Below are 57,157 nucleotides of genomic sequence, written 5' to 3'. Positions count from 1 at the left end.
AAAGCTCTCGTGCTCGGAGCCGGTCTCGACGCAAAGCGCTCGCGCGGAAAGCCCATATTTCTGATCGCGGCCGAGAAAGCGGAAATAGCTCGCGCCGAGGAAGGAGATCACCTCATCGTGCACATGAGGCTCGTTGACCGGGAAATGCAGGCGAAAGCCGGCGAAGCCGGTGTTGACGGGGGGAGCCTTTTCGACCTTGAGGCGGCCATAGTCGAAGAGCGCCGGCGAATAGGGGATCGGCGTCGCGATGCCGTCGCGGATCATATTCACCGTCATCGGGCGACGATAGAGAAAGCCGAGATGGAACGTCTCTAGCCGGAAGCCGCCGTCCGCGCCCGCAAAAATATCATGTTCGCGCTTGAAGCGAATCCCTCGCCATGTGTCGAAATCCAAAGCGTCGAAGGGATCCGGCAGACGCGGCGGAACCGCAGTGTCGAACGGCGCCAGCGCCAGGTCGTGCGCCCGCTGCACGACGTTCTCAAAGCCGAACCGCGGCTTGGGAACGTCTGAGGCCGCCAGCGCCGGGACTTTGAGCGCAAATTGCGCGCCTGTTGCAGAGAGCGCCCCGGCGAATTGGCGCCGTGTTATTCGCGTCATTCCCGCGTCCGAACCAAGGTCTTTCCTTCACGATTTGACTGCTGCTCTAGCCCCATCGTCTCGCTTGCGCAAGAAGCCGGCGGCTCGACGCGGGCTCGCGCGACCAAGATGCATCACCCGCTGAAAAAATAATCGCATGGGGCAAAAACCGCTTGTCACAGCGGCAAAAGCGCGTATCTAAGTCCTTGCCCAAATCGCACGTGCCTGTGGTCGTGTGTCGGTAGGCGGGGATCCGGACAAGAGGCCGGTCAACCGCCAGCGTAAAACCGGCAGCCGGAGGCGAACCGGCGAACTCCGTCTCTGCGGAGGATCGCGACTTAAAGCAACGACGGACCGGGCTTTTTCGTCTCTGTCGACCCTCCAAAGGTCGGCGTACCGAAGAGGCTTGTCTTTCTTGCCGGGCGTGCGGATCGGGATTCTCCCTTTCCAATCGATGGCTGTACCCGCGGAAGCGTGCGCGCTCAGGCGTGCATCATTTCGCATCGGTCCAGTCAACGGCGCATCAACCAGCCGTGTGAGCGCTTGCGCTCGCGCGGCCTTGGACAGCTAAACCCAACGTTCGTCGCGTCTCCATCGCGCGCGGGCGAACGGAGCGGCGTGTCCGTTGACGCTCAACGATCTGGGCGCGGTTCGCCGCGCAAGGGGGCCACAATGACCGACCGTATTCTCGATTTCCTCGCCGAGCGCCGACGCAACGGGCGCGACAACGGACCTTGCCTCGTCGTCGATCTCGACGTCGTGCGTGAAAACTATGTCGGCTTCGCCAGGGCGTTGCCGGATACGCGCGTCTTCTATGCGGTGAAAGCCAATCCGGCCCCGGAAGTGCTCTCGCTCCTCGCGTCGCTCGGCTCGTGCTTCGACACGGCGTCCGTCGTCGAAATCGAGCAGGTCCTCGCCGCGGGCGCGTCGGCCGACCGCATCAGCTTCGGCAATACGATCAAGAAGGAGCGTGACGTCGCGCGCGCCTATGCGCTTGGCGTGCGGCTCTTCGCGGTCGACTGCGAGGCGGAAGTCGAGAAGATCGCGCGCGTCGCGCCCGGCTCCAAGGTGTTCTGCCGCATTCTCTGCGACGGCTCGGGCGCCGAATGGCCCTTGTCGCGCAAATTCGGCTGCGCGCCCGAGATGGCGACCGGCGTTCTGGAGCATGCGCACCGGCTGGGCCTCAACGCCTATGGCGTTTCCTTCCATGTCGGCTCGCAGCAGACGAATCCGCGCATGTGGGACGCGGCGCTGAAGTCCGCGTCGGCGATCTTCCGCGAACTCGCGGAGCGCGGAATCAATCTGCAGATGGTCAATCTCGGCGGCGGCTTCCCGACGAAATATCTCAAGAACGTGCCGGCGGTGAAGCAATATGGCAATGCGATCTTCCGCGCGCTGTCGAAGCATTTCGGCAACCGCATTCCGGAGACGATCATCGAGCCGGGCCGCGGCATGGTCGGCAACGCCGGACTGATCGAGGCGGAAGTCGTGCTGATCTCGAAGAAGTCGGAGGAGGACAGCGAGATTCGCTGGGTCTATCTCGACATCGGCAAGTTCAACGGCCTCGCCGAGACGACCGACGAGATGATCCGCTATCCGATCCGCACGCCGGCGGACGGGGCGCCGACGAGTCCCTGCGTCGTCGCGGGTCCGAGCTGCGACAGCGTCGACGTGCTCTACGAGAAGCAGCCCTATCAGCTGCCGATCTCGCTCGAGATCGGCGCGAAAGTGCTGATCGAAGGAACCGGGGCCTATACGACGACCTATTCGGCCGTGGGCTTCAACGGTTTCCCGCCGCTCGAGACGCATGTGATCTGAGCCGGCGCTCACCCTCTCCCGCTGCAAACCGGGTGTTCCCGGTTTGCACAGATAGCGCTGAAGTCGGCTATAGCCGACTTCAGTTCGGGAGAGGGTGTCACGCGGAACGCGTGACGGGTGAGGGCCCTCATCCGACCCTCGCTGAAGCGAGGGCCACCTTCTCCCGCAAGCGGGAGAAGGATTCGCCTCACACTACTGTCAGTCCCGATCGGCGGGCGCGTCATGCGCCAGGCGCGAGGGTCGCTTGTCCTTCTTAAGGGAGGAAAGATGGCCTTTCTTGCTCACCACGACTTTGACGCTGGATCGCGCGCCTCCAGGCGCGCCTGCTCCGCCATGTCCCATGCGCGCCTGGAGGCGCGCGGTCCATTTACGCTCGCCGAAGAAACGCCCGCCGATGTCGCGGCGCGCGAAGCTTTGCTCGACGACGCCTTCGGTCCCGCGCGGTTCTTGAAGACCTGCCAGCGGCTGCGCGACGGATCGGCGCCGGCGCCCGGCCTCGCGCTTGTCGCGACCGACAGCGTCGGCGCGCTCATCGGCACGCTGCGGCTTTGGCCGGTTCTCGCCGGCGGCCGCGCGGCGCTGCTGCTGGGTCCGCTCGCCGTGGCGGCGAGGGCGCGTTCGCTCGGCGTCGGCGGCGCGCTGATTCGCGAGTCGCTCGCACGCGCCGCCGATTTCGGCCATCGCGCCGTGCTGCTCGTCGGCGACGCCCCCTATTATGCGCGCTTTGGTTTCGAGCGCCGGTTCACCGAGCGGCTGATCATGCCGGGACCGGTCGAGCGCGCGCGCTTTCTGGGCTTGGAGCTTGTCGACGGCGCGCTATCGGCCGCGCAGGGGCGCGTGATTCCCGCGACTATGCCTGCGATCGTCTTGCCGCAGGCCGCGTGACTTTCACCAATAGGCGAGAATGCCGCGCGCCAGCGGGTAGGAGAGGCCGGCGCCAAGCGCCACGCCGGCGGCGACGTCGCTCGGATAATGGTGGGCCGTCGCGATTCGCGACCAGGCCATCGACAGCAGAAGAAGGCCGGCCGATAGCGTCGTCGCCGGCCAGGCGATGACGATGGGCGCGAGCACGCCGGTGAGCGTCATGGCGTGGCCGCTGGGGAAGGAGTGATCGTCGAGCGTCTTCAACAATGACGGCAGCCGCGCGTCGACATGGAACGGGCGTTTGCGGCCGAAGCGGCGCTTGATGATGGGATAGAGCATATGCAGCAGCGCGGCGTTCAATCCCGCGAGCGCCGCGACATGCAGCCCTTGCCAGCCGAGGCCGATGAGGACGATGGGCGCGAGGATCAGATAGATCCAGCCATTGCCGAGCTTGCTGATCGCGACGGCGAGGAATCTGCCGATCGCGGAGCGCGCCGTTCGTGAGAAGAGATGAACCGCCGCGAGGTCAAGTTCGAAGAGACGTTGGCCCCAAGTGGCGGCGACGCCGATGTCTGCTTGCGGCTTTGGTGACGCGTCTCGCGTCAGCTTCGCCAGCTGGTCCGATGTGAACGCCATGACGCAAGGCTACGCGACGGACGCTGCGGTTTCGCGACGCGGAGGCTGCGTTTCGGTGACGTTGGGGTAGAGGTTGCGTGACGTTTATGTGATGATTCGGTGACGCTGCTAGAGCGCTTCCCGATCACATGGAGTCATGTGATCGATAAGAACCGCTCAAAACGTCCGGGCAGGTTCTCCTGCTCTAGGCCGGCGCGTGTTTGGCGAACGCGCTGCGAAACACCGCGTCGAAGGCGTCGGCGTCGACGTCGACCGTTTCGATCTCCACGCCGTCTTCGGCGACGCCGGAAAAGCGATATTGCGGGTCCGAGAACTCGAGACCTTCCTCGTCTTCGGCGCTCTCGTAAGGCAGCGCGATCTCGACCATCAACTGTCGCTTCAGCGACAGCGCGCGGCCGACCACCGCGTCGATGCGGCCGTCATCACTGCTGAAATAACCGTCGAGGATGATCATGCAGACGTCGGCGTTTGGCGCTTCGTCCTCCAGCCATTGCAGCGCGGCCTCGACGCTTTCGGCGATATCGATCCTGCCGGCCTCGCTCACGACGAATTGCTGCGGCTGATCGACGCCGTCGTCGGACCGCGCCACCCCGAAGGGCGTCAGCATGCGTCCGCGCGCCAGCGTCGTGACGGCTTTCGCGAAGGCCTCGCCGGCCAATGCAGCGATGGGTTCGTTCGCAGTCGATTCTGCGCCAGTGCTCATGACAATTTCCTCCGAGCGAGCGGAGTTCTGAGGATCAACAGATCAACGTCATCCGTTTCGAGATTGTTCATACTGACGTCGTCGCCTCTCGCAGCCATTTGCGTGTCTTCGCGTCCACAAGCGGCGATAGGATTTTCCGCACCCGGGCGTGATAGGCGTTCAGCCAGATGATTTCTTCCGGCGACAGCAATTTCGGCTCGACGCAATTCAAATCGAAAGGCGCAAGCGTGATGGTCTCGAAACCATACATCTCGCGTTCCGCGCCTTTGATCTCGCGCTTTTCGACGATGACGAGATTTTCAAGCCTGATTCCATATGCGCCGGCGCGGTAATAGCCGGGCTCGTTCGAGAGGATCATGCCCGGCTGCAACGGCGTCGTCCCGAGTTTCGAGATGCGTTGCGGCCCTTCATGCACCGAGAGGTAAGCGCCGACGCCATGTCCAGTGCCGTGATCGAAGTCGAGCCCCGCCTCCCACAGCGCGCGCCGCGCGAAAGCGTCCAGCTGCGCGCCCGAGACGCCCTTGGGAAAGACGGCGCGGGCGATGGCGATATGGCCCTTGAGCACGCGGCTGTAATGTTCGCGCAACTGTTTCGACGCCGGACCGACGACGACGGTGCGCGTCACGTCGGTCGTGCCGTCGAGATATTGCGCGCCGGAATCGACGAGATAGACGCCGCGACCGATCTTGAGATTGCTCGTTTCCGTCACTCGATAATGGGGGATCGCCGCATGTTCGCCGAAAGCCGAGATCGTCGGGAAGGAAATGTCGCGCAGGTCGCCGTTTTCGCGGCGGAAGGTCTCGAGCGCTTCCGCCGCGGAGATTTCGGTGAGCCGGCCCTTCGGCGCGGCTTCGGAGAACCAGGCGAGGAATCGCGTCAGCGCCGCGCCGTCGCGGATATGAGCTTCGCGCGCGCCTTCAAGCTCCCTTTCATTCTTGATCGCTTTTGGCAGCGTCGCCGGATCGTCGGCGAGACGCGGCCTGCCGCCCGCCGCGCGCAAGGTTTCGACGAGTTTCGCCGGCGCCGTCGCGGAATCGAAGAGAATGGTCGCGCCGCGCTTGCCGGCCTGCACGAGATCCTCGACGAGGCTTTCAGGCGTCTTCAGCGTCAGAAATTTTTCAAGCGCGGCGCGCACCTTCGGCGCGAGCTTCGCATCGTCGACGTAGAGCGCAGGCGCGCCGTCCTTGGGCAGCAGCGCGAAGCACAGCGGGATCGGCGTATGCGCGACATCGGCGCCGCGAATGTTGAACGCCCAGCAGATCGCATGCGGATCGGACATCAACGCCGCGTCGGCATCCTTCAGCGCGGCGCGCAGCTTCTTGATCTTGGCGCTGGCGCTCTCGCCGGCGTAACGCGCCGGATGAATCACCACCGCGCCTGTCGGCTCGGCCGGGCGATCGGTCCAAAGCGCATCGATCGGATTGGCGTCGAGCGGAACGAGTTCGATCTTCTTTTCCGCGAGAATTTTCCCGAAGCGTTCGATCTGCGGGCTGGTGTGCACCCAGGGGTCATAGCCGATGCGGGCGCCTTCGCGCGCATGTTCGCTGAGCCAGGCGGCTGGAGTCGTTTCGGCGATGTCGAGCGGCTTGAAAAGTTTCGCATCGATCTCGCCGCGCACCTGAATGACATAGCGGCCGTCGACGAAGAGCGCAGCCTCCTTCTCCAGCACGACGGCGAAGCCGGCCGACCCGGTGAAGCCGGTGAGCCAGGCGAGGCGCTCGGCGCATCTGGGCACATATTCGTTTTGATGGACGTCGGCGCGCGGAACGAGAAAGCCGTCGAGTCCTTGACGTTTCAACTCAGTGCGCAGCGCCCTGAGTCGCGCCGCGCTGTCGCCGCGCATGGCGTCGTCGACGAATGTCTGGAATTTTGCTTCGAACATGGAGCAAAGCTAGTCGCGCGCTTCCCGCATGGCAATGCTTCGCGCATCCGCTTTCCCCCTCCCCAACCCTCCTCCGCTTCGCGGGAGAGGGAGTCCGGTTCGGGTTTCGGCGAAGAACCGCACAACCTGCGTCGTTAGCGTCCCCTCTCCCGCTTTAGCGGGGGAGGGACCGGGAGGGGGCGCTGGACGCTCCGCCGCGTCTCAGCGCCAGAGTCGCCCAGCCGTCGATGTCGTCCCGCTCGGCCAGGAAAAACCCTTGGGCGCGATAGGCGTCGAGCACGCCGCGCACGTCGCGCGCCAGCAGTCCCGAAAGCACCAGCTCCGCGTCAATCGTCGCGGCGCGGGCGATCTCTGGCGCAAGCAGGCGCAGAGGCTTCGCCAGGATGTTGGCGAAGATCAGGTCATATTGGCCTTGCAGCGACGCGTGGCGAAGCCCGGTCGCGACGACCGGGCGAACGTCGGCGCCGGCGCCATTGGCGCTTGCGTTGGCCGAGGCTGTCGCCACGGCGACGGGATCGATATCGCCGCAGGCGACGCGCTGGTGAAAGAGCCGCGCGGCGGCGATCGCCAGAACGCCGGTGCCGGTTCCGACATCTAGAATGCGGCGTGGGCGCCGACGCTTGGCGATTCTTTCGAGCGCCTTGAGGCAACCCAGCGTCGTGCCGTGATGGCCGGTGCCGAAAGCGAGCGCCGCCTCGATCTCGACGCCGATGTCGTTCGCGCGCCGCCGGCCCCGATCATGCGCGCCATGCACCAGCACCCGGCCGGCGCGGACCGGGGCCAATCCGGCAAGAGCATTTTCTACCCAGTCCTGTTCGGCGACAGTCGAAAAGCGCGCCGCCCGCGCCGTTTCGGCGTCGGCGGCGGCCTCGATCAGGGCGCGGATCTGCGCTTCGTCAGGCGCCCCCGCGAAATAGACCTCGACGGACCATTGGGGGCCGTCATCCACCTCGAAGGCGGCGGCGGCGGTCTCTGTCGGCTCGAAGGTTTCGACGATGAGGTCGGCGACGGCGCGGGCGCGCTTTTCGTCGCAATCGAGGCGCAGCATGTGGCTGGCGTTATTGGGGGGAAGGCCTTCAAGCATGCGCGCGCTTACCACGGCCGGGGCGCGCGCGTCACCTTTCGCTGGGCGCCAGCCGCCTGTATTGTCGCGCTAGAGGCTGGTTCCAACGAGTTGAAGGCGTGAATGACCGAAAGACTGTCGATTTGTCTGATCGGCCCGAAGAAGGGCGGCAAGTCGTCGCTGCTCGCCTCGCTCGTCGACTGCGTCGCGCAAAGCGCCTTTGGCTATTCGCCGCGCCTGCGCCCCGCGCTGCAGCCCATCACCGAGGCGGAATATTTCGCCGAGAGCGCCGAGCCGAAGAAAGCCAATCTGCTGTCGGTCGAACAGGGCGACTATGAGCGGCTGCGGCGCGAATTCGCCGAGGGCGGCCTCGCCACCGACACGCTCGACACCTACGAGTATCGCTTCCGCCTGACGGTCAACGGCGAAGCCCCGCCGGCGGCGGTGCTACGGGGTCCCTGGCTTCTGGAGATCATCGACTCGGCGGGCGAGATCGCCGTGCCGCCGGACGGCGCCGAAGTCGCGATCCTCAACGACGTCAAAGCCAAGCTCGCCAGGCAGATGCTTGAGGCGGACGCGATCGTGATCGTGCTGCCGCTGGTGCGGCTCGAGGATTCCGGCTGGTCGGGCAATCTCGCGCGCCTCATCGACCGATTGGCGCTGGCGCCTGAGAAAAAGCTCAAGCGGCTCGTCGTCGTTTTCTCCCAATATGAGCGCTTGTTCGCGCGCCTCGGGCCGAGCGCCTTCACCTATGCCTGCGATCCGGCGGTGGCGCTGCACGCCTTGCGCAAATCGCTGCGCGCGGCGCAGTGGCTGGATCGGCTGCGGGCTCTGGAGGCGCCGAACGGCGGCGCGTCGGTGCGCTTCACGGTTTGCTCGGCCTATGGCTTCGTCAAGCGCTTCCAGAATCCTAACATCGATCCGCATCAGCCAGGCGAGCGCCGCTTTCGTCGCGCGGGCCTCGAAGGCGCCCGCGCCTATAATGAATATTGGCGGCCGTTTCTCACCGCCGAGCCGTTTCTCTACGCCGCGCTTGGCCTCGACAGCGCCTTCACCTTCTCCTATGCGCAGCTCGACGCGCGCATCGAGGAGATCGCCTGAAGCGCTGCCCGGTCACAGGAATCATGTGATCGATGAGGAATCGCTCAAATCAAAATATTGGAGCAGGTCCTCATCGAAAAAGTCTCTCAACTTTTTCGGGACCTGCTCTAAAGCGAATTTTCGTCAATTCTTGCTTAAGGCTCTGGGCATAGGGTGATCGGGCGGATTTCCCGCGCGAAAGGACGCGCGATGCGCATAGCTGCGCCGAATGGCGACGAAACGGCCGAGATCTCTCTCGAGCGGCTGCATTATGGGAAGCTCGCTTTTGGCGCGACGCTGCGCGTGCCGGCGACTGCGGGCTATGGCGTGACCTTGCGCAGCTGCAATCTGCAGCCGGCCGACGACCGGCTGCTTTCGCCGCCGCGTCTGATGGCGCTTCGCCGCTTCGAGCCTGACCTTGTCGATCCTGCGTCTCGACGACGCGGCTCCTTCATCGCGCGGGTCGCCCCGGAGCCCAATTCTCGGCGCGCGATTTTTCTGCGTGCCCGCTTCCGGCCTGAAGACGGCGAAAGCGGCCACGGACGCCTCTATCAGCAGAGCGCCGTCTGGAGCGTGAGCGCGGCGGACTGGCGCCAACATCCGGCGGCGCTGCTCGCCATGGCGGACTCCGAACTCGACGCGCGACCGGATCTCGTGACCGAAGACGAGGCGACGCGCTACAACGCCGCGCCGGCGCGTTACCTCGTTCGCTTCATCGATCCGCGGGATGTCTGGAGCGCGCTCGAGGATGCGCTGAAAGCGACCCATTGGGCGACGCCGACGCTCGAATTTCTGGCGCGGGGCGCCGAAACGGGCAAAGACGCGACGCTGACCTTTGGCGCGGACGATTTTGCGAGTGAAACCGAGTTTCTCGGCGCTGTCGGCCTCGCGCTGCAGTTTTTGCCGTCGAGCTATCCGCGCTGGCGCGAGATCAGCGTCGTTTCCGGTCTGCTTCACGCGCCGCAGGGTCTTTGCCTGCGCTACCTTCCGTCGCTACGCGCGGCCGCGCGCGCAACTCCCGTCGCCGCCTGAACTAGCTCAAAAGCAAAATGTTGGAGCAGGTTCTCATCGAAAAAGTCTCTCTACTTTTTCAGAACCTGCTCTAACCGGGCGCGCGCCTGTCCATCGGGCTCGGTTCAGAGATCAGATAGCGCTCGAGCGCGCCGGAGCGCCTCCGCGGCAGGTTTGCGGCGCCGGCGTCCGCGTAATAGGCGCGGGGGCCGCTGGCGAGGACGCCGTCGGCGGCGTAATGCAGAGCGCGGGCGGCGCGCGGCTTCAGCGCCGCGAACAGCCGCGCCTCAATCTGCCCGACGGTGATATTGTCGACGAGATAGGCCCCCTTGCGGTCGACGTGAGCGATTTCGTCGCGCACGAGCCGATTGAGGATGGCCATGATATTGTCGCGCACATTGGGCGGCAGCGCCGCCATTGCTTCGGCGTCAGGGTCGATCTCGCTCATGTCGCCGTGAACGGGCCGCGCCGCGCGCAGCACCGCTTTCATCGCACGGATGTCGACCGGCTGCTCCTCGTCGTCGGAAAGATCGATCGGCGCGGCGAACTGACGCCGCTCGCGCGCCTCATAGCCGCGTTTGAAAATCTCCGACAGAAATTTCATGATGAACAGAAATGCGTCCTGCGCCATCGCGACGCCGATCGCCATCGTCGAATCGGGGGTGAAGCTCCAGAAGGCTTCGCGCGCCAGTTCGAATTTATTGCGCTCGGAACTGTGCGTGCGCAGATAAGCGTCGCTTTTTTTCAAAAGCTCGCGCACCTCGTCGTCTGTCAGCCCAGCCGCCTTGCCGGAGACGACGCAAGCGTCGACGAGGGTTTTGGCGTCGTTGAAGCCGTTTGCCGCGGCGCCCCTGTCAGACGGCGGCGCCGAGCGGATCTTGGCGACAATCACTGAGAGTTCGTCGCGCAGCCCGGCTTCCAGCCCGCATTTTTTATCAAAGGCCGCGCGCGCCGCGATCGTGTCGTCGCGCGCCGAGAGCAGATCGCGCGCCTCCCCCTGCGGTTCGCAGGTGAAATCGCGCGGCACGCTTCCCGGCAACGCATTGGATTGCCGCGCCGCCGCGAGAATCGGTTCGCATAGGGGCTTCGCTTCGCGCACGGCGCGCCATGTCGGCTCTAGGCGCAGCTGGTCGCGCAGCGCGGCGAGATCGCGCAACGTCGCGTCAAGATCGAGCGCGGCTTCGCCCTTCGGCATCGGCCGGCCGGAAGCGGCGCTCGCGGTCTCGGCCTTCTGTTTGAGCGTGATCGTCTGGGCGTTGAGCCCGTCGCGCCGCTTCACCGCGTTGGCGCGTTCGTTGGCGGGGCCGGCGAGCGTCTGCCTGAGCGCCGACACGCGTCGCATCGCTTCCGCGGCCTTCTCCTGATGCGCGCGGCAATTGGGGCCGCAGGTTGCGCCCAGCCCATCGAGCCCGTGCGCGGCGTCGACGGCGAGCTGTTCTTCCTGACGCGCCGCGGCGGCCATCGACGTCATCTCGTCCTGCTTCGCTTTGATGATGACGTCGAGCTCGGCGATGCTGCGCTCAAGCGCCTCGATGTCGCGTCGCGCATCCTCGAGCTGACGCATCGCCGCCTGCGCGCTTTCCATTTCCAGCGCGGCCTGGCTCGCGGCCTGCGCGATCACCGCCTGCTGCGCCTCCTGTCGCTTGCGAATGGCGTCGCGCAGGGCCGGCCCGGCCTGCCGAGCGGTGTTGATAAGGCCGTCGATCGAATCGAGATAGGCCTTGTAGCTGGGCGCCGCGGCGATGCGCGCCGACGCCGCTTCATAAGCGGCGGCGATGTCCTTCGTCGCCGGCAGCAGGACTTCCGTCGCAAGCTCCATCGGCTGCAGCTCGGCGACGATCTTGCGCGAGGAGAGCTTGAAGATGTTGTTGTAGTAATAGGTGAATGAAAAAAAGGCGGAGATCGAGAAGACGAAGGCGAAGACCAGCGCCGTCACGCCGGTCTTGATGATCATGCGTTCGCGAGCCATGCGCCGCCGCGCGATCAGCGCCGCAAGATCGACGCCCAGCGACCAGGATGTTGAGGCGAGCATGGTGAGGACGGCGGTCGTCGCGATCAGCGTGCCCGCGATCCCGATCACGTCTCCGGGCTCCCGCTGCATGATGTCGATCATGCCGGACGAGGTTGTGTAGAAGACCCAGCCCAGAACGGGCAGGGCGGCGGCCATCCCGACACGGCCGAGGTTGAGATCGCCGCTCCACAAGCGCGACAGCGGCGAAATCAGAGCGTCGAAAAGACCGAAGCGCCGCTGCGGGGCCGAGGCGTCGACGACGCGCGCCTGCTGCGCGGAGACGGTCATCGCGCGGACGCTCTCGACGCTGGAACCAGCCGGCTGCGCATGTCCGCTCCCTTGAAAAGCAATGTCGGGTTGGTGACGTTGCCGGCGAATTGAGACGGATTTGCGCCTCGGCGCAAGGGCGGACCGCCGCTGCGGCGCAGCGCGTCGGCGGCGCTCCCGGCGGATGCGCGCCGCTTATCGGACCTGGTGGTGCGGCGCGGCGCCCCCGCTTCCCCTTCCCGAATGATTCGTGCTAGACGGCGAGATTATTGTCTGCGGCTGGGCCGTTCGGCCGCGACTCGCGCTGACGGGCCTTGAACCCGTCAAGTCATCAAGGGGTCAGCCGTGGCCATTCCGTTCCGCTATATCGCAAAAATTGGCGCGTATCTCGTCAAGCAGCACCTCTTGGGCGTGCGGCGCTATCCGCTCGTGCTCATGATGGAGCCGCTGTTCCGCTGCAATCTGGCCTGCGCCGGCTGCGGCAAGATCGATTACCCCGATCATATCCTCAACAAGCGGCTTTCGGTCGAGGACGCGCTGCGCTCGGTGGACGAATGTGGCGCGCCGGTGGTGGTGGTCGCTGGCGGCGAGCCGCTTCTGCACAAAGACCTCCCTCAGATCGTCGAAGGCATCGTCGCGCGGCGTAAATTCGCGATCGTCTGCACCAATGCGCTGCTGCTCGCCAAGAAAATCGACCACTTCAAGCCGAGCCCCTATTTCACCTGGTCGATCCATCTCGATGGCGACAAGGAGATGCACGACCGCGCGGTCTGCCAGGACGGGGTCTACGAGCGCGCCGTCGAGGCGCTCAAACTCGCCAAGTCCAAGGGCTTCCGCGTCACCACCAACAGCACCTTCTTTTCCGACGCCGATCCCGAGCGCGTCGCGAAATTCCTCGACGCGACGACGGCGCTCGGCGTCGACGGGATGACGCTTTCGCCGGGTTACGCTTATGAGCGGGCGCCGGATCAGACTCACTTCCTCAATCGCACCCGCACCAAGGAATTGTTCCGCGCCATTCTGCGTCGCGGCCGGGGCGGGAAAGCTTGGGGACTCACCCAGTCGACGCTGTTCATGAATTTCCTGGCCGGCAATGTGAGCTATCGCTGCACCCCCTGGGGGATGCCGCTGCGCACGGTGTTTGGCTGGCAGCGTCCCTGCTATCTGCTCGGCGAGGGCTATGTGCCGACCTTCAAGCAGCTGATGGAGGAGACCGATTGGGACGCCTACGGCGTCGGCAATTACGAGAAATGCGCCGACTGCATGGTGCACTCCGGCTTTGAGGCGACCGCCGTCGCCGATTCGGTTCGCCGGCCCTGGCGGGCGGCCGCCGTCGCGCTCTTTGGGGTGCGCACCGAGGGGCCGATGGCGCCTGACGTCTCGCTCGAGAACCAGCGCCCGGCCGAATATGTCTATGACGAAAATATCGCCAGGCTCTCAGAGATCCGCGAGCACGAGGCGCAGCAGCGGGCCGAGCAACGGTCCACAGCGGCTTAGCGAGACGAAGGCGGCGCGGGAGTCGAGGCCCGCCCGAATCATGCCGCCAAGTTGATGCGGCCCGCGGATCAGCTCGCGGGCGACGCCGAGGGCGTGAATGTCGCCTTCAGGCGTCAGCGCTTTGGCGACGAGCGGCGGCAGCGCGCGCGCCGCCGGATCGCTGATCGCGCGCAGCGCGACGAAAGGAATGTCGCGCCGCCGCGCGAATTCTTCGGCAAGATGCGATTCCATGTCGACCGCGACAGCTTGCGCGCCTTCACGCAGCGCCGCCTTGGCGCCCGGGTTCATCGCTGGCTCGTCGACGCCGATGATCGCCCCCGGCGTAACCTTGCAGCCGGCGGCCGCGGCGCCTTTCATCAGCACGGACGAGAGACGCGAATGGGTGTCACGCCGCGCGACTCCGCCGACAATGGCGTCGGCCACGACCACATGGCCCGGCCGCAGCGCGTAATCGAGTCCGCCCGCGAGTCCGAAGCTGACGACGGCGGAAAAATCAGTGCCGCCAAGCTGTTCGAGCGCCTGCCGCAGGCGCCCGACATTCGCGCCGCTGCACAGCGTCGTGACGCCTTCGCCGGCGGCGCAGGCGGCTTCGCGCTTCATGCCGACGATGACGAGAATCGGCGCGAGGGCGCTTAGTTCGGCGGTCTTTCTACGGCCAGTCGCGCGCGCCATTGCTCCCCCGGCCGAGGCCGTATCAGCTTCATTGAAGGAATGCTTTTAGAGCCCGACCTGCACGCGCTTGCTGTTGACGCGCCTCAGATTGCGATAGCGCGCGAGCGCCCAGAGCGGGAAAAATTTTCCATAGCCATGATAGCGCAGATAGAAGACGCGCGGAAAACCCGTCGCGGTGAATCGCGCCTCATTCCACAGGCCGGCGTCGTTCTGCGTCGATTGCAGATAGGCGATACCCCGCGCGACCGCCGGATGGTCGACGTCGCCCGCCGCCATCAGCCCGAGCAGCGCCCAGGCGGTTTGCGAAGAGGTCGATGGGGATTTTTCATAGCCCTTGTACTCGAGCTTGTAGCTCGCGAGGTCTTCGCCCCAGCCGCCATCTTCGTTCTGGATCGCGACGAGCCAGGCGACGGCGCGACGGTAAGCGTCATGGTCATGCGGCAGGCCGACGGCGTTGAGCGCGCACAGAGTCGACCAGGTGCCGTAGATGTAATTCGCGCCCCAGCGGCCGAACCAGCTGCCGTCCTTTTCCTGCTCTTTGAGCAGATAGTCGACGCCGCGCTTGAGACATTCGCTCGAGTCGATCGTATCGCCGAGCTGCGCCAGCATGGACACGCAGCGCGCGGAGACGTCCGCCGTCGGCGGATCGAGCAGCGCGCCGTGATCGGCGAAGGGGATGTGATTCAGATAATGGCATGTGTTGTCGGCGTCGAAGGCGCCCCAGCCGCCGTTCTTCGACTGCATGCCGATGATCCACTCCTTGGCGCGGGCGATGCGTTCGTCATAGGGACGCGACGCGTCATTCGCCGTGAGGCGATCCATCGCCGTCACGACGACGGCCGTGTCGTCGACGTCCGGATAATAGGCGTTGGCGTATTGGAAGGCCCAGCCGCCGGGCCGAACGTGCGGCCGCTGCGCCGCCCAGTCGCCATTGACGTCGAGCACCTGTAAGGGCGCGAGCCATTCGCAGGCCTGGCGCGCCTGTTCGCGCGCGTCTTCGTCGCCCGTCTCAAGCAGCGTGTGCGCCGTCAGACAAGTGTCCCACACCGGCGAAACGCAGGGCTGGCAGTAGACTTCCGCGTCGTGCACGACGAGCAGCCGTTCAATCGCCTCGCGCGCCTGCTTCTTACGCGCGTCGGCGTCCGGCACGCCGAGCACGTCATACATCAGCAGGCTGTTGACGATCGACGGAAAGATGCCGCCCAGTCCGTCGACGCCATTGAGGCGCTCGGTCGTCCAGTTCATGGCAAGTTCGATCGAGCGCTCGCGCGGGCCGCTGGGCATGTGCGGCTCAAGCAAACGCAGCAGCTTGTCGATCTGCCCGAAAATATTCGCCCACGGCCAGGTCTGGTGTTCGCCCCTGGGCCACACCTTCACCTCTTCCGGCGGCGTCGTGAAGAGTTCGGCGATGTGGATGTTCCTCGGGTTCTTCGCGCGCGGCTTTTTCGTCATCAGCACCAGCATCGGCACGAGAACGGTGCGGCCCCAATAGGAAATCTTGTCGAGGTGGAAGGGAAACCACTTCGGCAGCAGCATGATTTCGACCGGCATCACCGGCACGCCGCGCCATGGAATTTCGCCGTAAAGCGCCAGCAGAGAACGCGTGAACACATTGCTCTTGGCGGCGCCGCCATAGGCGAGGATCGCCGCGCGCGCGCGCGCCATATGCGGCGCGTCGACGTCGTCGCCGATCATCTTGAGCGCGAAATACGCTTTCACGCTGGAGCTGATGTGGAAAGGCCCGTCTTGATAGAGCGGCCAGCCGCCGTGATCGCCCTGACAGCGGCGCAGATAAACGGCGATCTTGCGCTCGAGTTCGGCGTCGACCGGCTCGGCGCGGAAATGGCGCATCAGCACATATTCAGCCGAGAGGCTGGTGTCGGCTTCGAGCTCGAAGCAGAAATGTCCATCGCCCTTGCCAAGCGACAGCAGCGCGCGCTTGGCGTTCTGAATGCTCGTCTCCAGCGCCTCGGTGGAAACGGCGGCGAAATTGGCGTCAATACGCGCGGCGGCGTTCATTGCAATCCCTTTGTATGTGCGGTCACGCGACGCTGAGCGTCGCGGACTTCGCCGACTCATGATGCGGCTTCACGACGATCTCGACGTCCTGCCCCAGTGCGACGAGAAAACGCATCAGCCTTTCCAGCGAAAACTGCCGGAAATCGCCGTGCAGCAGCTTCGACACGTCGGGCTGCTTCACGCCGAAGAGCTTCGCGGCTTGCACCTGTTTCAACCCGCGCTCCTTGAGCAGCGCTTCGATCTTGCGAACGAGCTGCGCCTTGAGGAGGTTGTCGTCGGGCGCCGGCTTGGCGGCGGGAGAGTCTTCGGTCATTTCGGGTTCGGGAAATGTGGTTGACGCCCATTTCGCGCCGATCTGCGTCAGCTATAGTGAAATGACTATATCGTCAAGTCGCGTCTGGCTCGTCGATTGCTACAGGAACGGGCAAGGGCGCCTTGCGCCGGTGCGGCGTGCGACTTTGTCCGAAAGGTGAGCCGATGGACGAACTCTATGTGATTTGTCGGACAGACGAGATCGAGGACTCCGAGGCGACGGGATTCGTCCTGATGCGCGCCGAGGCGAGCGGCGACGCCGCCCCTTATCCGATCCTGATCACGCGCAAGGGCAACAACTTCTATGGCTTCGAGAACGCCTGCCCGCATGAAGGCGAGCGGCTCGACGTCAATCCCGGCCAGTTCATGGACGAGGAAGGCAATTTTCTCGAATGCGGCAGACATCATGCGCAGTTCGACATCGACACCGGCCACTGCTTCATCGGCCCCTGTCAGGGCCAACGGCTGACGCCGATCAAACTCGTCGTCGACGAGGGCGACGTCTGCCTCACCGGCGTGCTGCTCGCCGAAGAATGAAAGGCGCTCTATGACCGATATGGCGGAACTGCAGAAGCGTAAGCAACCGCTCAATCTCGCGATCGTGCACGTCGACCCCGACGCTTTCATCGCGAATTATGTGCCGTGGCTCGAGATCACGAGTTTCATCACGGCGCTGCGCGCGGGTGACGTCGAGGTCCCCGCCGACGGCGCGACGCCGAAGCTGGCGCCGCAGCAGATCAAAGGCGCGGCGGCGGTGAATTACGGGGGAGACGCGCTCTTCGCCTTTTGCATGGCGGCGGCGCTGAAAGGCGACAAGGCCGCCGTTGAAAAGGTCGACGCGGCGCTCACCGAGCAACTCGGCCAGGAGTATCCAGGGTCGACGGCGCTGTGGAGTTTCCGTTCGCCCATCGCCTCGCCGATGAGCCTCGAAGATCATGTCGGGCAGGCCGCGCAGAAAATGCTCGCGGGCGACATCCCGCCGCCGCCCATGCGCGCGCGCGAAAACTGGAACGCCGGCCTGCGCTTCTTCGAAAAGGCGCGCAAATCGAATTTCGTGAACGAGATCGTCTATCCGCTGGCGTTGTGGACGCGCGCCAAATGGACGGAAACGCTGGAAAAGGGCGTCGCCTTCATGGCCCATATCGAGGATAGCGTGCCGGAGTTGCAGGAATGCCTCGCCGAGACGCGCAACGATCAGGCCTTCATCGCCAATATGCTGCTGAAGATGGCCCCGGCGATCGAGACCGATCTCACGGACGAGATGCAGGGGTTCCTGCGTTCGCTTTCGCGGCGGGTGTAGGCCGCGCCATGGCGCCGCGACGATGCGCCATTGTAAAAACTGCCGATGTTTTCGCCGGGCGAAACGAAGTCTTAACCATCGGCCGCCGATGGTCATTTGAACGGAGCGAGAGGAGTAAGCATGGCTACGAACACGGAAGGCGAACGCGCACTGGCCGACCTCGAGGCCGGCAAGTTTTCGTTCCCGATGGTCGACTCCATCAGGGATCATGTGAATCAGCTCGAGGCTGAGGTGCAGCGCGTCAGGACGGAGCTGCAGCGCGTCAATTCGCTGCATGAGGGCGCCGTCAACCAGCTCAGGCAGCAGGAGTTTACGATCCTGCGGCTCGAAGGCGAGCTGCGCAAGCTGAACGCCAGACTCTACGCCCTGCTGAAGGCCAATGTTCTGACGGAGATCGCCCTGCGCGAGACGAAGCGCGGCGCCGTGAAATTCGTCGAATTTCTCCCCGTCGCGCGCAAGCATGCCGAGGAAAGTTCGAAGGCGGCGCTGGCCTATCTTTCGACGATCGATCTTCAGGCCAAGGTCGAGGCGATGAAGGCGCATCCGCTGACCGAGAAAACGCTCGCCTGGCTTGCGACTCTCGATCTGCGCGCCGAGTGGACGAAGCTGAAGACGCATCCGCTGACGACAAAGGCCGTCAGCGAGCTGCGGCCGGCCCTTCTCAAGGCGAAGGACAATCTGCCGGTCGTGCAGAAGCGAATCGGCGCGCTCGTTGAAAAAGCGACGGCCTATATCGCCGAGCTGCAAAAGAAGGCTGCGTGAGTGCGACGTGCGGGCAGGGCGCAAAGTGCGCCCGCCCTCAGCGCGCATATGATCTCAACGCACTCCTGCATCTATAGACGACAGAAGCGCCATCGAGAGTTAATGCGTGCGACTGAAGTTTACGCCGGCGTGCGCGCGGGCTTGACCGGTCCGACATCGACCTGAATCTCGTCGCCCTCGACTCGCAGCGCATAGGGGTGGAGCGTATTGCGGACGAGATGCGTCACGCATTTGCCGCTTGTGCTGTCGAACCCCCATTGGTGGTGCGGACAAATGACGGTCTGGCCGTTGAAGGTCGCTTCGCTCAACGGCATGTCGGCATGCGGACAGCGCCCGCGATAGGCCTTGAGTTCGCCGCCGGTCGGCCAGACCAGGAGCACGCTCTTTTTGCCGGCGTGAAAGAGGCCCATGCCGCCTTCGCTCACGGAGCCGGTGTTACAGATCGCGGTGAACGCCATCGTGATCGCCTTAAAGAATCAACATAGACAGGCGATAGCAAGTTACGGACCAGCGAAACCCTGCGACTCGGCGACGCGCGAGGCGAAAGGGCGACGATCGCATAAGCATTTTTCTGGTGCGGGCGGCCGGAATCGAACCGGCACAGGCCTTTCGGCCCTACGGATTTTAAGTCCGTTGCGTCTACCAGTTTCGCCACGCCCGCGGAGCGCTCGTTTATAGGGGCGCTGACCCGACGCCGCCAAGCGGATTATACGCGCCGTCGTCGCCGGCCCTCGGGCTTGGCGTCGGGCGTGCCGATCGGCGCCTGAAACGACAGGCCCGTGTCCCAGGGGAAGAAGATCCAGGTGTCCTGCGAGACTTCGGTGACGAAGGTATCGACCATCGGCAGGCCCTGCGGCTTGGCGTAGACAGTGGCGAAATGCGCATTCGCCAGCGTGTCCCGCACGGCTTTCGCCGTGGCGCCGGTGTCGACGAGATCGTCGATGATGAGCACTTCGGAGCTTGGCCGCGCGAGAATCGTGTCGGTCAGAGGCTTGAGCACCTGGATCTCGCCGCGCTCCGTTTCCTCGTGATAGCTCGCGACGCAGATCGTTTCGATGACCCTTATGCCGAGCTCGCGCGCCACGATCGCCGCGGGCACCAGACCGCCGCGCGTCACCGCCACAATCGCCGAGAATCCGCCGATAGAAGCGAGACGCCAGGCGAGCGCGCGCGCGTCGCGGTGAAAAATGTCCCAGGAGACCGGAAAGATCTTGTCGGACCCGTACATCAGCTTCAAGCCTCCCGATCACGCCGTCAGCGCGCCTTTTCCGTCGATAGCGAGGCGATCATCGCGCGCGCCGCCGCCGTCGCGCGGGCCAAGAGCGCCGCGTCGCGACTGCGCAGCACAATCTGATTCCTGAATCCGGCGCTCGTAAAGGACGGATAGGAGCCAACGCTCACGCCGTCATGGCCGCGCGCGATCGCTTCCAGTCCTGCGGCGTAGGCGCCCTCCGGGACGCCGTAAGCGTCGACCGTCTCGACGAGCACCGGCGGGCCGGCCGCGAGCCGCGGGCCGACGACGTCCATCATATTCTGCATGATCGTCGGCACGCCGGCCATGACGATGACATTGCCGATCCAGAATCCCGGCGCCTTGGAAATGGCGTTGAAAATCAGCTCCGCGCCTTTTGGAATGCGCGCCATCCGCCGGCGCGCCGGATTCAGCTCGCCTTCCGAAAAGCGTTCCCGAAGAAGCGCTATGGCGCGCGGATCCTCGCCGATGTCGACGTCAAAGGCGCGGGCGACCGCATCGGCGGTGATGTCGTCGTGGGTGGGACCAATCCCGCCGGTCGTGAAGACATAGGTGTAGCGGGCGCGCAGCGCGTTCAGCGCCTCGACGATCGCCTCCGTCTCGTCGGGCACGATTCGCGCCTCGCGCAGATCGACGCCGATCTGCGCCAGATAATTCGCGATATAACGGGTGTTCACGTCCTGCGTGCGGCCGGACAAGATTTCGTCGCCGATCACCAGAACCGCCGCGCTTGCCGGCCTGTCTCCCGCCGTTTCTTGCGCCATTACCGGCCTCCCTGTCGCCGATTATGACCATGGCGGCCGTGAACGCCAGCCCTGGCGCTCATTCCGCAGCGGCGGGCGCGACCAGGGTAAATTGCTCGACGGCGGCGGCGATGCGGTGCAGCAGACCCAGGCAGGCCGCAACGAAGACGATGTCGAGGGCCGGCGAAGCGAGGCTTGCCTCCTGCAAAATCTGCCCGAGCGCGCTCAGCAGGCTGACGCATGAAAAGGTCGAGAGGCCATTGCGACCCAGCAGGGTGAAGAACGGAAAAAGCCGCGTTTGGCTCAGTAATGCGGTGATCTTCGAGAAATGAAGCACATAAGCGAGGGCGACGAAATCGACGATTCGGACGACGCCAAGGTCCGTCTTGTCCCAGTCGAGATAGCCTCCAGCGGCGTCGACAAGCCCGGGCGCCAAGCCAAACCCATTGGAGACGATGAGCGACGAAAGGATGGTGAAGGCGAGCGCGAAGTGATAGGCGACGGCGTGATAAGGCACCCCCCGCGTTTTGAGCGCGCCGCCGCAGTAGATCCCCAGGGCGAACATGAATTGCCAGGCGAAGGGATTGAAATACCAGTAGCCGGGCTCCGGCCAGGTGGGAACGTTGAACCCCAGCAGGCGCGCGGCCGCGTAAAGCAAAGCCGAGGCGGCAAGCATGCGCAGCCTGCCGCGCAAAGCGAAGGCCAAGAACGCCGGCGCAAGCGCAACCAGGACGATATAGAGCGGCAAGATGTTGAAATAGGCGACCTGGTGACTGAGCGCGAGAATGCCGGCGACGCCCCGCGTCGGATCGGCGAAGGGCGCGGCGCGGCTGTTGTCCGACCCCAGGAAATCCCAGGGCGTGAAATAGGTTGCGACGCCATAGAGCGCCAACGCCGTCGCGGTCAGAGCGAGATGGGCGCCATAAAGGCGCAAAGCGCGGGCGCTGAGCGACGCCGCCGCGTCGATGACATTGCGCCTGAATTTCTCGCCATAGGCCAGGGCGATCGACACGCCTGAAAGAAAGACAAATCCTTCCGCTGCGTCAGAGAAGCCGAAATTGCGCGGCGTGATTGCGCCAAGCACATTGCCTGGAATGTGGTTCACCAGGATGATCGCGAGGGCCGCGCCACGCCAGAAATCTATTCCCTCGACTCGTTTTCCCTGCACGCGCTTTTCACGCCCTTCTGTGCTGCGCCGCGCCACAGTAGCAATCCGCATTAGCAAGCCACATGCCTCTTCTGATACGGAATCTCGGCCGCCCCGCCAAGACCGCGCTCCCGCTGTTCAGGGGAATCGCAGGCGACACGCCGCCGCAGCCTTGCGTTGCCGCCTCAAACCATTACCTTGTCCAACACATCCTTCGCCTAAGTCAGCCGAGCCGCCGCGTTACATGACCTTTATCGAATCTCATCTAGCGCCCGCCGCGCGCAAAAGCGGACAGATCAAGCTGCACGGTCCCCAAGATTTCGAGGGCATGCGCGTCGCGGGCAAGTTGACGGCGGAGGCGCTGGACATGTTGGTCGCGCATGTCCAGCCGGGCGTGACGACCCAGGCGCTTGACGATCTGGTTTTCGACTTCGCCATGGCGCATGACGCCTATCCCGCGCCGCTCGACTATCGCGGCTACCGCAAATCGATCTGCACCTCGATCAACCATGTCGTCTGCCATGGCGTGCCGGACAGCAAGCCTTTGCGCGAAGGCGACATCGTCAATATCGACGTGACGTTTATCGTCGACGGCTGGCACGGCGACGCCAGCCGCATGTTCGCCGTCGGCGAAATTCCGCGGCGGGCGCAGCGGCTGATCGACGTGACCTATGAGGCGCTTGAGCGGGGCGTCGCCGCCGTCAAGCCTGGCGCGACGACCGGCGACATCGGCGCGGCGATTCAGCACTATGCCGAAAGCGAGCGCTGTTCGGTCGTGCGCGATTTTTGCGGCCACGGGCTCGGGCGCGTATTCCACGATGAGCCCAATATTTTGCACTATGGCGTCAAGGGCGAGGGCGTCGAGTTGCGGCCGGGCATGTTCTTCACCATTGAGCCGATGATCAATCTCGGCCGTTCGCAGGTGAAAATATTGTCGGACGGCTGGACGGCCGTCACCCGCGACCGCTCACTTTCCGCGCAGTTTGAACATTCCATCGGCGTCACCGAGACGGGCGCGGAAGTCTTCACCAAATCGCCGGCGGGGCTCGACAATCCCTCTGCCGCGCGCCCCGACGCATGAAGAAGGCGGCTGACGCCGCATCCAGCGACGGCTCAGGCCTGCGCGATTCTGCGCCTCACTTCCACGGTCACCGACAGCGTCTGCGCGATCGCTTCATGGATGCAGGCGAAGCGGCGCTTGCCGATTACGAGATGCTGGAGCTGCTGTTGTTTCGCGCGATCGCGCGGCGCGACGTCAAACCGCTGGCCAAGGCCTTGATCGCCCGCTTTGGCTCCTTCGCCGAGACCGTCGCGGCGCGGCCGGAGAGGCTTCGCGAAATCGACGGTCTCAGCGAGGCGGCGATCGTCGAAATCAAGCTTATCGAGGCTGCGGCGAAACGCCTGGCGCGCGGCGCCTTGCAACGACGTCCGGTGCTCTCTTCCTTCATGGAGGTGCTCGACTATTGCCGAACGGCGATGGCCTTCGCCGAGCGGGAGGAGTTCCGCATCCTGTTTCTCGATAAGCGCAACGCGCTGATCGCCGACGAAGTCCAAGGCGTCGGCACCATCGACCATACGCCGGTCTATCCGCGCGAAATCGTCAGACGTGCGCTGGAGCTCGGCGCGAGCGCGCTCATCCTGGCGCATAACCATCCTTCCGGAGATCCGACGCCGTCGGCCGCGGACATCCGCATGACGAAGGACATCGCCGCCATCGCGCAGCCGTTCGGCATCACGATCCACGACCACCTCATCGTCGGCCGTCACGGCCATGCCAGCTTCAGAGGGCTGAAGCTCATTTGAGGCGACGTCCGTGCACAGGCGTCAGGCTTGACGCGACACTTTCAAAAGCGGGCTGAGCGCATTGTCCTATTTCGTCACGCCGCTGATTATCGCCACGGCGCTCTTCATGGAGCAGCTCGACGGCACCGTGCTCGCCACGGCGCTGCCGGCGATGGCGGCGGATCTTCATGAAGATCCCGTGGCGCTGAAACTCGCTCTGACGTCCTATCTCCTGTCGCTCGCGGTCTTTATTCCGCTTTCGGGTTGGGCGGCGGATCGCTTTGGCGCGCGGCGGGTCTTTCGCGCCGCGATCATCGTCTTCACCTTCGGCTCCATTCTCTGCGGCCTGTCCAATTCGCTCGGCGCGATCGTGACGTTCCGGATCGTGCAAGGCCTCGGCGGCGCGATGATGACGCCGGTCGGACGCCTCGTGCTGCTGCGCACCGCGCCGCGCCACGAACTTGTGCGCGCCATGGCCTATCTGACCATCCCGGCGCTCATGGGCCCAATGATCGGCCCGCCGATCGGCGGCTTCATCGCGACGTATTTTCACTGGCGCTACATCTTCTGGGTCAATGTGCCGATCGGCGCGCTCGGCGTCATGCTCGTCACGCGCTTTATTCCAGACATGCGCGAGGAATGGACGCCGCCGCTCGATATCGCTGGCGCAATCCTTTCAGGCGTCGGCCTCTCTTGCCTCGTCTTTGGCTTCACGATCGCGGGGCGCGGCTTCGCGCCGGCGCCGGTCGTGGTTTTGATCGTCGCGCTCGGGGCAGGGGCGCTCTTCGCTTATACGCGCCACGCCAAACGCACGCCCTATCCGATCGTCGACCTCGATCTCTTGAAAATCCCGACGTTCCGCGCGGCGGTCTTCGGCGGCTTTGTGTTTCGCATCGGACTCGGCGCCACGCCTTTCCTGCTGCCGCTATTGCTGCAAGCGGGCTTCGGACTCTCCGCCTATGAAGCGGGACTTCTGACCTTCGTTTCAGCGGCGGGCGCGATGGCGATGAAAACGACGGCGCAGCCGATCCTGCGAATTTTCAGCTTTCGGCGGGTGCTGATCGTCAATGCGCTTATCTCCGCCGGCTTTCTCGCCTTCAACGCCAGTTTCTCGGCGACGACGCCGCATTTGGTCATCATGGGCGCGCTGCTGGTCGGCGGCTTCTTCCGCTCGCTCGAGTTTACGGCGCTCAACGCCATCGCCTATGCCGACGTTGATCAGGACGCCATGAGCCGCGCGACGAGTTTCGCCTCCGTCGCGCAGCAATTGTCGCTGTCGACGGGCGTCGCGATTGGCGCGGCGGCGCTGGAGGCGACGCGCGCGCTGCGCGGCGGCGGCGCGCTGCAGGCGGCGGATTTCACGCCAGCCTTCCTTGTCGTGGCGTTGATCTCGATGTTTTCGGTGATGAGCTTCCTGCCGCTCGCGCCCAATGCGGGCGACGATCTGACCGGCCGCCGAAAACGCGTGTAATCTCGCGGGGATCGACGGGGAAGAGCTCTTGTCGACGAGGATCGCGCGCGCCAGATCGACTGAAACGAGGACGTTATGTCGAACGCAGCCCAAGACTTCATCGCCGGGCTCCCGAAGGCGGAGCTTCACCTTCATATCGAGGGGACGCTGGAACCCGAGATGGCTTTCGCGCTCGCCGAGCGCAATGGCGTCAAGCTCCCCTACGCTTCGGTCGAGGCGATGCGCCGCTTATACGATTTCCAAAACCTCGCGGACTTTCTCGATCTCTATTATCAGGCGACGCAGGCGCTTTTGACCGAGCGAGACTTCTACGATCTCGCGCACGCGTATCTCGACCGCGCCCGCGAGGAAAACGTTCGCCACGCCGAAATCTTTTTCGATCCGCAGGCGCATATGCGTCGCGGCGTTCCCTTGGGCGCAGTCGTGGAAGGATTGAGCGCAGCCCTGAACGACGCCGCGCGCGAGGGCGGGCCGACGTCGCGACTCATCATGTGCTTTCTGCGCGATCTCGACGCGGCGGACGCCATGGCCACGCTCGAAGCGGCGCGCCCCTGGCTCGATCGCATTGCCGGGGTCGGACTGGATTCCGCAGAAACCGGAAATCCGCCGGGCAAGTTCACGGAGGTCTATGAGCGCGCCCGTTCGCTCGGCCTGCGCGCCGTGGCCCATGCGGGCGAAGAAGGACCCGCCGCCTATGTCGCCGAAGCTCTGGATCGCTTAAAGGTCGAGCGCATCGATCACGGCGTTCACGCGATCGATGACGCGGCCCTGGTTCAGCGGCTCGCGCGGGAGCGGGTTCCGCTGACCGTCTGTCCGCTGTCGAATATACGCCTCTGCGTCTATCCCGATATGCGCGCGCATCCGATTCAGCGGCTCTTCGAAGCAGGCGTCGTCGTGACCGTCAATTCCGACGATCCGGCCTATTTCGGCGGCTATGTGAACGAGAACTACTGCGCGATCCAGCAGGCTTTCGCATTAGGAACAGCCGAACTGACGCAGCTCGCGAAAAACAGTTTCTCGGCGTCATTTCTTTCTGACGACGAAAAGCAAGAGAGAATCGCCGAGGTCGACGCCTATGCGCAAGCGCGTGGCGCTTAAGCGCATCGCCTAGTCGCCGTGTCGCCCGCGAAAGCCTGTCGCCAGCACATAGAGTTCGGCCGAACCGGCGCGGCTCGCCGCCGGCTTGACGTGCCGCACCGTCGCGAAATCGCGCTTGAGCCGCGTGAGCAGCTGGCCTTCGGTTCCGCCCTGCAGCACCTTGGCGATGAAGAAGCCGCCTTCCGCGAGCACGTCGCAAGCGAAATCAGCGGCAATCTCGGCGAGAGCCACGATGCGCAGATGATCGGTCGCCCTGTGGCCAGTGGCGTTCGCGGCCATGTCCGACATCACGCCATCGGCGGCGCCGCCGAGCATGGTCTTGATGAATTCCGGCGCATCGGGATCGTTGAAATCCTTCACCGCGAAGTCGACGCCGTCGACCGGCTCCATGTCGAGCAGATCGACCGCGACGACTTTGCCCTTGCCCTCTTTCGCCTTCACATGCGCGGCGGCGACCTGTGACCAGCCGCCGGGCGCGGCGCCAAGATCGACGATGCGGTCGCCCGGCTTAAAGAGATGATAGCGATCATCCATCTCGATGAGCTTATAGGCGGCGCGCGAGCGATAGCCCTCGCGCTTGGCGCGCGCGACATAAGGATCATTGAGCTGGCGTTCCAGCCAGAGCGTCGAGGAGAGCGACCGCTTGCGCGCGGTCTTTACCCGCGTCTTGAGCGATCGCCCGCCTTCGCGTCCCGACTCTTTCGTCACGCGTGCACCTTGTCGCGCGGGCTGAAGACGCCGCCGGGCGCCGGCTCCATGACGATGTCTCGATCGTGGAAGGCGTGCAGAGTCGACCGGTGTCCGATCGAGACGATCGTCGTGCCGGGCAGCCGCTCGCGCAGCATGGCGTAGATGTCTTCTTCGAGTTGCTCGTCGAGGGCCGACGTGGCTTCGTCGAGGAAAAGCCAATCCGGCTTGGCGAGAAGCGCGCGGGCGATCGCGACGCGCTGTTGCTCGCCGCCTGAAAGCCGCTGACCCCAGTTGTTTTCCTCGTCGAGGCGCTCCAGGAAAGGCGCAAGCCGCGCCGCGCGCAGCGCCTCCTGCACTTCAGCGCGCGAGTAGTCGTCGACGTGGCCCGGATAGACGATCGCTTCGGCCAGCGCGCCCATGGGAATGTAGGGCCGCTGCGGCGCGAGCATCACCTTCGCGCCGCGAGGAGTCAGCACTTCGCCCGAAGCGTAAGGCCAGATGCCGGCGATGGCGCGAAACAGCGTCGACTTGCCGGAACCCGACGGGCCGGTGAGCAGCGCCGGCTGGCCGGCGGCGAACGTCAGATCGTCGACCGTCACGATTTGGCGTCCATCGGGCAAAGCAAGCGTCAGCCCGCGCAGGCGAATATCGGCGCCGTCCGTCGGAGAGATAATTTGCGTCGCAGACGTCTGCCGGCGGGCCGTATCGATCGCGTGGTCAAAGGACGTCAAGCGGTCGAGCACGGACTTAAAATTGGCGAGAGAGGTGTAATAGTTGATGAAGAAGGTCAGCGCGCTTTCCACCCGCCCGAAGGCGCTCGCCGTCTGCGTCATGACGCCGAGCGTAATGCGCCCGGCGAAATAGAAGGGCGCCGTGATCACGTAAGGAATGATCGGCGACAACTGTCCGTAGGTGGAGGTGAACGCCATCAATTGCTTGCGCTTCTGCACGATCGCCAGATAGTTGACGATAATGCCGGCGAACCGCCGCAGCAGTGAACCGCGCTCGGCAGGCTCGCCGCCAAGCAGGGCGATCTGCTCGCTGTATTCGCGCATTCGCGCCAGGGAAAAGCGGAAATCCGCCTCGCGTCTCTGCCGATCGAAGTAGAGCCCGGTAAGAGAGCGGCCGATAAGATGCGTCACCAGCGTTCCCACCAACGCATAGAGCAGCACAACCCAGAACAGGAAACCGGGAATATAAATGTCAGTTCCGGGCAGCGGATAATTGCCCGACAAATCCCACAGCACATAGGCGAAGGAAACGAGTGAACTCAAGGTGGCGATCAGCAGGATCGAATAGGAGTAGACGCCATAGCCTTCCTCGCCGCCGCTGATGAAGCGATTGACGTCCTCGGCGATGCGCTGGTCCGGATTGTCGGCGCCGCTCCCGGCGAGCGCCATGCCGTAATGCGTATGCCCGCCGAGCCAGCGCTCGATATAGTGCTCCGTCAGCCAACGGCGCCAGCGGATGATCAACATCGACTGCAGAACGAATTCGATGATCACGGAGGCGACGTAAACGAAGGCCCAGGGCGTGAACACGTAAAGAAGCTGCCGCCAGAACTCCACGGCGTTTTTCTCCTGAATGGCGTTGAACCAGTCGCGATTGAAGAAGGACAGGCGCACGGTGATGCCGACCTGTCCTTGATTGAGGAGCACCAGCACCACCACCATGGCCATGGCGATCGCGCGCTCTCGCGCCGCAAAGGGTCGAAACGGCCAGACGCGTCCTTCGCCACGCTCGCGCGAATCGAAATAGAGATCGGCGATGCGCGTCATCTCCCGCACGACGGGAATATGCGAGATCGCGTAAACGAGAACCGAGAACACCGCCACGGTCAACGGCATGGTTTCGGGCGGCGCATAGTCTTTCAGCGACGCGGGCCACAAGCCTTCCGCCTGGGCGAGGCTGATGAGTCCGAAGACGATCGTCTCCGTTGAAAAGATGCAGGCGAAGATTTTCAGGAAGCTCGACATGTCCGTCGCGCGCCACGTCGTATAGGCGCAGAGCGCCGCCGCGGCGACGAGAACGAATAGGCTGGAGTCGCCGTTATGGGCGCCGACCAGCGCGGTAAGCGCCGCGAAGATCGCGACCGCCACGCTCAATTTCTGCATCTTTCACCTTGGATGTGAGAAGCCGCTCGGCTCGTCGCGACCGCGTCGCCGGCGATTGCCGTCTCGCCCCATGATAGAGGAATCAGTCCTCTTCAGGAATGACCGCGTCGCCATTGACATGCGCGACAAGCACGGGCGAGGCCTTAAAGGTCAGCACACGGCGCGAGGTTATCGTGGCCTCGACGCCGGTTTTGGGATTGCGGCCGATGCGCTCACGCTTGGCGCGCACGTTAAAAGTCCCGAAGGAACGCAATTTTACGGATTCGCCGCGCAGCAAAGCTTCGCTGATCTCGTCAAAAGTCGCGTCCAATATCTTGCGAGCTTCGGCGCGGGACAGCGATGGGCAGCAGCCATAGACGGCCTCTCGCAGCGCCGCCCGCGTTAAGGTGCTGCCTGGAGCGGTTCTCCTTACCATACGAAAAGAGCGCCCAATGATCGTTCTGTCGGGACTGGGCTGAACACAACTCCCCCTCGAAGCTTCTGGCAATCGCAACATGGCAATAAATGGGCGCTGCGCCCGTGGCCGCATAGTACGCATAAACGACCGATTTGCAAGGGCGATCACGGTTCTACGTCCCGACTAAACGATCGAACTCTGACCCACGGCCAGGCGATAGCGGAACCCTCAAACGGCCAACTTCACCTTGTGCTGCGCCACCGGGATCATGGCGCGTATTTTACGAATGCGGTCGACGTCCACATAGGACGATACGAGGCCCGGCCCTTCGGAAGCCTTCGCGACGACTTGGCCCCACGGGTCGGCGATCAGAGAATTGCCGTACGTAAAGCGCGTCTCATGCCCGGCCTTATGCGCGCCTGTCTGCGCCGGCGCGCAGAGATAGGCCTGCATTTCGATCGCGCGCGCGCGGCACAGCACTTCCCAATGGTCCTTGCCGGTGACCAGCGTGAACGCCGCCGGCAGCGCGACGATATCCGCGCCCTTATCCGCGAGCGCCTGGAAGAGATATGAAAAGCGAAGGTCGTAGCAGATCGCGCAGCCGACGGTGACGCCTTCGCAATCATAGGTGACGACGGAGTCGCCCGGCTTGAACGCGGCGCTCTCGTGATATTTGGCGCCGTCCGGCGCCGTGATGTCGAACATGTGGATCTTGCGGTAGCGCGCCACCTCCTCGCCCTCGCGGTTGAAGGCGACGCTGGTGTTGTGCAACCGCTCCTCGCCAGGCGCTTTTTCAAGAATGGACCCGGCGTGGATGAAGACCTTGTGCTCGCGCGCGAGCGTCTGGCACATTTCATAAGCGGGGCCGCCCGGAAGCTCCTCGGCGGCGGCCATCTTCTCGGCGCGGGAGCCGCCGATGAAATCGAAGACCTCAGGAAGACAGATCCAGTCTGGACGCTCCTGAACCACGGCGCGCTCGATCAAAGCGCGGGCGTTGGCGAGGTTCAAGGCCTTATCGCCAACGGAATTCATCTGAACCAGAGTAACCTTCATCGACCGCCCGATTGTTTCGCTGTTGCTCCCGCGACCCACAGTCGCACCCTAACGAATAGCGCCGCTCATTCATTATACGTCGCTGGCGCCGAAGGTATAGGTCGAATCGCGCTTAGCGCGACGTCGTCGATCGATTGGGGCAAAAGCCGGCGCGCAACGCTGCAATGCAAAATTCGACCATTTGCGCGCTGGTCGGCGTTGGGCGATCGGCGCATTCCACCATCAGCCGGGGGTGGCAGTAGCGAATACAGGCGGCATGCACCAGCCGCGCCGCGAGCTGCGCATCAGCCTTAGCGAATTCGCCGCTCTCCATGCCCGATTGAATGACGTCCTCGAGGGCGGCGTCAATACGGTCGATGTGATCCGAGATGATCGGCCAATTCTCGTCCAGCGCCGCTTCCACCATGTCGTGCAGCTTACGGTCGGCGACGTAGCGTTCGGCGTTCATCGCCTCGTTGGACAGGATGAGCGCGCGCAGCCGCTGCTCCGCCGAACCCGGCCCATGTGCGATGCTCTGCGCCGACTGCTCGACTTCGTTCATCAGATGGCGCGCGACGGCGGCGTTGATTTCCGATTTGGCGCCAAAGAAGCGATAGACATTCGCCGGCGACATCCGCAATTCGCGGGCGATATCGGCGACCGTGGTCTTTTGGAAGCCGATCTCGCGGAAGAGCCGCTCTGCGGTGGCGATGATTCTCGCGCGCTGCTCGGTCTCGCGCGCGTTCTGCGCGCTAGCCCCCATCACGCTCATTCGGCCGCTCCCCTGGCAAGCCCGTCGGCTAGGGTCTGGACCCGCGCGCCTTTGGCTTCGGCCAATCCCTCGCCAAGATGACGGCGGAACCATGTCGCGTAAAGCGCCGGCAGGAACAGAACCGTGAGAAAAGTGGCGACGAAAAGCCCGCCCATGATGGTCAGCGCCATCGGCCCCCAGAAGGCGGAGCCCGAAAGCGGAATCATGGCGAGAATCGCAGCCAGCGCCGTCAGCGCGACGGGGCGCACGCGCCGAATCGTCGCGCCGATGATCGCCTCACGATATTTCTCGCCGCGCTCGAGATCTTGTCGCACCTGATCGACGAGAATGATCGAGTTACGCATGTCCATGCCCGAGAGCGCGATGAGGCCAAGCAGCGCGACGAAGCCGAACGGCGCGTGAGCGACATTGAGCGCGAGCGACGCGCCGATGACGCCGAGCGGCGCGCTCACCATTACGAGCGCGACGCGCGTGAAGTTCTGGAGCTGGAACATCACGATGGTCAGCATGACGAGGCCGACGAGCGGAAAAACCGCAAAGATCGACGCATTGCCCTTTTTCGATTCCTCGATCGCGCCGCCCATCTCGATGCGATAGCCCGGCTGAAGATGCTCGCGAATCTGCGCAAGCTGCGGCCAGATGCGCATCGTCGCATCCGGCGCCTGCACGCCGTCCTTGACGCCGGAGCGCACCGTGATGCTCATGTCGCGATTGCGCCGCCAAAAAATCGGCTCTTCGTGGTCGTAGACGACCTTCGCGACTTGCGAGACCGTCACGGCCTTGCCGTCGCGCGCATAGATCACCATGTCGCCGATCCTCGAGAGATCGCCGCGCTCCTGAGGAATGGCGCGCGCGACCACTTCGACCTGATCGATCCCGTCGCGCAATGTCGTGATCGTCACGCCGGAAATCGCCAGACGCAGCCTGTTCGACACATCCTGCGGCGTCAGCCCGAGCAGCCGCGCGCGATCCTGATCGATGACCAACCGCACGCGCGGCGTCTGCTCGTTCCAATTGAGATGCGGATCGTCGACGCCCGCGTCGCCGCGCATCACGTCGCGCACCTGATAGGCGATGGCGCGGACGGTCGCGGGATCGGAGCCGACCACGCGAAACTGCACGGGAAATCCTACCGGCGGCCCGTAATAGAAGCGATCGACGCGCGCGCGCGCCTGCGGCAAGGCGCCGTTGGCGATGGCGGTCTCCAGCTTCTTCTTCAAGCGCTCGCGCGCCGCGATGTCCTTGGCGACGATGACGATCTCGGAATAGGCTTCGTTTGGGAGCTGCGGATTGAGGCCGAGCCAGAACCGCGGCGGGCCCTGTCCGACATAGCTCGTGTAAAGGGCGGCGTCCGGATCGTCCTTGAGGAGCGCCTCGGCCTGTTTGGCGGCCTCGAGCGAAGCGCCGATGGACGAACCTTCGGGAAGGCGCAACTGGAGGAAGAGCTCCAGGCGCTCCGCATAGGGGAAGAACTGCTTCGGCACGACGAAGAAGCCGAAGGCAGCGAGCGCGAAAACGCCGATCACGCCGGCGATCACCACGCCGCGATAGTCGACCGCCCAGGTGACGACGGCGCGGAGCCAACGATAAAAGGGCGTCCGATAGATCTCGTCGGGATCGCGATGCGGATGCAGCTTGGCGAAATCGGGAAGAAGCTTCACGCCGAGATAGGGCGTGAACATCACCGCGACGAACCATGAGGCGATCAGCGCGACGAGCAATACCCAGAACATCGACCCCGTATATTCGCCGACCCCGGAATTGGCGAAGCCGACCGGCAGGAAGCCCGCGGCGGTCACGAGCGTGCCGGTCAGCATCGGAAAGGCCGTCGAGTCCCAGGCGAAGGTCGCAGCTTTGATCCGATTGAAGCCCTGCTCCATCTTCACCATCATCATCTCGACGGCGATGATCGCGTCATCGACAAGAAGGCCGAGCGCAATGATCAGCGCGCCGAGCGAGATGCGCTGGAGATCGATGCCGAGCGGACCCATGAAGATGAAAACGATGGCGAGCACCAAAGGCACGGAGAGCGCGACGACGATGCCGGTCCGAAAGCCGAGCGAGAGAAAGCTTACGCCGAGCACGATCACCAGCGCCTCCAGGAAGGAGCGCGTGAATTCGCCGATCGCCTCTTCGACGACCTTCGGCTGATCGGCGATCTGATCGATATCGACGCCAACCGGCGTCTTGCCGCGTATCTCCTCGACCGCTGCGCCGACGTTCTCGCCGAATTTGAGGACGTTGGCGCCCTTTCCCATAACGACGCCGACGACGATCGTCGGCTGGCCCTTAAAGCGTGCGAGAAAACTCGGCGGGTCTTCGAAGCCGGCGTAGACATTGGCGATGTCGCCGAGGCGGATCACCTTGCCGTTCGCTTCGATGGGAATCGCGGCGATGGCGTCCGCGCCTTTAAGATCGCTCGTCACCTGAACCCGCACGCGGCTCGACGACGTCTCGAAAACGCCGGCGTCGTTGATGGCGTTCTGCTTGGAGAGCGAATCGAAGACGGCCTGAGGCTGGATCGCCAGGCTCGCGAGCTTCGCCTCGCTGAATTCGACAAAGATGCGGCGCCCCTGATCGCCATAGACGTCGACTTTGATCACATCCTGCACGGAGAGCAGCCGTTGGCGCAGCGTCTGGACCACCTTGTCGAGGACATGATAGTCGGCGCCGTCGCCGGTCACCGCATACATCACCGTGTCGACGTCGCCATATTCGTCGTTCACTTGCGGACCGCGCACGCCGGCCGGAAGCGTCGGCGCGATGTCGTCGAGCTTCTTGCGCAACTGATAGAAGAGCTGCGGCACGTCCTTTGGCGGAGTCGTGTCCTTGAAGGTCACCTGCATCGCCAGAAAGCCGGGCTTGGTATAGCTCTCGATCTTGTCGAGGAAGGGCAGCTCCTGAAGCTTCTTCTCCATCAGATCCGCGACCTGATCGCGTATCTCGGTGGCCGTCGCGCCTGGCCATGAGGCCGTCACGACGGCGACCTTGATGGTGAATGACGGATCCTCGGCGCGTCCTAGCCGCATGTAGGAATAGACGCCGGTCAGACTGATCGCGATCATCAGAAACAGCATTAGCGTCGGCCGTTGAACGGCCCAGCGCGAAAGGTTTACGCCAGCCATGGCCTGACCCTCAAAGCGATTGCCGCGAGATCACGCGGACTTTTGTATTGGGATCGAGCTTGTGGACGCCGAGAACGACGATGTTGTCGCCGTCCTTGACGCCGCCGGCGACAAGCGCGGCGTCGGCCTCGAGGCGCACCAATGTCACCGGAACGAGCTGCAAGTTCCCTTCGCCGTCAACTTTCCAAAGCGAGGGTCCGGAGCCCTGATTGTAGATCGCCGAGAGCGGCACGCTGACGACGGGCTGCGCATCCGAAGCTGAAATGTGCAGCGTGGCGCTCATGCCGAGGGCGACGGCGGCATCCGGATTGAGGATAGAGAAGCGCGCCGCGAAGGTGCGCGTGACCGGATCGGCGGCGGGACTGAGTTCGCGCAGCTTGGCGCGATAGACAGCGCCGGGCTTCGACCAGAGCGTCAAGGTCGCCTCGCCCTTTCCGGCCGCCGCGGCGAACGCCTCCGGCAGGGCGACGGCGGCTTCCAATTCGCCGGCATGGGCGATACGCACGGCAGGCTGCCCCGCCGCGACCACTTGCCCAGGATCGACGAGCGTCTGCGTGACGACGCCGTCCGCGCCGGCGCGCAGCGTGGCGTAGTCCAGCGCGTTGCGGGCGAGCTCGACCGCGCGTTCGGCCCGTCGGAACCGCCCGCGCGCCTCCTCGCCGCCGGCGCGCGCCCGATCGAGCGCCGCCTGGGCGGTCCAGCCCTTGGCGCGCAGTTCGGCGGCGCGCCTTTCATCAGCGACGGCCTGAGTTTGCGCCACCCGCGCCGCGGCGAATTCGGCGTCGGACTGCTCCTTCTGCAGCCGCAGATCCTGGTCGTCGAGCGCCGCGATCGGGTCGCCAGCCTTCACCCGCTGACCAACTTCGACAAAGCGCTTGACCACCTTTCCGGCGACGCGAAAACCTTGGTCGGATTCGACCCTGGGGCGAATGGTGGCGACAAATTCGCGCGCCTGCGACTGCGCGGCGTAGCGCGCCGGCGCCACGAGCACCGGCCGCTCGGAGCGCTCGCTCTCTTCGGCGGACCGCTCGGCCTTGCCGTCACAGCCGGCGAGCGCCACGGTCAGAACTGCAGCGAGCCCGCAAAGACTCAAGCGATAACTGAGCATTGAACTCGTCCCATTGACGCCAGAGCCGCGTCGAGTTCCTTCTGACGATTTTCAATAATCGTCAGTCGTCAGCAATTGGTCAACAGGCAAGACAAATTTTGTTGCAGCGAAATCTTGTTCCAGGCGCTGGCTAAACCGGCCTGGCCCCGCGGCTGACGCGCCCCAGCGCAGCCCGGACGCCTTGTCGCACGGAAATGATTCTTCTATATGCGGCCTGCTCTTGCGGCCGGGTGAGCGCAACACAATCTTGGGAGAGCTAAGCGTGAAGGATCGCGCGGCGGGCTCATGGCGAGCCGCCGTCCTTCGCCTTTTGAACCGGACCGCTTCGGGGTTCGGGGTTCACCAGCGAAAGGAAATGATATGGGCAAAATTATCGGCATCGACCTCGGCACGACCAATTCCTGCGTGGCCGTCATGGAAGGGTCGAGCCCCAAGGTGATTGAAAACGCCGAAGGCGCTCGGACGACGCCTTCGATTGTCGCCTTCACCGATGACGGCGAGCGCCTCGTCGGCCAACCCGCCAAACGTCAGGCGGTGACGAATCCCGACAAGACCTTCTTCGCCATCAAGCGGCTGATCGGCCGCACCTACGACGACCCGATGACCAAAAAGGACATGGGTCTCGTTCCCTACCAGATCGTCAAGGCCAACAACGGCGACGCCTGGGTTGAAGCCTCCGGCAAGCAGTATTCGCCGTCGCAGATTTCCGCCTTCATTCTGCAAAAGATGAAGGAGACGGCTGAGGCCTTTCTCGGCCAGACGGTCACCCAGGCCGTCATCACCGTCCCCGCCTACTTCAACGACGCTCAGCGCCAGGCCACCAAGGACGCCGGCAAGATCGCCGGCCTTGAAGTGCTGCGCATCATCAACGAGCCCACGGCGGCGGCGCTCGCTTATGGCCTCGACAAGAAGCAGTCGGGCACGATCGCGGTTTACGACCTCGGCGGCGGCACGTTCGACGTGTCAATCCTGGAGATCGGCGACGGCGTCTTCGAGGTGAAGTCGACGAACGGCGACACGTTCCTTGGCGGCGAAGACTTCGACATGCGCCTCGTCGAATATCTCGCGGCCGAGTTCAAGAAAGAGCAGGGCATCGACCTCACGAAGGACAAGCTCGCTCTCCAGCGCCTCAAGGAGGCCGCGGAAAAGGCCAAGATCGAGCTCTCGTCGGCGACGCAGACCGAAATCAACCTGCCTTACATCACCGCCGACGCCACCGGGCCCAAGCATCTGACGCTGAAGCTCACGCGCGCGAAATTCGAAGCGCTCGTCGACGATCTTATTCAGCGCACGGTGGAGCCCTGCCGGAAGGCGTTGAAGGACGCCGGACTGTCGGCGGCTGACATCGGCGAGGTGGTGCTTGTGGGCGGCATGACCCGTATGCCCAAAGTGCAGGAGGTCGTGAAGCAGTTCTTCGGCAAGGAGCCGCACAAGGGCGTCAACCCTGACGAAGTCGTCGCCATCGGCGCCGCGGTGCAGGCGGGCGTGCTGCAGGGCGACGTGAAGGACGTGCTGCTGCTCGACGTGACGCCGCTGTCGCTGGGCATCGAGACGCTCGGCGGCGTGTTCACACGCCTCATCGACCGGAACACGACGATCCCCACCAAGAAGAGCCAGGTGTTCTCGACGGCCGAAGACAATCAGACCGCCGTCACCATCAGGGTCTTCCAGGGCGAACGCGAGATGGCTGCGAACAACAAGCTGCTCGGCCAGTTCGACCTCGTCGGCATTCCGCCGGCGCCGCGCGGCATGCCGCAAGTGGAAGTGACCTTCGACATCGACGCGAACGGCATCGTCAACGTCACGGCGAAAGACAAGGCGACGAACAAGGAGCAGCAGATCCGCATCCAGGCCTCTGGCGGCCTCAGCGACGCCGACATCGACAAAATGGTCAAGGACGCCGAGGTGCACGCCGCGGAAGACAAGATCCGCCGCGAACTCGTCGACGCCAAGAACCATGGCGAGGCCGCGGTCCACGCCGCGGAGAAATCCGTCGCCGAATTCGGCGACAAGGTTTCGGCCGCGGATAAGAGCGCCATCGAAGCCGCCATCGCCGCGCTGAAGAGCGCCGTCGAGGGCGACGACGCCGACGCGATCAAGGCCAGGACCAACGAATTGAGTCAGGCCTCGATGAAGCTCGGCGAGGCGATGTATAAGGCGCAGCAGGCGGACGCCTCAGGGACTGGCGCGTCCGAGGAGGCGCCCAAGGACGACGTGATCGACGCGGAGTTCAAGGACGTCGGCGACGACAAGAAGTAAGCCGGGACTGGCCATAGCCGCTTCGATGCGGTAGCGAAACGGGAACCCGGCGCGAATACGCCGGGTTCCCTTGCGTTCATGTGATCGCGGCCCATGGCCCTCCGCCGCACCACCAGAAAATCAAGCATGTCCAAACGCGACTATTATGAAGTTCTCGGCGTCAGCCGCACGGTCACGGAAGTCGAATTAAAGATCGCCTTTCGCAAGTCGGCGATGCAGTGCCATCCCGATCGGCACCCCGGCGACAAGCAGGCGGAAGCGCGTTTCAAGGAATTGAACGAAGCCTATCAGTGTCTGTGCGACCAGCAGAAGCGCGCGGCATACGACCGTTTCGGCCATGCCGCCTTTGAACAGGGCGGCGGCTTCGGCGCCGGCGAGGGCTTCGGCGCCTCCATGGCCGATATTTTCGAGGATCTGTTCGGCGACGTCATGGGACGGCGCAGCCGCTCGGGCGGCCGCGAGCGGGGCTCGGATCTGCGCTACAATATGGAGATCACCCTCGACGAGGCCTATCACGGCAAGGCCGCTTCGCTGAAAATCCCGACCTCGGCGACCTGCGAAGCCTGCTCGGGAACAGGCGCGAAAAAGGGCTCAAAGCCGAAGACCTGCACAACCTGCAACGGCATGGGACGGGTGCGCGCCCAGCAGGGCTTTTTCGCGATCGAGCGCACCTGTCCGACCTGCCAGGGGCGCGGCGAGACGATCGAGAATCCTTGCCCCGCTTGCGCCGGCGCCGGGCGCAAGACAATCGAACGCTCGCTCTCCGTCAATGTGCCGCCGGGCGTTGAGGACGGCACGCGCATCAGGCTCGCCGGCGAAGGCGAGGCGGGACTGCGGGGCGGTCCGTCCGGCGACCTCTACATTTTCCTCTCTGTGAAGCCGCATCCGTTCTTCCAGCGCGATGGGGCGGATCTCTATTGCCGCGTGCCGATCTCGATGGTGCGTGCGGCGCTCGGCGGCGAGATCACGGTGCATGCGCTCGACGGCTCCGAGGTGACGCTCAAAATTCCCGAGGGCGCGCAGTCCGGACGCCAGCTCAAGGCCAAGGGCAAGGGCATGCCGGTGCTGCGCGGGCGCGATCAAGGCGACCTGCATGTGCAGATCAGCGTCGAGACGCCGCAAAAGCTGACCAAGCGCCAGAAGGAGCTCCTCGCCGAATTCGAGGAGGAGTCTTCGCATGACACGCATCCCGAGGAGACCGGCTTCTTCGCGCGGATGAAGGATCTGTTCGGCGGGTAGCGCATGTTCCCAAAACGTGCGCCGCGCTTTTTGAACAAGCGCATGCGCGATCAAATGCTCAGGCAATTCGCCCTAATGCTTTTGAGTGCGTTTCCCTGGCGCCGCGCGCTGAATGCGCAATAAGAAGGCGGGCGCGGGAGGATTTCATGTCCAATTATTACGGCGCAGCGCATCGTGCGCTTCAGGATGAATTCGACACGCGCCGCCTCGCCGATCTGATGGAAGGCGGCGTGATCCAGACCGAATTCGCGCCGCATGAAATCGATTTCATCCAGTCGCGCGACATGTTTTTTCTCGCCACCATCGATCAGTCTGGCCGGCCGACGGTCTCCTACAAGGGCGGCGCGACAGGTTTTGTGCGCGTCACCGCGCCGAGTGCGCTGATCTTCCCCTGGTACGACGGCAATGGCATGTTTTATTCGGCCGGCAATTTCGTCGAGAGGGCGAGCGTTGGACTGCTGTTCATCGACTTTCTGAGGCCGAACCGCTTGCGCGTGCAAGGCGCGGCGGCGATCTCGCGCGACCCGGCGCTGCTTGCGACATATCCCGGCGCGCAATTCCTTGTCAGCGTTGCGGTCGAGAGCGTCTGGGTCAATTGCCCGCGATATATCCACGGCTATCAGAAAGTCACGGACTCGAAATATTTGCCGGATTCAGCCGGCGAGGCGCCGCTGCCGGGCTGGAAGCGGCTCGATCTTGCCCAGGAGGCGCTGACGCCCAAGGATCGCGCCGCCGTCGATGCGGCCGGCGGCGTCATCGATCTGGACGCCTATGGCGCACTCATCGCGAAGGGCGAAGGGTAAGCTCACACAGGACGCGCCGTTGACATTCAGGCGGGCGACCCGACTCCCAACGCAGTGCCGTTCAACTTGGATAGGATTTCGTCCGTCAGATCGAGCTCGGCGGCGGAAAGATTCTCCGCCAAATGCGCGATCGAGGAGGTGCCCGGGATCAACAAGATATTGGGCGCCCGGCGGAGGAGCCATGCGAGCGCGACCTGTATCGGCGTGGCTTCGATACTCCGCGCGACATCAGATAAAGTTGAGGAGCGTAGAGGCGCAAATCCGCCAAGCGGGAAAAACGGCACATAGGCGACGCCGTCGCGAGCCAGACTATCGATCAAAGCGTCGTCGGCCCTGTGCGCCAGATTGTAGTGGTTCTGCACACAAACGATTTCGCAAATCCGCCGCCCTTCCTCCACCTGCGCGGGCGTAACATTGCTGAGGCCGATGGAACGGATAAGCCCCTGTTGCCGCAGTTCGGCGAGGACTGTCAGCGGCGCTTCGAGCGAACCTTCGGCAGAACCGTGATCGCCGGACATGGCGCGGAAATTCACCACCTCAAGCGCGTCGAGAACAAGGTTCCGCAGGTTGTCATGCACCGCCTGAATCAGCTCCTCGCGCGAGAAGGCGGGCAGCCACGAACCATTGTCGCCGCGCCGGGCCCCGATCTTTGTGACAATGACAAGGTCCTCAGCGTAGGGATGCAACGCCTCGCAAATCAGCTCGTTCGCGACATGCGGGCCATAGAAATCGCTGGTGTCGATATGATTCACCCCCCGAGCGACGGCCTCACGCAAGACGGCGAGGGCCGCGTTGCGGTCCCTCGGCGGTCCCAACGCGTTTGGGCCCACGAGCTGCATCGCACCGTAGCCAAGCCGTCTTACAGAGCGGTTGCCGAGAGTGAATGCGCCGGTCATAGCCTGGATCCTCTTTTCAGGTTTCGCCTGCGAAAGTACAAGGAGTCCTTCCTCCCTGGAATTCGCATTCGATGAACGCCGTCGTTCCAAATCTAAGGCCTAGAAAATCTCCGGTTCAGGCTCGCTCCGCGGTCACGGTCAACGCCATGCGCATCGCCGCCATTCAGGTTTTGACCCAGGAAGGCGTGAGCCGCTGCACGACGACCCGCATCGCCGAGCGCGCCGGCGTATCGGTCGGCAGCCTTTATCAGTACTATCCGAACCGTGATGCGCTCCTCGCCGCCATCCTGGAAACGCACCTGAACGGCGTCGCCGGCGCCGTGGATCGCGCCTGCCGCGCGCATTGGGGCAAGTCGGTTGCCGATATGGCCACCGCCGTTGTCGCCGCCTTCCTGATGGCGAAGCGGCGCAATCTTCAGGAATCGCAGGCGCTATATGCGGTCGCCGCAGAGCTGGGCGGCGCGGATCTGGTCGCTCGCATGCACAACCGCATTGTGGCGGCGATCACCGATATGCTGGCGCATGCGCCCGACGCGGATTTCGACGATCCGGCCATGACGAGCGCGATCGCGTTTAGCGCTGTCGCGGGGCCGATACGAACCCTGCTTGAGGGATATGCTCCAGCCGAATTCGAGGCGCGCCTGGAAGAGCAACTGATCCTTCTGCTGACCGGATATCTTGGCGCGCGCCGTCGCCCGGCGGGCGGAGGGACGCGGGGGCCATAGAATTCGCCTGACCGGCCTCAGAGCCGCCGCGTTGTTTTTGACGCGCGCCTCTCCTATCATCGGCCCAACGGCCCTCCGATCGCGGGGGCCGTTTGCGCGTTTCATCGCGCCGGTCGGGAGGGGCGACGTTGCCGCACAAAACGCAGAAAGCCAGTGGGCGTGCGAGGCTCGTGGATAACGCGCGCTTCATCCGTCAATGGATCGAAAACCCGCGCCTCATCGGCGCCGTTTCGCCGTCCGGACGCGCGCTGGCCAAGACGATGGCCGGCTTCGTCGAACTGGATCGAGAGGGCCATATCGTCGAACTCGGACCCGGCACCGGTCCGGTGACTCAGGCGCTGCTCGCCCGCGGCATCGCGCCCGAGCGCCTCGTCCTCGTCGAATATGAGAGCCGGTTCTGCCATCTGCTGTCGGAACGCTTCCCGGGCGTCACCATCGTGCAAGGCGACGCCTATGGCCTCAAGGCGACTCTCGACGGCAAGGTCCCGGGGAAAATCGCCACCGTCGTCTCCAGCCTGCCGCTCCTGGTGCGGCCGGAGCGCGATCGCGTCGAGCTGTTGAACCAGGCCTTCGAACTGATGGGCGACGAGGGGCTCTTCATCCAGTTCACTTATGGCCTGACCAAATCGCCGATGCCCATGCACGCCAATGGCGTCAATGGCGCCTATGTAGGCAAGGGATCGCCGCCGGTCGTGCTTAACATTCCGCCCGCGCGCGTCTGGCGCTATCGCAAAGCGGGTTACGCCGGCTTCGCCGGAAAGCGTAAGGCGTGAAGCCGCAGGACCGGCTGATCGTCGCGCTGGACGTCGAAAGCGTCGAAGAGGCGCGGGCGATGGTCGCGGCGCTGGGCGAGACGGTCTGCTTCTTCAAGGTCGGCATGGAGCTCGCCTATGCGCCGGGCGGCTTCGACTTCGCCCGCGAATTGAAGGCGGCGGGCAAGCGCGTCTTTCTCGATCTGAAGCTTCATGACATCGGCGTCACCGTCGAGCGCGCGACGCGGCAGATCGCCCGGCTCGGCGTCGACTTTCTCACCATCCACGCCTTTCCCCAGACGATGGCGGCGGCCCGCGAGGGCGCGTCGGACGGCGCGCTCAAGCTCCTCGCCGTGACGGTGATGACCTCCTATGACGACGCGGATTTGAAAGAAGCGGGCTACGCCTGCGGCGTCGCCGAACTCGTCGCGCGCCGGGCCCGACAAGCCAAGGAAAAGGGCGTCGACGGCCTCATCCTGTCGCCGATGGAGCTTGCCGCCATAAGGCCGCTGGTCGGCTCGAGCATGCTGCTGGTGACGCCGGGGGTGCGGCCGCAGGGCGCCGACGTCGGCGATCAGAAGCGCGTCATGACGCCGCGGCAGGCGGTCGCAGCCTCCGCCGACTATATCGTCGTCGGCCGGCCGATCACCCGCGCAGCGGATCCCGCAGCGGCGGCGGAAGCGATGGTGGGCGAGATGGCCGGCGCCTGATCGAGGTCCGTCGCTCATGCCCTATGACAGCAACGCCAACCTTCCGGATAATCTCCAGCACATCCTTCCGGAGCACGCGCAGGACATCTATCGCGAGGCCTTCAACCATGCCTTCGACGCCCATCGCGGCGACCCGCGGCAGGAGGAGGCGGCGCACCGCATCGCCTGGGCAGCGGTGAAGCGAAGCTACGTCAAGACCGAGGCAGGCTGGGCAAAGCGATAGGAAGTATCGGCGCGCGCGCTGGCCTGCCTAGAGCGTGAGTGCTAAAACGCGGTCTCGTCGAATCCTTACCCCGATTCGCCCATGCTCGCGATTGTCATCTCCGCCCTCGGGCTGTTCGTTTGGCTCTATCTCATCGCGCTTCGCGGCGGGTTCTGGCGGCTGACCGAACATGATCGCAACCTGAGCGGTCACGCCGCTGTCCCGGCGACCCATGTCGTGGCGATCGTTCCGGCTCGAAACGAAGCCGACGTCATCGAAAAAAGCCTGGCGTCGCTGTTCGCGCAACAGTTCCATGGCCGCTTCGACATTATTCTGGTCGATGACGAGAGCGACGACGGCACCGCCGAGGCGGCCCGCCGCTGCGCCGCCGCCGCTGGCGCGTCGAGCCGCCTGACGATCCTCTCCTCGCGCGGACCCGATGCGGGCTGGACGGGGAAGCTCGCGGCGATGCAGCGCGGGTTCGATCACGTGCGGAGTCTGCCGATCGACCCGGATTTCGTGCTGTTTTGCGACGCGGACATCGAATTTTCGCCGCAAGTGCTCGCCCGCCTCGCTTCGGGCGCGACGGCGCGCGGCGTCGTCCTGACCTCGCTCATGGTCAAGCTTCGTTGCGAAAGCCTCGCGGAGCGCTGGTTCGTCCCCGCCTTCATTTTCTACTTCCAGAAGCTTTACCCGTTCCGCCACATCAATGATCCGGATCACCCGGCGGCGGGCGCCGCGGGAGGAGTCATGCTGCTGCGTCCGGAGGCGCTCGCGACCGCAGGCGGTCTGCGGGCCATTCGCGGCGCGCTAATCGACGATTGCGCGCTCGGCGCGCTGATGAAGGCGCAAGGTCCGATCTGGCTGGGTCTGACCGAAGACGTCCACAGCCTGCGCGCCTATCCGCGCCTTGCCGATATCTCCCGAATGGTCGTGCGCTCCGCCTATGCGCAGCTCAGCTATTCCCCCTGGCGCCTCGCGGGCGCGCTCATCGGCATGGCGGCCGCCTATCTTGCGCCGCCCTATCTGGCGCTGTTCGGCGAATCGCCGGCGCGCGAGACGGCGCTCGTCTCCTGGCTCCTGATGGCGCAGGCCTATATGCCGACGCTGCGCTTTTACGGCCTGTCGCGGTGGCGCGCCTTTGCTTTGCCAGGCGTCGCGGCATGCTATACGTGGTTTACGGTTGAATCGGCCTGGCGGCACCTGAGCGGCCGCGGCGGCGAATGGAAAGGCCGCTATCAGGCGCCGCGCGCGCAAAAGTCGGCGCAGCGCTTCGAAACGCCCGCCGAGATCGAGGCGAACCGGCAAATCGAGGTATAGGGCGCGCCAGCGCCGTGGAGCGGCAAGACGGCGTCATATGGATATTGCGCAGACGAGTTCGGGAAAGACCCATCGCGACGAGAATTTCCCCGTCGCCTCCTTTCTGATTGCGCCGCGGCACCGCGCGCCGATTCTGGCGTTCTATGACTTCGTTCGCGCCGCCGACGACATCGCCGACCACCCGACGCTTTCCGCGCAAGAGAAGCTCGATCTGCTGGACGCGCTTGACGCCGCCCTGATTGGAGAGGCGGAAGAGGATGCGGAGGTGGCGCGCCGCCTGCGCGAGACCTGCCGGGAGCGGCGTATCGATCCGCAGCATGCCCGCGATCTGATCCTCGCCTTCAAGCGCGACGTGACGCAATTGCGCTATCGCGACTGGGACGATCTCATCGATTACTGCCGCTATTCGGCGATGCCGGTCGGCCGCTTCGTCTGCGATCTCCATGGCGAGAACCCCGGACGGGTCTGGCCGGCCAATGACGCGCTTTGCGCGGCGCTGCAAATCATCAATCACCTGCAGGATTGCGGCAAGGACTACCGCAACCTCGACCGGGTCTATCTGCCGCAGGAATCGCTCGCGGCGCATGGCGCGACCGTCGAGATGCTCGCGCAGGAAAGCGCGCCGCCGCCGCTCCTGGCGACGATCCGCGACCTCAACGAAAAAACCGGGCGTCTGCTCGCGCAGTCGCGTCCCTTCGCCGATCTGATCGACGATACGCGACTCGCCATGGAGATCGGCGCCATCCAGACATTGGCCGAACAGCTCGTTGCGCGCCTCGCGGTCGCCGACCCGCTGCGCGACAAGGTTCACGACGGCAAGTTCAGCTTTGCGCTAAAGGGCGCGGCGGGCGCGCTCGGCGCGCTTCTTCGCCGCGTTTCGCGTCCGCGCCGCGCAGATTCCGAGGCCGTCCCGAGCACGCGCCCAGGGGCGCGCCAATGACCATGGACGCGCTTGCCGATTCCACGACGCTGCGCACGCGCGCTATCGCGACCAGAAGCTCCTTCTATCTCGCGATGCGCATTCTCGAGCCGCCGCGGCGCGATGCGATGTTCGCCATTTACGCCTTCTGCCGCGCCGTTGACGACATCGCCGACGACGAGGGCGACCGCGCCGTGCGCCGCGCCGCGCTCGACCAGTGGCGCGCCGACCTTGATGAGCTTTATGCCGGCCGCATCCGCGCGCGCGTCAGCTTTCTCTCTGAACCCGTCCGCCGCTTCCGACTCGAGCGCGCCGATTTCGAGTCGGTGATCGAGGGCATGGCCATGGACGTCGAAGAGGATATTTGCGCGCCGGACTGGGAAAAGCTTGAGCTCTATTGCGACCGCGTCGCGAGCGCCGTGGGACGGCTGTCGGTGCGCGCGTTCGGTCTCGCGGAGGAGGAACCGGGCGCCGAATGCGATTTGCCGACGGGTCCGAAACTGCTCGCCTACCACCTCGGGCGCGCGTTGCAGCTCACCAACATCTTGCGCGATCTCGACGAGGACGCCGCGCGGGGGCGGCTGTATTTGCCGCGAGAGGCGCTTGAGTCCGCGGGGGTCATGAGTTTCGCGCCGCACGCCGTGCTGTCGAATCCTTCGCTCGAAGAGGTGTGCGCGCCGGTCCTTTCCCGCGCCCGCGAACATTATGACCAGGCGGATCTGGTGATGGCGGGCCTGCCCAAGCGCGCGGTGAAAGCGCCCTATCTCATGGCCGCCGGCTATCGTTCGATCCTCGACAATCTCGCCGCTCGCGGCTTTTCGGCGCCGCGCGCGCCGGTGCGGGCGTCGCGTCTCAAGCTCGTCAGCGCCTTCCTGCGACACGCCTTCACGTGAGCGAAACGGTTCATGTCATCGGCGCGGGCCTCGCGGGGCTCGCCTGCGCGCTGCGCCTCGCCGACGCCGGACGGCGCGTCGCGCTTTACGAAGCCGCGCGCATGGCGGGCGGACGCTGCCGCTCCTATTTCGACGCGTCGCTCGGCCTGACGATCGACAACGGCAATCATCTGCTGCTGTCCGGCAACACGGCGGCGCGGGAGTACGCCAAACGCATCGGCGCGAGCGACGCGCTTGTTGGTCCCGACGAATGCGCCTTCGATTTTCTCGACGCGCGCACGGCCGAGCGCTGGACGCTGCGCCCCAACGCCTCGCGCATTCCCTGGTGGATCTTTGTCGCCGACCGCCGCGTCCCCGGCACGGGGCCGCTCGACTATCTCGACGCCGGAAAGCTTCTCTTCGCGAAGGACGGCGCGACCATCGGCGACACCATGCGCTGCCAGGGCCCGCTGTGGGAGAAGCTTTGGCGCCCGGTTCTGCTCTCGGCGCTCAACACCGAGCCTGAAGAGGCGTCCGCCACGCTCGCAGGCGCCGTGCTGCGCGAGACGCTCGCGGCGGGCGGCGACGCCTGCCGCCCCATGGTCGCCAAGGGCGGCCTCGGCGACGCCTTCATCGAGCCGGCGCTGCGCGCGCTTCGCGCCAAAGGCGTCGAGCCGCGCTTCGGGGCGCGTCTGCGCGAACTCACTTTTGATGATTCTCGCGTCGCTGCGCTGCGCTTCGGCGACGCGGAAGTGACGCTGGAAAAAGGCGACGCGGTGGTCCTCGCGACGCCGCCGTGGATTGCCCAGGAGCTTCTGCCCGGTCTCGTCGCGCCGGACGATTTTCGCGCGATCCTCAATGCGCATTTCAAGATCGCGCCGCCGCCGGGTCAGCCGCCGCTTCTTGGCATGATCGGCACGCTCACCGAATGGCTGTTCGCCTTCGACGATCGGCTCTCGGTGACGATCAGCGGCGCCGACCGGCTGATCGACGAGTCGCGCGAAGCGCTTGTGGAAAAAATCTGGGCGGAGGTCTCCGCCGCGACGGGGCTGCCGGCGGCGCCGCCACCCTGGCAGATCGTCAAGGAGAAGCGCGCCACCTTCGCCGCGACGCCGGCGCAGGAGGAGCGCCGGCCTGATGCGAAGACGCGCTGGGACAATCTGTGGCTTGCCGGCGACTGGACGAATACCGGCCTGCCGGCGACGATCGAGGGCTCGATACGATCAGGCGATAGAGCGGCGGAGCTGGCGACGACGGCTAGTTGAACTGACCCCTTCGTGCATGGTGAGCAAGCGCGCTTGCGCCTCACCAATGCGAAAATTAGCGGCGGTCTTTCGCCGCGTTGACGCCCTCCGCCAGTCGGCTGTGACGGCGGCTGTAGAGAAAATAAATCGCGAGGCCGATCGCCATCCAGATCGCGAAGCGCTCCCAGGCCACCGCCGGCAGGCGCGACAGCAGCCAGATCGAAAAGCCGATGCCGGCGAGCGGCGTGAAGGGGACGAAAGGCGCGCGAAAGCTGCGCTTCAAATCGGGCCGGGTGCGGCGCAGCACGATGATCGCCGAACAGATGACGACGAAGGCGGAGAGCGTGCCGATGTTCACCAGCTCCGCCACTTCCTTGATCGGGTAGAGCGCGGCGACGAGCGCGGTCAGCGCGCCGGCGATCAGCGTCGGTCGATAGGGCGTCTGAAAGCGCGGATGCAGCTTCGCGAACCAGCCGGGGAGCAGGCCGTCGCGGCTCATGGCGAACCAGATGCGGGCGCAGGCGAGCAAAAAGGCGAGCATCACGCTGGCGATGCCCGCCACCGCCGCGAGCGACACGACGAAAGCGACCCAGGGCAGGCCGAGCGACGTGAAAGCGGTCGCGACCGGCGCCGGATTGTCGAGCGTGTCGTAGCGCACGATTCCGGTGAGCACGAGCGACATGGCGATATAGAGCGTCAGCGCCACGACGAGCGACAGAAGAACGGCGCGCGGCACGTCGCGCTGCGGGGCGCGGGCCTCTTCGGCGGCGGTCGTCAGCGTGTCGTAGCCGAACACGGCGAAGAACACGACCGCCGCGCCTTGCGCCACGCCGGAAAAGCCGAAGGGCATGAAGGGCGTCCAGTTCTCGACGCGCACATAGGGAAGGCCGGCGACGATCACCAAAAGCGCCGCGGCGATTTTGACGACCACCATCGCGGTGTTGAAGCGCGCGCCGACCTCCACGCGCAGCGTCAACAGGAAGGCGACTCCGAGCGCGCCGAGCGCGGCGAAAAGATCGACGACGCGGCCAGGGCCGGTTCCCGGCGCGCCGCTCGCCCAGTCGGGAAGCGCGAAGCCGAATTGCGCGAGCAGCGCCTGCAAATAGGCCGACCAGCCGATCGCCACCACGGCGACGACCAGCGCATATTCGAGCAGAAGATCCCAGCCGATGATCCAGGCGGCGAGTTCGCCCAGCACCGCATAGGCATAAGTGTAGGCGCTGCCGGCGACCGGAATCATGCCGGCGAATTCGGCGTAGGAGAGCGCCGCGGCGGCGCTCGCCACGCCGGCGATCAGGAAGGAGAGGGCGACGCCAGGGCCGGCCTGAGTCGCCGCCACCACGCCAGTCAGCACGAAAATGCCGACGCCGATGAGCCCGCCAAGGCCGATGCCGGTGAGCTGCCAGACCCCGAGCACGCGACGGAACCCGCCCGGTCGGTCGGCTTCGGCTTGCAGCGATTCGATGGATTTGGCGCGCAGCAGCGAGGAGGAAAGCTTCATCAAAATGGCCTGTCGGCGGGCGTGTCCGCCACGACGTCCATAGGCGATCCAGGCGACGCTGTCATTGCGGCCGGGCCATGCGCAGCCGCAAAAAAAGAGCGGCCAGTGGCCGCTCTCTCGTCGTGTCAGGGAAACCTATTTCTTGGCGGGCTATTTCTTGGCGGGCTATTTCTTGGCGGCCTCGAGATGCGTCAGCGCCTCTTCGGCGTGTTTCGTCCCGATGTCGGCATGTTTCTGCTTGCCGTGGTCGATCGCCATTTCCAGATGCGAAACGCCCTGTTTGGTATGCTCGTTGGGCTTCTCCGCCTCGGACGCCTTGGCGTGCTTTAAGGCTTCTTCCGCATGCATGGTCAGCGCCTCGGCCTTTCCCGCCTTGCCTTCGCTGATCGCCTGTTTGGTGTGGGTGATGGCTTCGCCCAGATGGTCTTCCGCGTAGGCCAATCGGGGGGCGAAAAAGGCCGCGAGGGACAGGGCCAGGGCTGCAGCAAAAATCCTGCGATTCATGGGGATCTCCTTAATGCTTCGCCGCATGAGCGTTAATATGGTCGCCTTCGCTCTGGTATCGAGGTCATGTCCGGCATTCTCGATGTCGCGGCGCCATCATTGCCGGTCGGCGGCATAAAGCTCGCAACTCTCGCCAAACTCCGCGAGGCCGCCCTCAAGAAACGAGGCCAGAAGCGGAACGCCGAGCAGATAGGCGGATGTCGCCCCTTCATGCCGGGCGCGCGCTTGCGCGAGAGCTTCGGACCATTCGCTTGCGGCGAAGTCGCCCCGGCCCACCCACATCAGCGCGACGAGTTCGACCTGCTCGTCAATGTCCATGGCGTCGATAAAGGAGGCCACCTCGTCGCGAATGGTGGGGAAAGCGTCCTCCGTCAACACGCTGACGAATCCGTCGTCCGTGGCGTTTGAGGCGTCCGCTTCGACGCCTTCATCCTCGCTTTCAAGCTCGCGAGCCTTGACGGCCACGAAACAGACTTTGTCCGTGTTGATGGTCGGCATTATTCGCTCCCGTTTTGCAACTCGCTTGACCTTCGCCCTTGCCGCGAAAGTCGGCCATTTGCATATATTCCCCGGCGGCGAAATTTTTACCCGAGTCGACGCCGTATTTTGGAGCCGGAAATGCGTGTCGGCGCGCCGAAAGAAACCAAAGACAACGAATACCGCGTCGGCCTGACGCCATCTTCGGTCGCCGAGCTTGCCCATGCGGGACATGACGTCTTCATCGAGCGCGGCGCGGGCGAGGGCGCGGATCTATCTGACGCAGACTATGCCGCCGCGGGCGCGAAGCTCGTCGATGGTCCTGAAGCGCTCTTTGCCGCGGCGCAATTGATCGTCAAGGTGAAGGAGCCGCAGCGGCGCGAGATCGCTTACTTGCGGCCGGACCATGTGCTCTTCACTTATTTCCATCTCGCCGCCGACGCTGAACTCACGCGCGAACTCATGGCGAGCGGCGCGCATTGCATCGCCTATGAGACGGTCACGGCGCCGGGCGGCGGATTGCCGCTGCTCGCGCCGATGTCCGAAATCGCCGGCCGGCTGGCTCCGCAAATCGGCGCGCATTTTCTGGAAAAGCAGGCGGGCGGCCGCGGCGTTCTTCTCGCGGGCGCCCCGGGCGTGCCGCCGGCCGACGTTCTCGTTCTTGGCGCCGGCAGCGTCGGCGCGCAGGCGACGGCGATTGCGCTCGGCATGGGCGCGAGCGTGCTTGTCGCCGACCGCAATCCCGATGCGCTTCGGCGTCTCGAAACGCGTTTCGGTTTCGCGGCGCGCACCATCTATTCGACCCGCGCCGCGATCGGGGAATCGGTGAAGCGCGCCGATCTCGTCATCTGCGCGGCGCTCGCGCCAGGCGCCAAGGCGCCGATCCTGATCACGCGGGACATGCTGCCGACGATGAAGCGCGGCGCCGTGATCGTCGATGTCGCGATCGATCAGGGCGGCTGCTGCGAGACGTCACGGCCGACGAGTCATTCCGACCCGACCTATGTCGTTGACGGGGTCGTGCATTACTGCGTCACCAACATGCCCGGCGTAACGCCGCGCACGTCGACCTTCGCGCTCAACAACGCCACATTGCCTTTCGTGCTGGCGCTCGCCAACAAGGGCTGGCGTCGCGCCATCGAGGACGACCCGCATCTTCGCGCGGGGCTGGAAATTTCGGCCGGGCGCATCCTTTCGCCGCCGGTGGCCGCCGCGCATGGTCTGCCGCTCACGCCGCAGCTCGTGGCGCTGGACAGCGCCGGCGCCGCATAGCATCCTGCTGAATGATGTCAGCCATTCCGGTCCGTGCGACCTTTTCGCACAATCGACCCTGGAGAGCGCTCGCTCAGGGGAGCAATTCGGCATTGCTTTGTAATAATTCGAGTTTATGTCGCCGGGCGCGTCGTCTCGCGCCAGGGCGGCAGAGCTTTTCTCATCAGCGCGCAATTGTTAGACCAGAGCGACGCGGCGTTTGCGTCGCGGCGCCCCGCATCATTCGAAAAACAGACAGGTTTAGGGCATGAGCGCGAACCAGGACCAGGATCCCGCCGCCGACCGGAAACGAGGGGCCACGGCGGAAAAGGTCTCCGCGCTCGGCAAGTCCGAACCGCGGGTGAAGCCGCCCCGTGAGGCCAAGAAAAAGGCCGAGAGCGAGGCGAGCGACGCCAAGAACAAGGCCAAGAGCGAGACAAAGAGCGAGACAAAGAACAAGGCCAAGAAAAAGACCGCGCCGAAAAAGCCTTCCGCGCCCAGAGCTCCGACCCAAAAGGCCGCGCCCGCGCCGTCGAATGGCGCAGGCGCGCCCGCGCCGCATCCCAATCTCGAGAAATTCGCTCGGCTCGACATCGAAGCGATCGCCGACAATATGGCGCAGCTCGTTGACCAGGGCCGTAAGGCCTTGGCCGCGGCGATTGGCGGCGTCAATCCCGATGAGGCGCGCAGCGAACTTGCCGCCAATGTCGCCGACGCCACCAAGACTCTGGGCGCCGTCGCCGAATATTGGCTGTCGAAGCCAGATCGCGCCGCCGTCGCCCAGGCCGATCTTTACAAGGGGTTGAGCGAAATCTGGCGGCAGACGCTTCGCCGCTACGGCGGGGAGGACGTCGCCCCGATCGTTCCCTCGGATCGCGCCGACAAGCGCTTCTCCGGGCCCGAATGGAACGATAACCCCTTCTTCGACTGGCTGCGGCAATCCTATCTGCTCGCGTCGCGCTGGGCGGGCGACATGGTCGAGAGCGCCGAGGGTCTCGACCCGCAGACAAAGGCCAGGGCGGTCTTTTATACGCGGCTGATTTCGAGCGCGATCTCGCCATCCAATTTTGTGCCGACCAATCCAGAGTTGTTGCGCGCCACGATGGACGCCAAGGGCGAGAATCTGGTTCGCGGCTTGAAGATGCTCGCGGAAGACATTTCCGCGGGCGGCGGCGTGCTGAAGATCCGCCAGAGCGCGGACCAGAAATTCGAACTGGGCGTCGATATGGCGAATACGCCCGGCAAGGTGATCTGGCGCAACGACGTGATGGAGCTCATTCAATATGAGCCCACGACGGCGGAAGTTTATGCGCGGCCGCTGCTCATTACGCCCCCTTGGATCAACAAATTCTATGTGCTCGATCTCAACCCCGAGAAAAGTTTTGTGCGCTGGGCCGTTGAGCAAGGCTTCACGGTCTTCATCATCTCCTGGGTCAATCCCGACGAGACCAAGGCCACGAAGGGGTTCGAGGCCTATATGCACGAGGGTGTGCTGACCGCGCTCGACGTGATCGAGAAGGCGACGGGCGAACGCAAGGTCACGGCGGCGGGCTATTGCGTTGGCGGCACGCTGCTCGCCCTGACGCTCGCCTATATGGCGGCGACCGGCGATGATCGCATCGACAGCGTCACCCTGTTTGCGACGCAGGTCGATTTTTCCGACGCTGGCGATCTACAGATCTTCGTCGACGAGGCGCGGCTCGTGGCGCTCGACGAAAGCATGGCGCGCACCGGCTATCTCGAAGGCTACAAGATGGCCAACGCCTTCAATATGCTGCGGCCGAACGAACTCATCTGGAACTATGTCGTCAACAATTACATGAAGGGCGTCGAGCCCGCCGCTTTCGATCTCTTGTATTGGAATTCCGATTCGACGCGCATTCCGCGCGCCAATCACTCCTTCTACCTGCGCAGCTGCTATCTCGAAAACCGTCTCGCCCGCGGCGAGATGGTCATCGACGACGTTCGGCTCAATTTGCGTCAGGTGAAGGCGCCGGTCTTCGAGATCGCGACGAGGGAGGATCATATCGCGCCGGCGCAGTCGGTGTTCCGCGGCGCGAGGTTTTTCGGCGGCGACGTGACCTTCGTGCTCGGCGGCTCGGGCCATATCGCGGGAATCATCAACCCGCCCTCCAAAGACAAATATCAATATTGGACGGGCGGCCCCGCGAAGGGCGCTTTCGAGGAGTGGATCAAGAAGGCAAAGGAGACCAAGGGCTCCTGGTGGCCGCACTGGTTGGGCTGGGTGACCGCGCAGGCGCCCAAGAAAGTCCCCGCGCGCCAGCCCGGCGGCGGCAAGCTCAAGATCATCTGCGACGCGCCCGGCGAATATGTGCGGGTGCGGGGATAGGCGGGTTGAATCGGCTGAGTCGCGGCTGGACGCGCGCTTCAGCGCGCCAACCCACCGCGCCAGTAGACGCGTGGCGCCGGCGACAACCGGGGAGCTATCCTGGAGCTTACCCCGGTAGAACCCCGATCCGCTCGAAGAACCAATAAACGCCCGCAATCGCGATCAGCGCCGAGGCCACGTAGACGAGCTTTTCGCTGCGCTTGCCGCCTGTCTGTTTGTCGATCAGGAACAGGATCGGCATGACCGCGAAGACGATGGCGATCTGGCCGAGTTCGACGCCGATGTTGAACGCCGCGAGCGCCGGCACGACGCCGCCCTGCGGCACGCCCATCTCGGTCAGCGCCGAGGCGAAGCCGAAGCCGTGGATGAAGCCGAAGAGGAAGGTGTTGCGCCAGCGGTTGTCGACGTCGCGCGAGAAATAGTTCTCCACGGCGACGAAAACGATCGAAGCGGCGATCAGCGCTTCGACCAAGGTCGAGGGAAGCGTGAAGATATTGAGCGCCGCCAGCGACAGCGTGATCGAATGCGAAATGGTGAAGGCGGTGACGATCTTCACGACCGGCCAAATGCGGGTCGCCCACAGAATGAGCGCGAACAGGAAGCACAAATGATCGTAGCCAGTGACGATGTGTTCGACGCCGGCTTTGAGAAACTTCCACATCAGCTGTGCGGTGGTCTCCATCGGCTTTGACAGATCGAGCGCGGGATCCTCCGGGTAGAGCATGGTCTGGCCGGCGTTTTCAGTTCCCTCGAGCGTGACCAGATGCTTTCCCTTTGCGCCCTGCGCGGCGAGGAGCTTCGTCGCGTCATAAAAGAGCGTGCCCGTCGTTGCGCCGCAGTCGAAGCGCACGGCGATGAGCGCGCTGTCCTGGTTGGTGGGGTCTTCGCCGGATTTTTCGACATTGGCGATGCAGGCGCGGCCTGTCGCATCGCGCATCGCGACGCGTTTTTGAACAAATTTGCCGATTTCCGCTTCGAGCGCGCCGGGCGCCGAGAGGTCGACGCTGGCGCGTTCGCTCATCGTGTCCTGAAACATGCGCTCAAGATCGGTGGCGAGAAAGCCGACCTCGACGGCATAGGTTCGATTGTCCTTGGGAAGGATTTTGCCTGTCGAAATATCGGGCGTATGGGCCATCGCCGGAGCCGCGAGGCCGACGCACGACAAGATTACGGCGGCGACTATCCTGAAAACCCCGGTCATACGCGCTCCCCCATTTCGTAGCGGGCGCAACATGCCAAACGCCGCTGCCCTGGACAAGACAGCGCAAGCGCGAGCGTTGATCTGCATTCGGCGCGCCGACGCCGCCAGGAGCGCGTTCCCGACCGCAATTGTGCTATGGCTTCGCCGTGGCGCACCCCGCCCCCAGACCGAGCAGCTGCGACCATGCTTCTTCGCGACCTCCATGAGGACCGCTCGACGGCCTTGACGTCTTCAGAGGGCAATCTGACGGTTCTCGCGACGCTGGCGCTGATGGTTGGCGCCGTCGCGGGTCTCGTCTGCGCGCTTTTCCGGCTCGCGCTGCAGCGGGCCGATGTTTTTCGCGCAGCCGTTATCGATTGGGCGCATAGCCACTCAATCGCGGGCTTTATTCTGCTCGTCGGCGGCTGTGCGTCGGCGGCCGTCGCCGCGGCTTGGCTGGTGCGGCGGTATTCGCCACACGCGTCGGGGAGCGGGATTCCGCATGTCGAGGCGGTCTTGCGCGGCGACGCGGCGCCGTCGCCCTTTGTCCTCCTGCCGGTGAAATTCGTCGGCGGATGGCTGGCGATCGGCTCGGGCCTTGCGCTCGGCCGCGAAGGCCCGAGCGTGCAGATGGGCGCGGTGCTTGGCCATCTCTTCGGCGGCGCCTTCCGCCGAGATTGGCCGGATTGCCGCGTTCTGCTGGCGGCAGGCGCGGGCGCAGGCCTCGCGACCGCCTTCAACGCGCCGATGGCCGGAGCGGTTTTCGTCCTGGAAGAGCTCGTCCAAAAATTCGAGCATCGGATAGCGATCGCCGCGCTGGCGGCGTCCTCGACCGCAATCGCCGTCGCGCATCTTATTCTGGGCGACGCGCCGGATTTCCAATTGCCGCCGCTGGCGTATCCGGCGCCGGCGATCGGCCCGCTGTTCTTCATGCTTGGCGTTGTGTGCGGAGCCGTAGCCATCGCCTACAATAAGGCGGTGCTCGCGACGCTGGCCGCGGTCGACCTCGTGCGCGGCCTGCCGGCGGAGACCTGCGCCGCCGCGATCGGCGCCGCGGCGGGCGTTCTCGCCTGGTTCGGACCGGAATGCGTCGGCGGGGGAGATAATCTCACCCAGAATGCGCTGCTTGGGGCGCCCGGCCTCTTCGTATTGCCGTTCCTCTTTCAACTGAGGTTCTGGTTCGGCGCCTTGTCCTATTCGGCGGGAACGCCAGGCGGTCTTTTCGCGCCGCTGCTGACGCTGGGCGCGCAATTGGGACTGCTCTTCGGCGCCGGTTGCGGATTGGCGTTCCCGGACCTTCCCATTCAGCCAGAGGCCTTCGCGGTGGTTGGAATGGCCGCGTTCTTTACGGGCGTGGTGCGGGCGCCGCTGACCGGACTCGTGCTCGCGACGGAAATGACAGGCAGCGCGCTCCTGCTCCTGCCGATGCTGGCGGCTTGTTTTACGGCCATGCTCATCCCTACGCTGATGAGCGACGCGCCTCTTTACGACGCCTTGCGCGAGCGCCTGCGCTTCCTTCGCTGATCGACGCGGTAGGAGAATTTCCATGCTGGAGATGGTGGGGGAAGTAGAAGTTGACTTCTGCTTTCATAGCAACAGCATAGAAAAAGGTGCGCCCAAAAACGTCCCATTGATTGCAAGGGCGTTTCGTGGACGCTGGGCGCACCCTCGAGAGCAACGCCCGACACGGGAATTACGCGCTTTTTCCCCACTGGCGGATAGCCCGGCTAATGGCGCGCGTCGCTGACCAAGGAGTCGTGGAGTTTGAGCTTCTATCGGTCTTGAAAACCGGCGTGGGGCAACTCCACCGTGGGTTCGAATCCCACCCCTTCCGCCAAACGATGCAATTATCCTATTGTAATTAAATCGTATTAACTAACAGTGAATCGGTGAGCCAATATTTTAACCCACATTTCCTCGCGGACTGAACCGGATGAGTTCGGCCACTTAGGCACGCGGCACAGCCGCCGTCTCGTTCAAGCTCTCACTCAGCGCCGCCGAGACCGGATAAATGCTCTCCACTCTTCGCTGGCCATCACTGCATAGGAAATGGGTGACCTTTGCTGATTTGTTAATCAGTAAGCGCCTTTCCGATCACCTATGCGGCGAGGCTTGACGCGGCGACGAAGCTCCACGGCATCAGTTCGTCGATGCGGCTTTGAGGATGTCCGTCGAGAATGGCTTGCAGCGTTTTGGCGATGTAGGCGACGGGATCAAGGTTGTTTAGTTTGCACGTCGCGACGATGGAGGCGAGCAGCGCCCAGTTTTGAGCTCCGACTTCGTGCCCGGCGAATAACGCATTTTTTCGCGTAAGAGCCACGGGTCTGATGGCGTTCTCAACAGGGTTCGTATCCAGCTCGAGGCGGCCGTCCTCCAGGAACTTGGTGAGACCGGCCCAGTGGTTCAGCGCGTAGCGGATGTCCGTGGCCAACGTGGAGCCTGACGAGATCAGCGACAGTTGCTTCTCGAACCACGGTTTCAAGGCTTCGACGACGGGCGCGGAAAGTTTCTTACGCGTCGCCAGCCGCGCTTCCGGCGCGTGGCCACGTATGTCGGCTTCGATGGCGTAGAGCGCGGCGATATGGCGGACCGCCGTCTCCGCGATCGGGAATTTTGTATTGCGCATGAGCTTGACGAAGCGCCGCCGCAAATGGCTCCAGCAATGGACCAGCGTCCATGGACCCTCGTCGCGCTGTATTCGCGTGAGAAGCTCATAGCCGTCATAGCCGTCGCATTGCAGATAACGCCC

Annotated in this window: 52 protein-coding genes and 1 tRNA gene (1 of these 53 cut by a window edge); 26 read left to right on the top strand and 27 right to left on the bottom strand. The window is 64.4% G+C overall.

The features are described 5' to 3' along the window. On the bottom strand, positions 1–597 hold the start of the coding sequence (locus IYY11_RS11145) for a glucan biosynthesis protein (protein WP_196403923.1). 972 nt of this gene lie to the left of the window's left edge; 597 of the gene's 1,569 nt are visible here — the first part of the coding sequence; it begins with the start codon at positions 595–597; its stop codon lies off the left edge, out of view. A 651-nt stretch (positions 598–1,248) separates the two neighbouring features. Here IYY11_RS11145 and IYY11_RS11140 point away from each other — a divergent pair. Both IYY11_RS11140 and IYY11_RS11135 read left to right on the top strand, forming a co-directional pair. Next, a complete protein-coding gene (locus IYY11_RS11140; RefSeq protein ID WP_196403922.1) occupies positions 1,249–2,394 on the top strand; it encodes a type III PLP-dependent enzyme in 1,146 nt (381 codons plus the stop codon). 267 nt (positions 2,395–2,661) lie between these two features. Continuing rightward, positions 2,662–3,279 carry a GNAT family N-acetyltransferase gene (locus IYY11_RS11135; RefSeq protein WP_196403921.1) on the top strand — a complete coding sequence of 206 codons (618 nt, stop codon included), beginning with the start codon at positions 2,662–2,664 and terminating at the stop codon, positions 3,277–3,279. A 3-nt stretch (positions 3,280–3,282) separates the two neighbouring features. Here the strand turns inward: IYY11_RS11135 and IYY11_RS11130 are convergent, their stop codons facing one another. From IYY11_RS11130 to IYY11_RS11115, 4 genes are all read right to left on the bottom strand, one after another. Beyond that, complete coding sequence (locus IYY11_RS11130) at positions 3,283–3,894, bottom strand: phosphatase PAP2 family protein (RefSeq protein WP_196403920.1); 612 nt, start codon at positions 3,892–3,894, stop codon at positions 3,283–3,285. A gap of 184 nt (positions 3,895–4,078) precedes the next feature. Then, positions 4,079–4,597, bottom strand: a complete 519-nt coding sequence (locus IYY11_RS11125; protein WP_196403919.1) for a hypothetical protein — start codon at positions 4,595–4,597, stop codon at positions 4,079–4,081. Positions 4,598–4,664: 67 nt separating this feature from the next. Then, positions 4,665–6,479, bottom strand: coding sequence for an aminopeptidase P family protein (locus tag IYY11_RS11120; RefSeq protein ID WP_196403918.1), 1,815 nt, complete (start codon positions 6,477–6,479; stop codon positions 4,665–4,667). A gap of 154 nt (positions 6,480–6,633) precedes the next feature. Then, a complete protein-coding gene (locus IYY11_RS11115; protein WP_196403917.1) occupies positions 6,634–7,563 on the bottom strand; it encodes a 50S ribosomal protein L11 methyltransferase in 930 nt (309 codons plus the stop codon). A gap of 102 nt (positions 7,564–7,665) precedes the next feature. Here IYY11_RS11115 and IYY11_RS11110 point away from each other — a divergent pair, with 102 nt between their 5' ends. Beyond that, complete coding sequence (locus tag IYY11_RS11110; RefSeq protein ID WP_018407041.1) at positions 7,666–8,643, top strand: hypothetical protein; 978 nt, start codon at positions 7,666–7,668, stop codon at positions 8,641–8,643. 189 nt (positions 8,644–8,832) lie between these two features. Further along, entirely contained in the window at positions 8,833–9,654 is an 822-nt protein-coding gene (locus IYY11_RS11105) for a hypothetical protein (RefSeq protein ID WP_196403916.1), read from the top strand. A 70-nt stretch (positions 9,655–9,724) separates the two neighbouring features. On the opposite strand, the gene IYY11_RS11100 is transcribed toward IYY11_RS11105, so the two are convergent. Next, complete coding sequence (locus IYY11_RS11100; RefSeq protein ID WP_196403915.1) at positions 9,725–11,932, bottom strand: hypothetical protein; 2,208 nt, start codon at positions 11,930–11,932, stop codon at positions 9,725–9,727. Between the two features lie 324 nt (positions 11,933–12,256). Here IYY11_RS11100 and hpnH point away from each other — a divergent pair, with 324 nt between their 5' ends. Then, positions 12,257–13,408 carry an adenosyl-hopene transferase HpnH gene (gene hpnH, locus IYY11_RS11095; RefSeq protein WP_196403914.1) on the top strand — a complete coding sequence of 384 codons (1,152 nt, stop codon included), beginning with the start codon at positions 12,257–12,259 and terminating at the stop codon, positions 13,406–13,408. Here the strand turns inward: hpnH and IYY11_RS11090 are convergent. From IYY11_RS11090 to IYY11_RS11080, 3 genes are read right to left on the bottom strand one after another with little or no spacing between them, the layout of a single operon-like run. Then, positions 13,349–14,080: a phosphorylase gene (locus IYY11_RS11090; RefSeq protein ID WP_196403913.1), complete on the bottom strand. Its 732-nt coding sequence runs from the start codon at positions 14,078–14,080 to the stop codon at positions 13,349–13,351. The two genes, hpnH and IYY11_RS11090, sit on opposite strands and share 60 nt — an antisense overlap. A 45-nt stretch (positions 14,081–14,125) precedes the next feature. Further along, positions 14,126–16,099, bottom strand: a complete 1,974-nt coding sequence (gene shc / locus IYY11_RS11085) for a squalene--hopene cyclase (protein ID WP_196403912.1) — start codon at positions 16,097–16,099, stop codon at positions 14,126–14,128. Between the two features lie 22 nt (positions 16,100–16,121). Then, the gene (locus IYY11_RS11080) at positions 16,122–16,412 is read right to left on the bottom strand and encodes a helix-turn-helix domain-containing protein (protein WP_196403911.1); all 291 of its coding nucleotides are present in this window, start codon (positions 16,410–16,412) and stop codon (positions 16,122–16,124) included. A gap of 164 nt (positions 16,413–16,576) precedes the next feature. Here IYY11_RS11080 and IYY11_RS11075 point away from each other — a divergent pair, with 164 nt between their 5' ends. The 3 genes from IYY11_RS11075 to IYY11_RS11065 all read left to right on the top strand — a co-directional run bounded on the left by IYY11_RS11075 (position 16,577) and on the right by IYY11_RS11065 (position 18,473). Further along, entirely contained in the window at positions 16,577–16,948 is a 372-nt protein-coding gene (locus IYY11_RS11075; protein ID WP_018407047.1) for a Rieske (2Fe-2S) protein, read from the top strand. A 10-nt stretch (positions 16,949–16,958) separates the two neighbouring features. Beyond that, a complete protein-coding gene (locus IYY11_RS11070; RefSeq protein WP_196403910.1) occupies positions 16,959–17,711 on the top strand; it encodes a hypothetical protein in 753 nt (250 codons plus the stop codon). A 120-nt stretch (positions 17,712–17,831) separates the two neighbouring features. Further along, the gene (locus IYY11_RS11065) at positions 17,832–18,473 is read left to right on the top strand and encodes a hypothetical protein (protein WP_196403909.1); all 642 of its coding nucleotides are present in this window, start codon (positions 17,832–17,834) and stop codon (positions 18,471–18,473) included. Positions 18,474–18,592: 119 nt separating this feature from the next. Here IYY11_RS11065 and IYY11_RS11060 read toward each other — a convergent pair whose 3' ends face one another. From IYY11_RS11060 to IYY11_RS11040, 5 genes are all read right to left on the bottom strand, one after another. Further along, positions 18,593–18,931 carry a Rieske (2Fe-2S) protein gene (locus IYY11_RS11060; RefSeq protein ID WP_196403908.1) on the bottom strand — a complete coding sequence of 113 codons (339 nt, stop codon included), beginning with the start codon at positions 18,929–18,931 and terminating at the stop codon, positions 18,593–18,595. 114 nt (positions 18,932–19,045) lie between these two features. Continuing rightward, a tRNA-Leu gene (locus tag IYY11_RS11055) sits at positions 19,046–19,134 on the bottom strand. Between the two features lie 45 nt (positions 19,135–19,179). Then, a complete protein-coding gene (gpt, locus tag IYY11_RS11050) occupies positions 19,180–19,701 on the bottom strand; it encodes a xanthine phosphoribosyltransferase (RefSeq protein ID WP_196403907.1) in 522 nt (173 codons plus the stop codon). 26 nt (positions 19,702–19,727) lie between these two features. After that, positions 19,728–20,489 carry a molybdopterin-binding protein gene (locus IYY11_RS11045; RefSeq protein ID WP_196403906.1) on the bottom strand — a complete coding sequence of 254 codons (762 nt, stop codon included), beginning with the start codon at positions 20,487–20,489 and terminating at the stop codon, positions 19,728–19,730. Between the two features lie 58 nt (positions 20,490–20,547). Then, on the bottom strand, positions 20,548–21,636 hold the full coding sequence (locus IYY11_RS11040) for an OpgC family protein (RefSeq protein ID WP_196403905.1): 1,089 nt from the start codon (positions 21,634–21,636) through the stop codon (positions 20,548–20,550). Between the two features lie 223 nt (positions 21,637–21,859). Here IYY11_RS11040 and map point away from each other — a divergent pair, with 223 nt between their 5' ends. The 4 genes from map to IYY11_RS11020 all read left to right on the top strand — a co-directional run bounded on the left by map (position 21,860) and on the right by IYY11_RS11020 (position 25,966). Then, entirely contained in the window at positions 21,860–22,696 is an 837-nt protein-coding gene (map, locus tag IYY11_RS11035) for a type I methionyl aminopeptidase (protein ID WP_196403904.1), read from the top strand. Next, positions 22,693–23,418 carry a RadC family protein gene (gene radC, locus IYY11_RS11030; protein ID WP_196403903.1) on the top strand — a complete coding sequence of 242 codons (726 nt, stop codon included), beginning with the start codon at positions 22,693–22,695 and terminating at the stop codon, positions 23,416–23,418. The genes map and radC overlap by 4 nt, the downstream gene beginning before the upstream one ends. 61 nt (positions 23,419–23,479) lie before the next feature. Further along, complete coding sequence (locus IYY11_RS11025; protein WP_196403902.1) at positions 23,480–24,868, top strand: DHA2 family efflux MFS transporter permease subunit; 1,389 nt, start codon at positions 23,480–23,482, stop codon at positions 24,866–24,868. 75 nt (positions 24,869–24,943) lie between these two features. After that, a complete protein-coding gene (locus IYY11_RS11020; RefSeq protein ID WP_196403901.1) occupies positions 24,944–25,966 on the top strand; it encodes an adenosine deaminase in 1,023 nt (340 codons plus the stop codon). A gap of 9 nt (positions 25,967–25,975) precedes the next feature. On the opposite strand, the gene IYY11_RS11015 is transcribed toward IYY11_RS11020, so the two are convergent. From IYY11_RS11015 to IYY11_RS10985, 7 genes are all read right to left on the bottom strand, one after another. Beyond that, on the bottom strand, positions 25,976–26,674 hold the full coding sequence (locus tag IYY11_RS11015; protein WP_196403900.1) for an RlmE family RNA methyltransferase: 699 nt from the start codon (positions 26,672–26,674) through the stop codon (positions 25,976–25,978). Next, a complete protein-coding gene (locus IYY11_RS11010) occupies positions 26,671–28,770 on the bottom strand; it encodes an ABC transporter ATP-binding protein/permease (RefSeq protein WP_196403899.1) in 2,100 nt (699 codons plus the stop codon). Before IYY11_RS11010 ends, IYY11_RS11015 begins: the two co-directional genes overlap by 4 nt. A gap of 82 nt (positions 28,771–28,852) precedes the next feature. Continuing rightward, on the bottom strand, positions 28,853–29,185 hold the full coding sequence (locus tag IYY11_RS11005) for an integration host factor subunit alpha (protein WP_124737291.1): 333 nt from the start codon (positions 29,183–29,185) through the stop codon (positions 28,853–28,855). A 210-nt stretch (positions 29,186–29,395) separates the two neighbouring features. Beyond that, entirely contained in the window at positions 29,396–30,220 is an 825-nt protein-coding gene (locus tag IYY11_RS11000) for a carbon-nitrogen hydrolase family protein (protein ID WP_124737292.1), read from the bottom strand. Between the two features lie 112 nt (positions 30,221–30,332). Continuing rightward, entirely contained in the window at positions 30,333–30,971 is a 639-nt protein-coding gene (locus tag IYY11_RS10995) for a TetR/AcrR family transcriptional regulator (RefSeq protein WP_196403898.1), read from the bottom strand. Continuing rightward, positions 30,968–34,096, bottom strand: coding sequence for an efflux RND transporter permease subunit (locus IYY11_RS10990; RefSeq protein ID WP_196403897.1), 3,129 nt, complete (start codon positions 34,094–34,096; stop codon positions 30,968–30,970). The genes IYY11_RS10995 and IYY11_RS10990 overlap by 4 nt, the downstream gene beginning before the upstream one ends. A gap of 10 nt (positions 34,097–34,106) precedes the next feature. Next, positions 34,107–35,204, bottom strand: coding sequence for an efflux RND transporter periplasmic adaptor subunit (locus IYY11_RS10985; protein WP_196403896.1), 1,098 nt, complete (start codon positions 35,202–35,204; stop codon positions 34,107–34,109). Between the two features lie 360 nt (positions 35,205–35,564). On the opposite strand from IYY11_RS10985, the gene dnaK reads away from it, so the two are divergent. The 3 genes from dnaK (at position 35,565) to IYY11_RS10970 (ending at position 39,505) form a co-directional block, all read left to right on the top strand. Next, the gene (gene dnaK, locus IYY11_RS10980) at positions 35,565–37,463 is read left to right on the top strand and encodes a molecular chaperone DnaK (protein WP_196403895.1); all 1,899 of its coding nucleotides are present in this window, start codon (positions 35,565–35,567) and stop codon (positions 37,461–37,463) included. Positions 37,464–37,589: 126 nt separating this feature from the next. Then, the gene (gene dnaJ / locus IYY11_RS10975) at positions 37,590–38,702 is read left to right on the top strand and encodes a molecular chaperone DnaJ (protein ID WP_196403894.1); all 1,113 of its coding nucleotides are present in this window, start codon (positions 37,590–37,592) and stop codon (positions 38,700–38,702) included. A gap of 146 nt (positions 38,703–38,848) precedes the next feature. Beyond that, entirely contained in the window at positions 38,849–39,505 is a 657-nt protein-coding gene (locus IYY11_RS10970; RefSeq protein WP_196403893.1) for a pyridoxamine 5'-phosphate oxidase family protein, read from the top strand. A 26-nt stretch (positions 39,506–39,531) separates the two neighbouring features. Here the strand turns inward: IYY11_RS10970 and IYY11_RS10965 are convergent, their stop codons facing one another. Next, the gene (locus IYY11_RS10965) at positions 39,532–40,401 is read right to left on the bottom strand and encodes an aldo/keto reductase family oxidoreductase (protein ID WP_196403892.1); all 870 of its coding nucleotides are present in this window, start codon (positions 40,399–40,401) and stop codon (positions 39,532–39,534) included. A gap of 71 nt (positions 40,402–40,472) precedes the next feature. On the opposite strand from IYY11_RS10965, the gene IYY11_RS10960 reads away from it, so the two are divergent. The 8 genes from IYY11_RS10960 to hpnE all read left to right on the top strand — a co-directional run bounded on the left by IYY11_RS10960 (position 40,473) and on the right by hpnE (position 47,166). After that, positions 40,473–41,126 (top strand): TetR/AcrR family transcriptional regulator, encoded by a 654-nt coding sequence (locus IYY11_RS10960; protein ID WP_196403891.1) that lies wholly within the window; start codon positions 40,473–40,475, stop codon positions 41,124–41,126. Positions 41,127–41,296: 170 nt separating this feature from the next. After that, positions 41,297–41,899 (top strand): class I SAM-dependent methyltransferase, encoded by a 603-nt coding sequence (locus IYY11_RS10955; protein ID WP_196403890.1) that lies wholly within the window; start codon positions 41,297–41,299, stop codon positions 41,897–41,899. Beyond that, positions 41,896–42,588, top strand: a complete 693-nt coding sequence (gene pyrF / locus IYY11_RS10950; RefSeq protein WP_196403889.1) for an orotidine-5'-phosphate decarboxylase — start codon at positions 41,896–41,898, stop codon at positions 42,586–42,588. The genes IYY11_RS10955 and pyrF overlap by 4 nt, the downstream gene beginning before the upstream one ends. Before the next feature lie 16 nt (positions 42,589–42,604). Beyond that, a complete protein-coding gene (locus IYY11_RS10945) occupies positions 42,605–42,811 on the top strand; it encodes a ChaB family protein (RefSeq protein ID WP_196403888.1) in 207 nt (68 codons plus the stop codon). An 81-nt stretch (positions 42,812–42,892) separates the two neighbouring features. Beyond that, complete coding sequence (locus IYY11_RS10940; RefSeq protein WP_196403887.1) at positions 42,893–44,110, top strand: glycosyltransferase; 1,218 nt, start codon at positions 42,893–42,895, stop codon at positions 44,108–44,110. 37 nt (positions 44,111–44,147) lie between these two features. After that, a complete protein-coding gene (gene hpnC / locus IYY11_RS10935; RefSeq protein WP_196403886.1) occupies positions 44,148–45,050 on the top strand; it encodes a squalene synthase HpnC in 903 nt (300 codons plus the stop codon). Further along, the gene (gene hpnD / locus IYY11_RS10930; RefSeq protein WP_196403885.1) at positions 45,047–45,922 is read left to right on the top strand and encodes a presqualene diphosphate synthase HpnD; all 876 of its coding nucleotides are present in this window, start codon (positions 45,047–45,049) and stop codon (positions 45,920–45,922) included. Before hpnC ends, hpnD begins: the two co-directional genes overlap by 4 nt. After that, positions 45,919–47,166: a hydroxysqualene dehydroxylase HpnE gene (gene hpnE / locus IYY11_RS10925; protein WP_196403884.1), complete on the top strand. Its 1,248-nt coding sequence runs from the start codon at positions 45,919–45,921 to the stop codon at positions 47,164–47,166. Before hpnD ends, hpnE begins: the two co-directional genes overlap by 4 nt. A 55-nt stretch (positions 47,167–47,221) precedes the next feature. Here hpnE and IYY11_RS10920 read toward each other — a convergent pair whose 3' ends face one another. The 3 genes from IYY11_RS10920 to IYY11_RS10910 all read right to left on the bottom strand — a co-directional run bounded on the left by IYY11_RS10920 (position 47,222) and on the right by IYY11_RS10910 (position 49,648). Further along, the gene (locus IYY11_RS10920) at positions 47,222–48,646 is read right to left on the bottom strand and encodes an amino acid permease (protein ID WP_196403883.1); all 1,425 of its coding nucleotides are present in this window, start codon (positions 48,644–48,646) and stop codon (positions 47,222–47,224) included. Between the two features lie 165 nt (positions 48,647–48,811). Beyond that, a complete protein-coding gene (gene smbP, locus IYY11_RS10915) occupies positions 48,812–49,150 on the bottom strand; it encodes a small metal-binding protein SmbP (RefSeq protein WP_196403882.1) in 339 nt (112 codons plus the stop codon). 96 nt (positions 49,151–49,246) lie between these two features. Further along, positions 49,247–49,648: a DUF3775 domain-containing protein gene (locus tag IYY11_RS10910; protein WP_196403881.1), complete on the bottom strand. Its 402-nt coding sequence runs from the start codon at positions 49,646–49,648 to the stop codon at positions 49,247–49,249. 120 nt (positions 49,649–49,768) lie between these two features. Between IYY11_RS10910 and ald the strand changes: the two genes are divergently transcribed. After that, the gene (gene ald, locus IYY11_RS10905) at positions 49,769–50,899 is read left to right on the top strand and encodes an alanine dehydrogenase (protein ID WP_196403880.1); all 1,131 of its coding nucleotides are present in this window, start codon (positions 49,769–49,771) and stop codon (positions 50,897–50,899) included. A 247-nt stretch (positions 50,900–51,146) separates the two neighbouring features. Continuing rightward, positions 51,147–53,228 (top strand): class I poly(R)-hydroxyalkanoic acid synthase, encoded by a 2,082-nt coding sequence (phaC, locus tag IYY11_RS10900; protein ID WP_196403879.1) that lies wholly within the window; start codon positions 51,147–51,149, stop codon positions 53,226–53,228. 106 nt (positions 53,229–53,334) lie between these two features. Here phaC and IYY11_RS10895 read toward each other — a convergent pair whose 3' ends face one another. After that, positions 53,335–54,429 (bottom strand): HupE/UreJ family protein, encoded by a 1,095-nt coding sequence (locus IYY11_RS10895; protein WP_196403878.1) that lies wholly within the window; start codon positions 54,427–54,429, stop codon positions 53,335–53,337. A gap of 183 nt (positions 54,430–54,612) precedes the next feature. Here IYY11_RS10895 and clcA point away from each other — a divergent pair, with 183 nt between their 5' ends. Next, complete coding sequence (clcA, locus tag IYY11_RS10890; protein WP_196403877.1) at positions 54,613–55,932, top strand: H(+)/Cl(-) exchange transporter ClcA; 1,320 nt, start codon at positions 54,613–54,615, stop codon at positions 55,930–55,932. Positions 55,933–56,506: 574 nt separating this feature from the next. Here clcA and tnpC read toward each other — a convergent pair. After that, the coding region (gene tnpC / locus IYY11_RS10885; RefSeq protein WP_196403876.1) for an IS66 family transposase at positions 56,507–57,157 on the bottom strand (651 nt) is incomplete at its 5' end.

This window comes from Methylocystis sp. H62 (assembly GCF_015709515.1).
Lineage (GTDB): Bacteria > Pseudomonadota > Alphaproteobacteria > Rhizobiales > Beijerinckiaceae > Methylocystis.
The sequence above is the reverse complement of the archived record's forward strand: the minus strand, read 5'-3'. Positions and strand labels throughout refer to the sequence as shown.

Coding starts and splice junctions, on each gene's coding strand:
- IYY11_RS11140 (WP_196403922.1), top strand. CDS start 1,249: ATGACCGACCGTATTCTCGATTTCCTCGCCGAGCGCCGACGCAACGGG.
- IYY11_RS11135 (WP_196403921.1), top strand. CDS start 2,662: ATGGCCTTTCTTGCTCACCACGACTTTGACGCTGGATCGCGCGCCTCC.
- IYY11_RS11130 (WP_196403920.1), bottom strand. CDS start 3,894: ATGGCGTTCACATCGGACCAGCTGGCGAAGCTGACGCGAGACGCGTCA.
- IYY11_RS11125 (WP_196403919.1), bottom strand. CDS start 4,597: ATGAGCACTGGCGCAGAATCGACTGCGAACGAACCCATCGCTGCATTG.
- IYY11_RS11120 (WP_196403918.1), bottom strand. CDS start 6,479: ATGTTCGAAGCAAAATTCCAGACATTCGTCGACGACGCCATGCGCGGC.
- IYY11_RS11115 (WP_196403917.1), bottom strand. CDS start 7,563: ATGCTTGAAGGCCTTCCCCCCAATAACGCCAGCCACATGCTGCGCCTC.
- IYY11_RS11110 (WP_018407041.1), top strand. CDS start 7,666: ATGACCGAAAGACTGTCGATTTGTCTGATCGGCCCGAAGAAGGGCGGC.
- IYY11_RS11105 (WP_196403916.1), top strand. CDS start 8,833: ATGCGCATAGCTGCGCCGAATGGCGACGAAACGGCCGAGATCTCTCTC.
- IYY11_RS11100 (WP_196403915.1), bottom strand. CDS start 11,932: ATGACCGTCTCCGCGCAGCAGGCGCGCGTCGTCGACGCCTCGGCCCCG.
- IYY11_RS11090 (WP_196403913.1), bottom strand. CDS start 14,080: ATGGCGCGCGCGACTGGCCGTAGAAAGACCGCCGAACTAAGCGCCCTC.
- shc (WP_196403912.1), bottom strand. CDS start 16,099: ATGAACGCCGCCGCGCGTATTGACGCCAATTTCGCCGCCGTTTCCACC.
- IYY11_RS11080 (WP_196403911.1), bottom strand. CDS start 16,412: ATGACCGAAGACTCTCCCGCCGCCAAGCCGGCGCCCGACGACAACCTC.
- IYY11_RS11075 (WP_018407047.1), top strand. CDS start 16,577: ATGGACGAACTCTATGTGATTTGTCGGACAGACGAGATCGAGGACTCC.
- IYY11_RS11070 (WP_196403910.1), top strand. CDS start 16,959: ATGACCGATATGGCGGAACTGCAGAAGCGTAAGCAACCGCTCAATCTC.
- IYY11_RS11065 (WP_196403909.1), top strand. CDS start 17,832: ATGGCTACGAACACGGAAGGCGAACGCGCACTGGCCGACCTCGAGGCC.
- IYY11_RS11060 (WP_196403908.1), bottom strand. CDS start 18,931: ATGGCGTTCACCGCGATCTGTAACACCGGCTCCGTGAGCGAAGGCGGC.
- gpt (WP_196403907.1), bottom strand. CDS start 19,701: ATGTACGGGTCCGACAAGATCTTTCCGGTCTCCTGGGACATTTTTCAC.
- IYY11_RS11045 (WP_196403906.1), bottom strand. CDS start 20,489: ATGGCGCAAGAAACGGCGGGAGACAGGCCGGCAAGCGCGGCGGTTCTG.
- map (WP_196403904.1), top strand. CDS start 21,860: ATGACCTTTATCGAATCTCATCTAGCGCCCGCCGCGCGCAAAAGCGGA.
- radC (WP_196403903.1), top strand. CDS start 22,693: ATGAAGAAGGCGGCTGACGCCGCATCCAGCGACGGCTCAGGCCTGCGC.
- IYY11_RS11020 (WP_196403901.1), top strand. CDS start 24,944: ATGTCGAACGCAGCCCAAGACTTCATCGCCGGGCTCCCGAAGGCGGAG.
- IYY11_RS11010 (WP_196403899.1), bottom strand. CDS start 28,770: ATGCAGAAATTGAGCGTGGCGGTCGCGATCTTCGCGGCGCTTACCGCG.
- IYY11_RS11005 (WP_124737291.1), bottom strand. CDS start 29,185: ATGGTAAGGAGAACCGCTCCAGGCAGCACCTTAACGCGGGCGGCGCTG.
- IYY11_RS11000 (WP_124737292.1), bottom strand. CDS start 30,220: ATGAAGGTTACTCTGGTTCAGATGAATTCCGTTGGCGATAAGGCCTTG.
- IYY11_RS10995 (WP_196403898.1), bottom strand. CDS start 30,971: ATGAGCGTGATGGGGGCTAGCGCGCAGAACGCGCGCGAGACCGAGCAG.
- IYY11_RS10990 (WP_196403897.1), bottom strand. CDS start 34,096: ATGGCTGGCGTAAACCTTTCGCGCTGGGCCGTTCAACGGCCGACGCTA.
- IYY11_RS10985 (WP_196403896.1), bottom strand. CDS start 35,204: ATGCTCAGTTATCGCTTGAGTCTTTGCGGGCTCGCTGCAGTTCTGACC.
- dnaK (WP_196403895.1), top strand. CDS start 35,565: ATGGGCAAAATTATCGGCATCGACCTCGGCACGACCAATTCCTGCGTG.
- dnaJ (WP_196403894.1), top strand. CDS start 37,590: ATGTCCAAACGCGACTATTATGAAGTTCTCGGCGTCAGCCGCACGGTC.
- IYY11_RS10970 (WP_196403893.1), top strand. CDS start 38,849: ATGTCCAATTATTACGGCGCAGCGCATCGTGCGCTTCAGGATGAATTC.
- IYY11_RS10965 (WP_196403892.1), bottom strand. CDS start 40,401: ATGACCGGCGCATTCACTCTCGGCAACCGCTCTGTAAGACGGCTTGGC.
- IYY11_RS10960 (WP_196403891.1), top strand. CDS start 40,473: ATGAACGCCGTCGTTCCAAATCTAAGGCCTAGAAAATCTCCGGTTCAG.
- IYY11_RS10945 (WP_196403888.1), top strand. CDS start 42,605: ATGCCCTATGACAGCAACGCCAACCTTCCGGATAATCTCCAGCACATC.
- IYY11_RS10940 (WP_196403887.1), top strand. CDS start 42,893: ATGCTCGCGATTGTCATCTCCGCCCTCGGGCTGTTCGTTTGGCTCTAT.
- hpnC (WP_196403886.1), top strand. CDS start 44,148: ATGGATATTGCGCAGACGAGTTCGGGAAAGACCCATCGCGACGAGAAT.
- hpnD (WP_196403885.1), top strand. CDS start 45,047: ATGACCATGGACGCGCTTGCCGATTCCACGACGCTGCGCACGCGCGCT.
- IYY11_RS10920 (WP_196403883.1), bottom strand. CDS start 48,646: ATGAAGCTTTCCTCCTCGCTGCTGCGCGCCAAATCCATCGAATCGCTG.
- smbP (WP_196403882.1), bottom strand. CDS start 49,150: ATGAATCGCAGGATTTTTGCTGCAGCCCTGGCCCTGTCCCTCGCGGCC.
- IYY11_RS10910 (WP_196403881.1), bottom strand. CDS start 49,648: ATGCCGACCATCAACACGGACAAAGTCTGTTTCGTGGCCGTCAAGGCT.
- ald (WP_196403880.1), top strand. CDS start 49,769: ATGCGTGTCGGCGCGCCGAAAGAAACCAAAGACAACGAATACCGCGTC.
- phaC (WP_196403879.1), top strand. CDS start 51,147: ATGAGCGCGAACCAGGACCAGGATCCCGCCGCCGACCGGAAACGAGGG.
- IYY11_RS10895 (WP_196403878.1), bottom strand. CDS start 54,429: ATGACCGGGGTTTTCAGGATAGTCGCCGCCGTAATCTTGTCGTGCGTC.
- clcA (WP_196403877.1), top strand. CDS start 54,613: ATGCTTCTTCGCGACCTCCATGAGGACCGCTCGACGGCCTTGACGTCT.